The sequence below is a fragment of the Roseburia sp. 1XD42-69 genome, from assembly GCF_003612565.1.
In the GTDB taxonomy this organism is placed as follows: domain Bacteria; phylum Bacillota; class Clostridia; order Lachnospirales; family Lachnospiraceae; genus Roseburia_B.
The window spans coordinates 57,672-107,134 of the sequence record NZ_RAZG01000001.1 but is presented as its reverse complement, the minus strand read 5'-3'; the positions used below and the strand labels follow the sequence as shown (position 1 = coordinate 107,134).

At 31.1% G+C, this 49,463-nt stretch carries 93 protein-coding genes and 2 tRNA genes (2 of these 95 cut by a window edge); 94 read left to right on the top strand and 1 reads right to left on the bottom strand.

Annotated elements, in window-relative coordinates; all coding sequences use genetic code 11:
- The 33 genes from D7Y06_RS00770 to D7Y06_RS00625 all read left to right on the top strand — a co-directional run.
- Positions 1–21, top strand: partial view of a hypothetical protein gene (locus tag D7Y06_RS00770; protein ID WP_120405927.1) — the 3' end only. The gene continues 183 nt to the left of window position 1, outside the view; the window shows 21 of its 204 coding nt (coding positions 184–204); the start codon falls outside the window, past its left edge; the stop codon is at positions 19–21.
- 36 nt (positions 22–57) lie between these two features.
- On the top strand, positions 58–306 hold the full coding sequence (locus tag D7Y06_RS00765) for a hypothetical protein (protein ID WP_120405926.1): 249 nt from the start codon (positions 58–60) through the stop codon (positions 304–306).
- A 34-nt stretch (positions 307–340) separates the two neighbouring features.
- Positions 341–667: a type II toxin-antitoxin system PemK/MazF family toxin gene (locus D7Y06_RS00760; protein WP_158591177.1), complete on the top strand. Its 327-nt coding sequence runs from the start codon at positions 341–343 to the stop codon at positions 665–667.
- A gap of 1 nt (position 668) precedes the next feature.
- A complete protein-coding gene (locus D7Y06_RS25760; protein ID WP_158591176.1) occupies positions 669–845 on the top strand; it encodes a hypothetical protein in 177 nt (58 codons plus the stop codon).
- A gap of 35 nt (positions 846–880) precedes the next feature.
- A complete protein-coding gene (locus D7Y06_RS00755) occupies positions 881–1,150 on the top strand; it encodes a hypothetical protein (RefSeq protein WP_120405924.1) in 270 nt (89 codons plus the stop codon).
- Positions 1,151–1,197: 47 nt separating this feature from the next.
- Positions 1,198–1,359 (top strand): hypothetical protein, encoded by a 162-nt coding sequence (locus D7Y06_RS25755; protein WP_158591175.1) that lies wholly within the window; start codon positions 1,198–1,200, stop codon positions 1,357–1,359.
- Positions 1,360–1,363: 4 nt separating this feature from the next.
- The gene (locus D7Y06_RS00750; protein WP_120405923.1) at positions 1,364–1,591 is read left to right on the top strand and encodes a hypothetical protein; all 228 of its coding nucleotides are present in this window, start codon (positions 1,364–1,366) and stop codon (positions 1,589–1,591) included.
- Positions 1,592–1,606: 15 nt separating this feature from the next.
- Positions 1,607–1,795: a hypothetical protein gene (locus tag D7Y06_RS00745; protein ID WP_120405922.1), complete on the top strand. Its 189-nt coding sequence runs from the start codon at positions 1,607–1,609 to the stop codon at positions 1,793–1,795.
- Positions 1,796–1,837: 42 nt separating this feature from the next.
- A complete protein-coding gene (locus D7Y06_RS00740; RefSeq protein ID WP_120405921.1) occupies positions 1,838–2,182 on the top strand; it encodes a hypothetical protein in 345 nt (114 codons plus the stop codon).
- A 113-nt stretch (positions 2,183–2,295) separates the two neighbouring features.
- The gene (locus D7Y06_RS00735; protein WP_120405920.1) at positions 2,296–3,225 is read left to right on the top strand and encodes a hypothetical protein; all 930 of its coding nucleotides are present in this window, start codon (positions 2,296–2,298) and stop codon (positions 3,223–3,225) included.
- A 23-nt stretch (positions 3,226–3,248) separates the two neighbouring features.
- On the top strand, positions 3,249–4,286 hold the full coding sequence (locus tag D7Y06_RS00730) for a DUF262 domain-containing protein (protein ID WP_120405919.1): 1,038 nt from the start codon (positions 3,249–3,251) through the stop codon (positions 4,284–4,286).
- 419 nt (positions 4,287–4,705) lie between these two features.
- A complete protein-coding gene (locus D7Y06_RS00725) occupies positions 4,706–4,900 on the top strand; it encodes a hypothetical protein (protein WP_158591174.1) in 195 nt (64 codons plus the stop codon).
- Positions 4,901–5,014: 114 nt separating this feature from the next.
- Complete coding sequence (locus D7Y06_RS00720) at positions 5,015–5,266, top strand: type II toxin-antitoxin system Phd/YefM family antitoxin (protein WP_120405917.1); 252 nt, start codon at positions 5,015–5,017, stop codon at positions 5,264–5,266.
- A 3-nt stretch (positions 5,267–5,269) separates the two neighbouring features.
- A complete protein-coding gene (locus tag D7Y06_RS00715; RefSeq protein ID WP_120405916.1) occupies positions 5,270–5,524 on the top strand; it encodes a Txe/YoeB family addiction module toxin in 255 nt (84 codons plus the stop codon).
- A 107-nt stretch (positions 5,525–5,631) separates the two neighbouring features.
- Positions 5,632–6,627, top strand: a complete 996-nt coding sequence (locus D7Y06_RS00710) for a tyrosine-type recombinase/integrase (protein WP_120405915.1) — start codon at positions 5,632–5,634, stop codon at positions 6,625–6,627.
- Between the two features lie 205 nt (positions 6,628–6,832).
- Positions 6,833–7,525 (top strand): hypothetical protein, encoded by a 693-nt coding sequence (locus D7Y06_RS00705; RefSeq protein WP_120405914.1) that lies wholly within the window; start codon positions 6,833–6,835, stop codon positions 7,523–7,525.
- Between the two features lie 75 nt (positions 7,526–7,600).
- The gene (locus tag D7Y06_RS00700) at positions 7,601–8,308 is read left to right on the top strand and encodes a hypothetical protein (RefSeq protein ID WP_120405913.1); all 708 of its coding nucleotides are present in this window, start codon (positions 7,601–7,603) and stop codon (positions 8,306–8,308) included.
- 46 nt (positions 8,309–8,354) lie between these two features.
- Positions 8,355–8,576 (top strand): hypothetical protein, encoded by a 222-nt coding sequence (locus tag D7Y06_RS00695; protein WP_120405912.1) that lies wholly within the window; start codon positions 8,355–8,357, stop codon positions 8,574–8,576.
- Positions 8,577–8,650: 74 nt separating this feature from the next.
- A complete protein-coding gene (locus D7Y06_RS25750) occupies positions 8,651–8,788 on the top strand; it encodes a hypothetical protein (protein WP_158591173.1) in 138 nt (45 codons plus the stop codon).
- A gap of 14 nt (positions 8,789–8,802) precedes the next feature.
- Positions 8,803–9,183 carry a hypothetical protein gene (locus D7Y06_RS00690; protein ID WP_120405911.1) on the top strand — a complete coding sequence of 127 codons (381 nt, stop codon included), beginning with the start codon at positions 8,803–8,805 and terminating at the stop codon, positions 9,181–9,183.
- 21 nt (positions 9,184–9,204) lie between these two features.
- Positions 9,205–9,573 (top strand): hypothetical protein, encoded by a 369-nt coding sequence (locus tag D7Y06_RS00685; protein WP_120405910.1) that lies wholly within the window; start codon positions 9,205–9,207, stop codon positions 9,571–9,573.
- A 57-nt stretch (positions 9,574–9,630) separates the two neighbouring features.
- Positions 9,631–10,113 (top strand): hypothetical protein, encoded by a 483-nt coding sequence (locus D7Y06_RS00680; RefSeq protein WP_120405909.1) that lies wholly within the window; start codon positions 9,631–9,633, stop codon positions 10,111–10,113.
- Between the two features lie 32 nt (positions 10,114–10,145).
- Complete coding sequence (locus D7Y06_RS00675) at positions 10,146–10,733, top strand: hypothetical protein (protein ID WP_158591172.1); 588 nt, start codon at positions 10,146–10,148, stop codon at positions 10,731–10,733.
- 330 nt (positions 10,734–11,063) lie between these two features.
- Complete coding sequence (locus D7Y06_RS00665; RefSeq protein WP_120405906.1) at positions 11,064–11,687, top strand: hypothetical protein; 624 nt, start codon at positions 11,064–11,066, stop codon at positions 11,685–11,687.
- Positions 11,671–12,003, top strand: a complete 333-nt coding sequence (locus tag D7Y06_RS00660; protein ID WP_120405905.1) for a hypothetical protein — start codon at positions 11,671–11,673, stop codon at positions 12,001–12,003. Before D7Y06_RS00665 ends, D7Y06_RS00660 begins: the two co-directional genes overlap by 17 nt.
- Before the next feature lie 49 nt (positions 12,004–12,052).
- Entirely contained in the window at positions 12,053–12,787 is a 735-nt protein-coding gene (locus tag D7Y06_RS00655) for a Fic family protein (RefSeq protein ID WP_120405904.1), read from the top strand.
- 41 nt (positions 12,788–12,828) lie between these two features.
- Entirely contained in the window at positions 12,829–13,047 is a 219-nt protein-coding gene (locus D7Y06_RS00650; protein ID WP_120405903.1) for a hypothetical protein, read from the top strand.
- 30 nt (positions 13,048–13,077) lie between these two features.
- On the top strand, positions 13,078–13,296 hold the full coding sequence (locus D7Y06_RS00645; RefSeq protein WP_120405902.1) for a hypothetical protein: 219 nt from the start codon (positions 13,078–13,080) through the stop codon (positions 13,294–13,296).
- A 74-nt stretch (positions 13,297–13,370) separates the two neighbouring features.
- On the top strand, positions 13,371–13,577 hold the full coding sequence (locus D7Y06_RS00640; RefSeq protein ID WP_120405901.1) for a hypothetical protein: 207 nt from the start codon (positions 13,371–13,373) through the stop codon (positions 13,575–13,577).
- Positions 13,578–13,580: 3 nt separating this feature from the next.
- Entirely contained in the window at positions 13,581–13,940 is a 360-nt protein-coding gene (locus D7Y06_RS00635; RefSeq protein ID WP_120405900.1) for a hypothetical protein, read from the top strand.
- Positions 13,941–13,993: 53 nt separating this feature from the next.
- Complete coding sequence (locus D7Y06_RS00630) at positions 13,994–14,188, top strand: hypothetical protein (RefSeq protein ID WP_120405899.1); 195 nt, start codon at positions 13,994–13,996, stop codon at positions 14,186–14,188.
- Between the two features lie 129 nt (positions 14,189–14,317).
- Positions 14,318–14,494 carry a hypothetical protein gene (locus D7Y06_RS25745; protein ID WP_158591171.1) on the top strand — a complete coding sequence of 59 codons (177 nt, stop codon included), beginning with the start codon at positions 14,318–14,320 and terminating at the stop codon, positions 14,492–14,494.
- 346 nt (positions 14,495–14,840) lie between these two features.
- Positions 14,841–15,704 (top strand): hypothetical protein, encoded by an 864-nt coding sequence (locus D7Y06_RS00625; protein ID WP_243119026.1) that lies wholly within the window; start codon positions 14,841–14,843, stop codon positions 15,702–15,704.
- A 278-nt stretch (positions 15,705–15,982) separates the two neighbouring features.
- Here the strand turns inward: D7Y06_RS00625 and D7Y06_RS28485 are convergent, their stop codons facing one another.
- Positions 15,983–16,213: a helix-turn-helix domain-containing protein gene (locus tag D7Y06_RS28485; RefSeq protein WP_442970350.1), complete on the bottom strand. Its 231-nt coding sequence runs from the start codon at positions 16,211–16,213 to the stop codon at positions 15,983–15,985.
- Positions 16,214–16,531: 318 nt separating this feature from the next.
- Here D7Y06_RS28485 and D7Y06_RS00615 point away from each other — a divergent pair.
- The 61 genes from D7Y06_RS00615 to D7Y06_RS00335 all read left to right on the top strand — a co-directional run.
- Positions 16,532–16,603, top strand: a tRNA-Gln gene (locus D7Y06_RS00615).
- Positions 16,604–16,607: 4 nt separating this feature from the next.
- Positions 16,608–16,681, top strand: a tRNA-Thr gene (locus D7Y06_RS00610).
- Positions 16,682–16,755: 74 nt separating this feature from the next.
- Positions 16,756–17,376: a hypothetical protein gene (locus D7Y06_RS00605; RefSeq protein WP_120405898.1), complete on the top strand. Its 621-nt coding sequence runs from the start codon at positions 16,756–16,758 to the stop codon at positions 17,374–17,376.
- 115 nt (positions 17,377–17,491) lie between these two features.
- The gene (locus tag D7Y06_RS00600; protein ID WP_120405897.1) at positions 17,492–18,049 is read left to right on the top strand and encodes a sigma-70 family RNA polymerase sigma factor; all 558 of its coding nucleotides are present in this window, start codon (positions 17,492–17,494) and stop codon (positions 18,047–18,049) included.
- A 40-nt stretch (positions 18,050–18,089) separates the two neighbouring features.
- Entirely contained in the window at positions 18,090–19,460 is a 1,371-nt protein-coding gene (locus tag D7Y06_RS00595; protein ID WP_120405896.1) for a hypothetical protein, read from the top strand.
- A gap of 13 nt (positions 19,461–19,473) precedes the next feature.
- Positions 19,474–19,605, top strand: a complete 132-nt coding sequence (locus D7Y06_RS27595; protein WP_256387204.1) for a hypothetical protein — start codon at positions 19,474–19,476, stop codon at positions 19,603–19,605.
- Entirely contained in the window at positions 19,602–19,853 is a 252-nt protein-coding gene (locus D7Y06_RS00590) for an OmpH family outer membrane protein (RefSeq protein WP_120405895.1), read from the top strand. Before D7Y06_RS27595 ends, D7Y06_RS00590 begins: the two co-directional genes overlap by 4 nt.
- Positions 19,854–19,903: 50 nt before the next feature.
- Positions 19,904–20,128: a hypothetical protein gene (locus tag D7Y06_RS00585; protein ID WP_120405894.1), complete on the top strand. Its 225-nt coding sequence runs from the start codon at positions 19,904–19,906 to the stop codon at positions 20,126–20,128.
- 11 nt (positions 20,129–20,139) lie between these two features.
- Positions 20,140–20,982: a tRNA(His) guanylyltransferase Thg1 family protein gene (locus D7Y06_RS00580; RefSeq protein ID WP_243119025.1), complete on the top strand. Its 843-nt coding sequence runs from the start codon at positions 20,140–20,142 to the stop codon at positions 20,980–20,982.
- A gap of 1 nt (position 20,983) precedes the next feature.
- Complete coding sequence (locus D7Y06_RS25740; RefSeq protein WP_158591170.1) at positions 20,984–21,154, top strand: hypothetical protein; 171 nt, start codon at positions 20,984–20,986, stop codon at positions 21,152–21,154.
- A gap of 11 nt (positions 21,155–21,165) precedes the next feature.
- Entirely contained in the window at positions 21,166–21,564 is a 399-nt protein-coding gene (locus D7Y06_RS00575; protein WP_120405893.1) for a hypothetical protein, read from the top strand.
- 99 nt (positions 21,565–21,663) lie between these two features.
- Positions 21,664–21,831: a hypothetical protein gene (locus D7Y06_RS25735; protein ID WP_158591169.1), complete on the top strand. Its 168-nt coding sequence runs from the start codon at positions 21,664–21,666 to the stop codon at positions 21,829–21,831.
- Positions 21,832–21,836: 5 nt separating this feature from the next.
- Complete coding sequence (locus D7Y06_RS00570) at positions 21,837–22,403, top strand: hypothetical protein (protein WP_120405892.1); 567 nt, start codon at positions 21,837–21,839, stop codon at positions 22,401–22,403.
- 44 nt (positions 22,404–22,447) lie between these two features.
- The gene (locus tag D7Y06_RS00565) at positions 22,448–22,702 is read left to right on the top strand and encodes a hypothetical protein (protein WP_120405891.1); all 255 of its coding nucleotides are present in this window, start codon (positions 22,448–22,450) and stop codon (positions 22,700–22,702) included.
- Between the two features lie 46 nt (positions 22,703–22,748).
- Entirely contained in the window at positions 22,749–23,081 is a 333-nt protein-coding gene (locus D7Y06_RS00560; RefSeq protein WP_120405890.1) for a hypothetical protein, read from the top strand.
- Between the two features lie 271 nt (positions 23,082–23,352).
- Complete coding sequence (locus D7Y06_RS00550) at positions 23,353–24,123, top strand: hypothetical protein (RefSeq protein WP_120405888.1); 771 nt, start codon at positions 23,353–23,355, stop codon at positions 24,121–24,123.
- 101 nt (positions 24,124–24,224) lie between these two features.
- Positions 24,225–24,593 carry a four helix bundle protein gene (locus D7Y06_RS00545; RefSeq protein WP_004067774.1) on the top strand — a complete coding sequence of 123 codons (369 nt, stop codon included), beginning with the start codon at positions 24,225–24,227 and terminating at the stop codon, positions 24,591–24,593.
- A gap of 223 nt (positions 24,594–24,816) precedes the next feature.
- A complete protein-coding gene (locus D7Y06_RS00535) occupies positions 24,817–25,854 on the top strand; it encodes an RNA-directed DNA polymerase (protein WP_120405886.1) in 1,038 nt (345 codons plus the stop codon).
- A 14-nt stretch (positions 25,855–25,868) separates the two neighbouring features.
- Entirely contained in the window at positions 25,869–26,153 is a 285-nt protein-coding gene (locus D7Y06_RS00530) for a hypothetical protein (protein ID WP_147415548.1), read from the top strand.
- 32 nt (positions 26,154–26,185) lie between these two features.
- Complete coding sequence (locus D7Y06_RS00525) at positions 26,186–26,497, top strand: hypothetical protein (RefSeq protein WP_120405884.1); 312 nt, start codon at positions 26,186–26,188, stop codon at positions 26,495–26,497.
- Positions 26,498–26,521: 24 nt separating this feature from the next.
- The gene (locus D7Y06_RS00520; RefSeq protein WP_120405883.1) at positions 26,522–26,887 is read left to right on the top strand and encodes a hypothetical protein; all 366 of its coding nucleotides are present in this window, start codon (positions 26,522–26,524) and stop codon (positions 26,885–26,887) included.
- 136 nt (positions 26,888–27,023) lie between these two features.
- Positions 27,024–27,704, top strand: coding sequence for a hypothetical protein (locus tag D7Y06_RS00515; protein ID WP_147415547.1), 681 nt, complete (start codon positions 27,024–27,026; stop codon positions 27,702–27,704).
- Positions 27,705–28,484 carry an ADP-ribosylglycohydrolase family protein gene (locus D7Y06_RS00510; RefSeq protein WP_120405881.1) on the top strand — a complete coding sequence of 260 codons (780 nt, stop codon included), beginning with the start codon at positions 27,705–27,707 and terminating at the stop codon, positions 28,482–28,484.
- A 460-nt stretch (positions 28,485–28,944) separates the two neighbouring features.
- Positions 28,945–29,112: a hypothetical protein gene (locus D7Y06_RS25590; protein WP_158591168.1), complete on the top strand. Its 168-nt coding sequence runs from the start codon at positions 28,945–28,947 to the stop codon at positions 29,110–29,112.
- A gap of 6 nt (positions 29,113–29,118) precedes the next feature.
- Complete coding sequence (locus D7Y06_RS27590; protein WP_256387203.1) at positions 29,119–29,247, top strand: hypothetical protein; 129 nt, start codon at positions 29,119–29,121, stop codon at positions 29,245–29,247.
- On the top strand, positions 29,247–29,681 hold the full coding sequence (locus tag D7Y06_RS00500) for a hypothetical protein (protein WP_120405879.1): 435 nt from the start codon (positions 29,247–29,249) through the stop codon (positions 29,679–29,681). The genes D7Y06_RS27590 and D7Y06_RS00500 overlap by 1 nt, the downstream gene beginning before the upstream one ends.
- Positions 29,668–29,913, top strand: coding sequence for a hypothetical protein (locus D7Y06_RS00495; RefSeq protein ID WP_120405878.1), 246 nt, complete (start codon positions 29,668–29,670; stop codon positions 29,911–29,913). Before D7Y06_RS00500 ends, D7Y06_RS00495 begins: the two co-directional genes overlap by 14 nt.
- 33 nt (positions 29,914–29,946) lie before the next feature.
- Positions 29,947–30,225 carry a hypothetical protein gene (locus D7Y06_RS00490; RefSeq protein WP_120405877.1) on the top strand — a complete coding sequence of 93 codons (279 nt, stop codon included), beginning with the start codon at positions 29,947–29,949 and terminating at the stop codon, positions 30,223–30,225.
- Between the two features lie 70 nt (positions 30,226–30,295).
- Complete coding sequence (locus tag D7Y06_RS00485) at positions 30,296–31,627, top strand: RNA ligase family protein (RefSeq protein ID WP_120405876.1); 1,332 nt, start codon at positions 30,296–30,298, stop codon at positions 31,625–31,627.
- Entirely contained in the window at positions 31,620–32,531 is a 912-nt protein-coding gene (locus D7Y06_RS00480; RefSeq protein ID WP_120405875.1) for an ATP-binding protein, read from the top strand. The genes D7Y06_RS00485 and D7Y06_RS00480 overlap by 8 nt, the downstream gene beginning before the upstream one ends.
- A gap of 260 nt (positions 32,532–32,791) precedes the next feature.
- The gene (locus D7Y06_RS00475; protein WP_158591167.1) at positions 32,792–34,066 is read left to right on the top strand and encodes an RNA-guided endonuclease InsQ/TnpB family protein; all 1,275 of its coding nucleotides are present in this window, start codon (positions 32,792–32,794) and stop codon (positions 34,064–34,066) included.
- A gap of 134 nt (positions 34,067–34,200) precedes the next feature.
- Complete coding sequence (locus tag D7Y06_RS00470) at positions 34,201–34,515, top strand: hypothetical protein (protein WP_120405873.1); 315 nt, start codon at positions 34,201–34,203, stop codon at positions 34,513–34,515.
- A gap of 66 nt (positions 34,516–34,581) precedes the next feature.
- Positions 34,582–34,785, top strand: coding sequence for a hypothetical protein (locus D7Y06_RS00465; protein ID WP_120405872.1), 204 nt, complete (start codon positions 34,582–34,584; stop codon positions 34,783–34,785).
- A gap of 48 nt (positions 34,786–34,833) precedes the next feature.
- Positions 34,834–35,319, top strand: a complete 486-nt coding sequence (locus tag D7Y06_RS26805; protein ID WP_243119024.1) for a hypothetical protein — start codon at positions 34,834–34,836, stop codon at positions 35,317–35,319.
- 4 nt (positions 35,320–35,323) lie between these two features.
- Positions 35,324–35,779 carry a site-specific DNA-methyltransferase gene (locus tag D7Y06_RS26800; RefSeq protein WP_243119023.1) on the top strand — a complete coding sequence of 152 codons (456 nt, stop codon included), beginning with the start codon at positions 35,324–35,326 and terminating at the stop codon, positions 35,777–35,779.
- Complete coding sequence (locus tag D7Y06_RS00455) at positions 35,772–36,293, top strand: hypothetical protein (RefSeq protein ID WP_120405871.1); 522 nt, start codon at positions 35,772–35,774, stop codon at positions 36,291–36,293. Before D7Y06_RS26800 ends, D7Y06_RS00455 begins: the two co-directional genes overlap by 8 nt.
- A 51-nt stretch (positions 36,294–36,344) precedes the next feature.
- Positions 36,345–36,557 (top strand): hypothetical protein, encoded by a 213-nt coding sequence (locus D7Y06_RS00450; RefSeq protein WP_120405870.1) that lies wholly within the window; start codon positions 36,345–36,347, stop codon positions 36,555–36,557.
- A gap of 180 nt (positions 36,558–36,737) precedes the next feature.
- Positions 36,738–37,574 carry a DNA-methyltransferase gene (locus D7Y06_RS00445; RefSeq protein WP_199714587.1) on the top strand — a complete coding sequence of 279 codons (837 nt, stop codon included), beginning with the start codon at positions 36,738–36,740 and terminating at the stop codon, positions 37,572–37,574.
- Positions 37,575–37,620: 46 nt separating this feature from the next.
- Positions 37,621–38,211, top strand: coding sequence for an HAD domain-containing protein (locus D7Y06_RS00440; RefSeq protein WP_158591186.1), 591 nt, complete (start codon positions 37,621–37,623; stop codon positions 38,209–38,211).
- 141 nt (positions 38,212–38,352) lie between these two features.
- Positions 38,353–39,120: a hypothetical protein gene (locus D7Y06_RS00435; protein WP_120406042.1), complete on the top strand. Its 768-nt coding sequence runs from the start codon at positions 38,353–38,355 to the stop codon at positions 39,118–39,120.
- A gap of 11 nt (positions 39,121–39,131) precedes the next feature.
- Positions 39,132–39,455: a hypothetical protein gene (locus D7Y06_RS00430; RefSeq protein WP_120405867.1), complete on the top strand. Its 324-nt coding sequence runs from the start codon at positions 39,132–39,134 to the stop codon at positions 39,453–39,455.
- Positions 39,427–39,873 (top strand): hypothetical protein, encoded by a 447-nt coding sequence (locus tag D7Y06_RS00425; protein ID WP_120405866.1) that lies wholly within the window; start codon positions 39,427–39,429, stop codon positions 39,871–39,873. Before D7Y06_RS00430 ends, D7Y06_RS00425 begins: the two co-directional genes overlap by 29 nt.
- Complete coding sequence (locus D7Y06_RS00420; protein ID WP_120405865.1) at positions 39,870–40,682, top strand: hypothetical protein; 813 nt, start codon at positions 39,870–39,872, stop codon at positions 40,680–40,682. The genes D7Y06_RS00425 and D7Y06_RS00420 overlap by 4 nt, the downstream gene beginning before the upstream one ends.
- Positions 40,679–41,056: a DUF488 family protein, N3 subclade gene (locus D7Y06_RS00415; protein WP_120405864.1), complete on the top strand. Its 378-nt coding sequence runs from the start codon at positions 40,679–40,681 to the stop codon at positions 41,054–41,056. The genes D7Y06_RS00420 and D7Y06_RS00415 overlap by 4 nt, the downstream gene beginning before the upstream one ends.
- Positions 41,057–41,329: 273 nt before the next feature.
- Positions 41,330–41,725: a hypothetical protein gene (locus D7Y06_RS00405; protein WP_120405862.1), complete on the top strand. Its 396-nt coding sequence runs from the start codon at positions 41,330–41,332 to the stop codon at positions 41,723–41,725.
- Positions 41,726–42,106: 381 nt separating this feature from the next.
- On the top strand, positions 42,107–42,658 hold the full coding sequence (locus D7Y06_RS00400; RefSeq protein ID WP_120405861.1) for a LemA family protein: 552 nt from the start codon (positions 42,107–42,109) through the stop codon (positions 42,656–42,658).
- Between the two features lie 2 nt (positions 42,659–42,660).
- Complete coding sequence (locus D7Y06_RS00395) at positions 42,661–43,407, top strand: hypothetical protein (protein WP_120405860.1); 747 nt, start codon at positions 42,661–42,663, stop codon at positions 43,405–43,407.
- 34 nt (positions 43,408–43,441) lie between these two features.
- Entirely contained in the window at positions 43,442–43,690 is a 249-nt protein-coding gene (locus tag D7Y06_RS00390) for a hypothetical protein (protein WP_120405859.1), read from the top strand.
- Positions 43,683–43,961, top strand: coding sequence for a hypothetical protein (locus D7Y06_RS00385; protein ID WP_120405858.1), 279 nt, complete (start codon positions 43,683–43,685; stop codon positions 43,959–43,961). The genes D7Y06_RS00390 and D7Y06_RS00385 overlap by 8 nt, the downstream gene beginning before the upstream one ends.
- Positions 43,962–43,964: 3 nt before the next feature.
- Positions 43,965–44,243, top strand: coding sequence for a hypothetical protein (locus tag D7Y06_RS00380; protein ID WP_120405857.1), 279 nt, complete (start codon positions 43,965–43,967; stop codon positions 44,241–44,243).
- Between the two features lie 13 nt (positions 44,244–44,256).
- Positions 44,257–45,018 carry a hypothetical protein gene (locus D7Y06_RS00375; RefSeq protein ID WP_147415544.1) on the top strand — a complete coding sequence of 254 codons (762 nt, stop codon included), beginning with the start codon at positions 44,257–44,259 and terminating at the stop codon, positions 45,016–45,018.
- A gap of 116 nt (positions 45,019–45,134) precedes the next feature.
- A complete protein-coding gene (locus D7Y06_RS00370) occupies positions 45,135–45,776 on the top strand; it encodes a DNA-methyltransferase (RefSeq protein ID WP_158591166.1) in 642 nt (213 codons plus the stop codon).
- A 115-nt stretch (positions 45,777–45,891) separates the two neighbouring features.
- Positions 45,892–46,221 carry a hypothetical protein gene (locus D7Y06_RS00365; RefSeq protein WP_120405854.1) on the top strand — a complete coding sequence of 110 codons (330 nt, stop codon included), beginning with the start codon at positions 45,892–45,894 and terminating at the stop codon, positions 46,219–46,221.
- Positions 46,205–47,128, top strand: a complete 924-nt coding sequence (locus D7Y06_RS00360) for a hypothetical protein (protein WP_120405853.1) — start codon at positions 46,205–46,207, stop codon at positions 47,126–47,128. Before D7Y06_RS00365 ends, D7Y06_RS00360 begins: the two co-directional genes overlap by 17 nt.
- Positions 47,129–47,181: 53 nt before the next feature.
- Positions 47,182–47,664 (top strand): hypothetical protein, encoded by a 483-nt coding sequence (locus D7Y06_RS00355; RefSeq protein ID WP_120405852.1) that lies wholly within the window; start codon positions 47,182–47,184, stop codon positions 47,662–47,664.
- Positions 47,665–47,988 (top strand): hypothetical protein, encoded by a 324-nt coding sequence (locus D7Y06_RS00350; RefSeq protein ID WP_120405851.1) that lies wholly within the window; start codon positions 47,665–47,667, stop codon positions 47,986–47,988.
- The gene (locus tag D7Y06_RS25730; RefSeq protein ID WP_158591165.1) at positions 47,972–48,133 is read left to right on the top strand and encodes a hypothetical protein; all 162 of its coding nucleotides are present in this window, start codon (positions 47,972–47,974) and stop codon (positions 48,131–48,133) included. The genes D7Y06_RS00350 and D7Y06_RS25730 overlap by 17 nt, the downstream gene beginning before the upstream one ends.
- A 34-nt stretch (positions 48,134–48,167) precedes the next feature.
- A complete protein-coding gene (locus D7Y06_RS25725; protein ID WP_158591164.1) occupies positions 48,168–48,308 on the top strand; it encodes a hypothetical protein in 141 nt (46 codons plus the stop codon).
- A 105-nt stretch (positions 48,309–48,413) separates the two neighbouring features.
- A complete protein-coding gene (locus D7Y06_RS00345; protein ID WP_120405850.1) occupies positions 48,414–48,995 on the top strand; it encodes a 3'-5' exoribonuclease domain-containing protein in 582 nt (193 codons plus the stop codon).
- 27 nt (positions 48,996–49,022) lie between these two features.
- Positions 49,023–49,355: a hypothetical protein gene (locus D7Y06_RS00340; protein WP_120405849.1), complete on the top strand. Its 333-nt coding sequence runs from the start codon at positions 49,023–49,025 to the stop codon at positions 49,353–49,355.
- 11 nt (positions 49,356–49,366) lie between these two features.
- On the top strand, positions 49,367–49,463 hold the 5' end (the start) of the coding sequence (locus D7Y06_RS00335; RefSeq protein ID WP_120405848.1) for a hypothetical protein. The gene runs 131 nt beyond the window's last position; the window shows 97 of its 228 coding nt (coding positions 1–97); it begins with the start codon at positions 49,367–49,369; its stop codon lies off the right edge, out of view.

Sequence of the window (49,463 nt, the reverse complement as noted above, 5' to 3'; positions counted from 1 at the left end):
TACAAAACAAAAGTATCTTAAAAGGATTATTTGATGGAAAGAATGGAGGAAAATTAGATGAAGAAATTACAAATTGTGCTTGAGGTAGAAGTTGACGAAAAAGAAGTTGTAAATGTAGAGACTGCAGATGGGAAGCATATTACAACAGAAGAATTTGTTAAAGGACTAAAAATTTCAGATAGTGAAAACAGAGATAGCGGAGCTATTAAAATGTTTAATGAAGATGAAGAGTATTATTTGATGAATATTGGAGATGGAACACGTTGCATGAAGAATTCTAAAATTGTTAGTGTCAAAGAGATTTAAGTCTTGAAAGGATTGTTTAATGGAGGGAAGTTATATGAAGAGATTTGAAATATATGCGGCAAAGTTACCGTATGGATTAGAAACAGGAACGTATGTAATTATTTTAGGGAATGGAGTTGTAAACAACGCAATTTTTTGTGCTCCAATTATGTTTGGAAAAAATGATGATGATAAAAATCGTTTTCATATTCAAGCAAACACGAAAAATGGAAGAAAAGGTACTATAATTGCAGAACATATGAATAATTTAGACATAAAAAGAATAAATGGAATGGTTGATGTATTGGCAGAAGACGATTATCAGCATGTCAAAGAAAAGATTGCTGATTTGTATATGCCATTTAACATGGAGAGTGATTAAAATGAAAAGATTATATGTAGTTAAAGATATACCGAAATATCAAGAGGATTGTTCAAGTTATTGTTATGTTGTAAAAGCAGAAACAGAAAATGAAGCTATTAATACTGTAAAGCAAAAAACTGGTCATAGTTGGAATTGGGAAGCCAACTTAACAGATAACACAGAAATATGGGAATGAAATAATAGATTTATGGGAAGGGTGTGGATAATAATATGGGAAAATATATACCTAAATTTGATAAGGATGATCAAGAGCTATTAATTTTAGATACAATTTTTAATGTAGAAGGATGTTTAGAATATGCAATTAAACATAATATGAATGTATTGTTTACAGACACAACAAGTACAAGTTCTGTAAAAGTTATGATGGAATTTCAGAAAAGAGGTTTTATCCATAAACTATATGAAAAACCTTCCTATGCTCCAGACGGCATAGAACTTGAATCAAAAATAATGTGTTTGTTTGAAAAAGCAAAGTAAAAGAGATAGTGGATAAAATCTAAGTTTCAAGTGGAGGCAGATATAATATGATTACATGGAAATGTTTATATAAGTTGGATAAAGAAGAATTGTTAGGAATTATAAATGACATTAAGAACGGTGAAAGTTATACTGTTTTGGGATGGGAAGATACATATCCAACAAATGATGATATTTTGAAGTATGCTGCTGGATGTGGTGTGAGGTGATTGCATGAAATGCGAATGGAGATTTTTTATTATTCTAAATAATGATAATGAAGATATTGTTGAGGGAAAAGAAGTTGCTGGCGATGGTATTCCGGTGTGTAATGATTTTACGGTAGCAAAGTATTTTCTGAGTCCAGAGGAATTAGTAGAATGGGTAAAGAAAAATACTTCATTGGTTTTGGAAGATGGAGAATATCATATAGAAGGGCATTATTTACCTTGTAATGTATAGATTGGAGGGTTTGGTATGGATTTGTATTTATTGAAAGTAAAACACATATATGACGAAGAATTTGAAGAGTGTGGCATCTTTTCATCAAAGACAAAGATGGAAGAGGGAAAGAAGAAATATTTAGCCATAAGGAAGAAAGATTCTTTCAAGGCTGATGAGTTTAGTTTTACATATACAATGTTAAAACTTGATGAGTTATATTAAATAGGCAATGAAATTAGATATTTAAGGAAGGGATGAGGATAAATGGATAAAGAACAATTTATCAAATGGAGAGAAAATGGTGGGAAAATTTATAAATATGTATATGAGGTCGAAGCAGGAAAAGAAGATTTAAGAAAAAGCGAATGTGAAGTAGACGCAGTTTATGAAGACGGGTTTAAAACGTTCGGCTTTGGATATCATATCCCATTTGATTGCTTTGAAAAATGGAAAATGCAACATTGGAGTTCAAATTCATATGAATATTTTATCTTCTTGACTAATGAACAGAACATAGATGATTATTTGGGAGAAATAAAAAAATGTATTGCTGAAGGACTTCAAAAAGAAATAAGGAATTTGCAAAAATCATTGGCATTAGTTGTATAATCAGCACGACAATGTGATATTTAACTAAATACATTAAGGTAGTAAAGCATTTGGAAATAAAAATCCAGATGCTTTTTATTATACAAAAAATACATATTCAAGGAGGTTTCAGTATGAGTGCAGTAGTGGCAATGAATGAGGAAACAAGGAAAATGGAACAGTATAATGATATAGTGGCAAATATTAAGCCGCTTATGACTGTTGGGAAGGGAAAGAATCAGAGAGTGATTACAGGTAGTGCCGTGGTTCCCTTATCTCGTTGTTTTGTAGATGTTAGGTATCAGGGCATGAGAACACATAAGCATCTGAATCGGTTAAAGAATAAATGGGATGAACGAAAGTTGACACCTATTATCTTAGTACCACATCCAGAAGAATACAGATTTGCGGTTGTAGATGGTCAGGGGAGGTGTCTTGTGGCTCCTGAGAAGGGTATGGATCGTCTCAATGCAATTATCCTTATGGACGCTCCTGAAGACTTAGATGAGCGATTAAAATTTGAAGCTGAATACTTCATAGGACAGGATTCAGAAGTGGAAAATGTGAAGCCACTTGAAAAGCATCTTTCAAGGGTAATCATTGGAGACAACGCTGCCGTTTCCTTAGATAAACTTCTGAACAAATATGGAATCAAGTTTGTGTCTACAAAAGGAAATAGAGAAGAATCGGTTCTTGGAAGTTATACAGATACATATTCAATCGTAAAAGTTCATGGTGAGAAGTGCCTGGACTTTATTTTTTCTATTATTGATAATGCTGGATGGAATAAAGAGACAAACGGATATGCAACATTTGTAATGAGGGCATTAAGGGAGGTTTGGATTGCCCATCCGAATGATAGGAAAGAAATACATAGGTATTTGTCAAAGGAATTAAGGCAGATTGACCCTGCGTTATTCAGTGCGGAAGCAAAAGCAAAGTATCCGAAACGTGACCACAGAGTATCATGTGTACTTTATGTGGAAGATTTAGTGTGTGATGGACTCGGAATAGTGAAGAAGATATATGTAGAGAATGGGAAGAAAGTTAAAATCTCAAAATGATTTGGTGAAATGGAGGAAATGTCATGAAGATAATTAAAGGTGCGGATCGTGGAAGAACAGAGTGGACGGCACGGAAACTTGTTGAATTAGTGGAAGACGGAACAGTGAATTTTAACATTGATATTCAAAGGGGTTATGTGTGGAAAGATAATGATAAGAAATCTGCTTTGATTCGCTCTTTGATATTGGATAGACATGTTCCTCCTCTGTATTTCAATAAAGTAGAAGATGTTTACGAGGGAGAAGATGGGAAGCAGAGAACATTAACTATTATTAAATTCCTGAAAGATGAGTTTGAATTGAGTGGACTTGAGGAATTTACAGTGGTAAATGATGATGGAGAAACAGAAGAAATTGATGTCAATGGATACAAATTTAGTGATCTTCCTGAATGTTTCCAGAACGCTATTAAGGAGTATTCATTCGCAATTTGCTATACGGACAATGCGGATCAGGAAGAACAGGCGGATACATTCTATAATCTGAATAATGGTCAGGCATTAAACGCTGCTACGATGAACCGTGTAAAGGCGAAATCAAAGGAACAGATTATCAATCTTGGGAAGCATAAGCTGTTTGCTGATGCTTTAAGTCAGACAGCTTTAGATGGACATGTGAATGAAGATATGGTGGCAAAAGCACATGCAATTCTTAATGATAAGGAAGTTTCTACGGATGCCAAGTGGATTCGTCCATATATGAGAAAGGCAGATATTACAAAAGATGATGAACTTCTTTTAACAGAAGTATTTGATCGTATTTACAATATTCATACCATGATAGAGGATAAGAAAATTGCAAAAAGGATTTATGCCAGAACACATATGATTAGTATTGTGCCGATTGTTGCAGAGTCGCTTAATGAAGGTTATTCAGACAAACAGATGATGGAGTGGTTTGTAAATTTCTTTAGTGGAAAGAAATCTGCCACAACTTCTAAGGCGTATAATGATGCTGCCGGACGTGGAACAGGGAAGAATTCTGCTGTTATGAAGAGGGTGGAAGAAATTAAGAAGGATTATGATAAATATTTTGGAAGTGTAAAGACTTTAGCAAGTTAATTTGTATATTCCACGCTGTATATGTGTTGGATCGTGCTTTATACTTCTTCACGAAAAAGAGAAGTAGTTTATATAAAATGATTGGAGGAAGAATATGAATATGGATGCTTTTTGTGCTAATGATGATGTTTATTGTAAATGTAGAACTTGTAAAGAAAGTCAAATTAATGGTGGAACTTGTAGTCATTGTTTTTGTTGTGTAGACGGAGAAAAATCTATGGATGTTTGTTTGGAATATAATGATAATTAAATATAGTTAAATGACTTTGAAATGATTAAAAATTGAAAGAAGGTGCTTGATTTATGGCTTGGTATGCATTGTATAAATGGTTTATTCCTTGGAGGAAAATTCCATATACAAATTGGATAAATGGTATGGGAAGCACTTATATAGTGAATGGTTCAAGAGTCTTACAGATGTGGAACAGAAAACAGAATTAGAGCGTCAACAAAAGATCAGAGAAGAAAGAAAACACAATACAGAAATTGCACTTGCAAAATTCGGATGGTTATATTCTTTTATGAATGAAGTCACATATGGAAGAATGGATGAGTATATGGAAGTCACAAAACATATGAACAAAATAAGTATTCATTCATCAAAGTATTGGTAATATAGCTTTGAAATCATCGTTTCAACTTGTGATACATAGTTGCACAGAATATTGTACAAAATATTGACAAAACTATGAATATGACATATACTATATTCAAAGGAGAGTGATTGTATGATAGCAACAAATTTTTCAAATGTAAGGAATAACTTCAAAGAAGTTTGCGATCGGGTTGTACATGATTCTGATATCGCAATAATTACGAGAAAAAACGATGAAAATGTTGTGCTTATGTCTCAGGCACAGTATGATAATCTGATGGAAAATCTTCATATAAGGGAAAGTAAAGCGAATTATGAGTGGTTGAAAGAGTCTATCAAGCAAGCTGAAGATGGAAAACTTGTAAATTTTGATGTGGAGGATTAGTTTATGAATGTGTCTTTCACAGAAAATGCTTGGGAAGATTATCTTTACTGGCAAAAGATGGATAAAAAGATTGTCAAGAGAATCAACGAATTGATCAAAGATATAAAGAGAAATCCTTTTGAAGGTGTGGGGAAACCAGAACCACTAAAATATGATTTGGCTAGAAAGTGGAGTAGAAGAATAACGGATGAACATAGGTTAGTATATCAAGTAGAAGGAAGCAATTTAATAGTGTTTACTTGTAGATATCATTATTGATAGTTGTAAGTTGATTAAGGGCATTGGCGTAAATCGTTAGTGCTTTTTTCTTTTTTAATGTAGAAATATAATGTAGAGGTAAAACTTTTAGAAAGGATGGATTTATTATGTGTTATAAAGATGAAGTTCAAAAGAAGAATTCAGAAAAGTTACAGAGAAAAATGAATGAAGATAATATACCAATGTTTATACAATTTTATCTTTTAAATAGGAAAAGTAAATTAGGTGCATTGAATTATTATTCTGTAATTAAGAATTTATTACAATGGCTGATTGATAAAAGGATAATTCAGAAAAATAGTATATCAGAGATTGTGCAGTCCGATATGACATATATAGAATCGGCTTATATAAATATGTATTTAGAAGAAAAACAAAGTGAAGGTATATCACCGACCACATTAAATACAAGGAAGAATATCTTTAGAAGTTTTTGGAGATCTATGGTTAATTCTCCCAGTGTCCCAGTAAATTGTAATATTGTTGAAGATGTAGCATATGAAGGTTTAGATTCTGGATATAATCGCTATGTTAAAATGCCATCAAAAGAAGATTTGGATGAAATGAGAAGAAATATTATTCAGAAAAAGAAGAATGATAGTTTTGTAAGGGAGAGGAATCTTCTTATTCTTACAATTCTGATGAATACAGGTTTGAGAGAATGTGAACTTGTAGAATTGGAATTTTCTTCTTTATTTTTAGATGGAAGTGAAATTGAAAAGTCTCCACATATCAGAGTGATGGGGAAAGGGGTGTATCACATTGAAAAAGGAAGAAATGTTTTGCTTAATAATACTACAAAAAACGCATTCTTGGAATGGTTTGAAGTCAGAAATACAATAAACATTGTAGACAATAAAGCAGTTTTTTTAAATAAGACAGGGAAAAGAATGCAAGAGTCCGATGTGAGAGCAATATTTAAGGTATATAGTTGCAAAAAACTTACACCGCATATGATTAGACATTGGTACGGAACTGTAACAACGGAAAAATATGGAGCAGCTTTTGCACAGCAACAATTAGGACATAAAAATGTTAATATTACGGTAAATACTTATGTAGATGGAGGATATGGTATTAGAGAAAAATTAACACTTGAGTAATAATATATGGTATAATATGGAAGGAAGATTATGACTCGTAAAGAGGCATATGATAAATTAAGAGAAGCTAAAGCGTGAAGCGTTAGCAGATAGTAGTAATATAAAAGTGGGAAGATGAGAATTGGAGAAAGCATTAGAGATATTAGTGTATAAATAAATCAGAAAATGAAAGATTGATTTTATTGGAGAAAGAGATGAAAATATTATGAGTGATTATAAAGTAGAAAATACGCAATTTGGAACAAAAACAAGTCATCCGAGTTATGGAACATTGGCGTTTAGTAGAAGGACAGGAGGAACGACACCGCTATTTGGAAGTAGTATAGAACATAGGGACACAATTGCAATGACTTTATATCATGCAGATATTACAAGGGGGTTGCATTATGATTCTATTTATGGTGACAAAAAGATTGTAGAAGTAGAAATGAGTTATTTACAATTTGCTGAAGCTATTACATCAATGAATATGGGAAGTGGCGTTCCAGTTACTGTGCGTTGGACAGAAAGAGATGGACGTATACCAGACTGTGATTTTGTTAGTAAGAGAGAACAATTTGCTGATGAGTTTAAAGAAAAAAGAAAAGAAGCAACTATGGAGTCACAGCAAATTATTAAAGATGTAACAGAACTATTTAATCAAAAGAAAACACTTACAAAAGCAGACAAGCAAGAAATTCTCAGTAAATTGTCTAAACTGAGTATGGAAATCGGGTGTAATATGGATTTTATTGCAGATCAGTTTAATGAACAAATGGACAAGACAGTAATGGAAGCAAAAGGAGAAATAGAATCTTTCTGCCAAAATAAGATTAATTCCATTGCTAGTGCTGCTTTGGTAGAACATAAGGACGAATTTTTGAAATTGGAAAATCCAGTTGATATTAAATTGGATTAGTAATTGAAAATTTGATTTCAAGGGTATGGTGATAATATTTGTTATAATGAACGAATTCAAACTGAGGAGATAAATATGGAAAAATACAAAACATTAGACAAAGATTTGAAAAAGATAAGACGTAAATGGGAATATGATTTATATGAAGAAAATTTGGAATCACAAAAGCGAATTGATAAATTTTATAGCGAAGAAGATATTTCTGAAAATGATATGATATGCAGAAAATATCAATTGAAATCATATCTTAACAGGAGAAATATTTTATTTTTTCCAATTATAATTACTATTATTTTTGGACTTTTAGTCAATTTAGTATTCAATAAAATTAGTAGTATTCCTAATTTTATTGAAATGTTTCAGAAATTGCAATCTATACCTATCACAGCAGAAAACATGTACGAACTTTTAGGGTTATATATTGTTTTGATTATATTGTTTATTCTAATTGTATTGGTATTCGTTGGTGTCTTTTTTATTCCGTTTCCTCCACTTTACTTTTTAGTTGAGTTTGGAGATAATAAAATGAATCAAAAAGAATATGAGTTAAAATTATTGGAGAAAAAATTAGCAGAAAAAATAAATAGAAATAAAAATGGAGAAAAGTATGTACATACAGTAAAAAAGAAGCCGATAAAATTTTTAATAATAATATTGATTTTGATTATAGTAGCAATTATCGTTGGTATAGTTGGAAAAGTAACTTTTTGTATAGTGCTTGCTTTAATTGCTATAGGAATTGTAATTGGATATTTGGTTTGTAAATTAGATAATGATAAGTAGAGAATGATTGATAATGAAATTCGATTTTCATTAGGAGAGAAGTATTATGCCAGATATGAGAGAAAAAGTAAAAGAATACATAACTGAGATTCAGGAAGAAATTGATAGATGTGTAAAGCTGATCGAAGATAAATTTGTTGAGTTAGAAAATGATGCAGCAAAAGAAGTTTATTTGTGCGGCATTGAATACGCAAAAATAGAATCAAGAATTGAGACACTTGGACAGGTTCAGAATGATTTGAAAAATCGTTTGGAGGAAGTTATATGAATAATCCATTTAGAAGCCAACTATGGTAGCAAACAATCAGGAATGAGAATAAATTATATCCAAGCGAATTTTGTATGAGTGTGACTAATCCAAATGGAGTATTTGTAAGATTGGATGAAATAAATGAGATGATAAATGATGGAATTTTATCAGTTGATTTTGATAAGTTAGAGCAGAGAATATTTGATAAGATTGTTATAAAGTGTGGATGAAAGTGGAGGTAAGTATGGATAAGAAATTCAAACATGGAGATAGAGTTTATCACAAAAATTTGAAGCAATATGGATTCTTTATTGGATATGCATGGGAATCCGAGGAAGAATGTGATGTGAATTTTGAAACAGAAGATGGAGAAATGGAACAGAAACATGTCAGTGTGAATTGGTTGGAACCAGCACAGAAGACATATAATAAGAAAGTCATGGAGGCTCTTAGACAGCGTAGAGGATTAGAACCTGGTGATACATCACAAGATGGAGATATTATGAGTATGTCGAAACAGGATGTGTTTAATGAATATTGTGAGTGGGAAGGATTGCTTGGTGGGTACGGATACTCATTGCTAAATGTTGTGGAAAATATTTATGATATAAATTTGCAACAGTAAATTTTTAGATTGGAGGATATCATGCTTGATGTTGGATTAGATAATGGTAAATATACTTCGTGTTTAAATTGTAACGAGAAGCAAGATGAATATAGAAAAATATATTCAATTACTATAGGAAATTTGAATCCATTAAAAATAAATTTATGTACCGAATGCATGGGCGTGTTGGTTTCTAAAATGACATATGCGTTTAATATGGAATTTCCAAATAATGATAAGACAGATTACGATACTGAATTGGAAATCGAAAGCAAATTAAGAATTTTACTTAATAAGAAAATTTCTGGAACTTGGAATGAAGATTGTCAAAAGGAATTAGATTCTCTTAACGAAGAAAAAATGTGCAATTCTCATAGATTGCTTTATAGAGATGTTTGTAATTGGTAAATGATAGTCTTGAAATCCGGTTTTTATCGAATATACAAGAGAAGAGGGATATAGATTATGAAGAAATATACTGCTTTTTTTCCAGGAGCGCAATTAAATAGAATTGGACAAGATGAAAAAGAAGCATTCTATTTAGGAATATTGGCATATGATACAATATATATAAGAACATTTCATTTGGAATCGCTAAAGAAAAAAGAATTATATGCAGATAAAAATGATTTATTGAAAAGTGATGAAGATGGATGCTCTCTTCTTGATCTTAACACTTATTCATTAGTAGAATATTATTTAAATGGTGATATCGAGACAGTAAGAAAACTTATCAATAAAAAAATACTGCAAAATATATATTCTTTACATAGTTTTAATGATAATTTTATAGACGATGTTTTTTGGTATTATTATAATAATGATAAACATTCTATCTTTCCAAGTTCAGAATTGTTTTTGTTTGTATATAATAAATTATGCAATATATATCCAGAAAAAATTGTGAAAAAAATATTGGATGGATACAAACATTATTACAGGATTTGATTATATCTGAGTATTATAAACAAACTTATGGAGTGAATACAATATATTCTTTAAGCCATATTATGCTGATGGAATTCTTAAAAGAAATGCCTGTTTTTATATTTGACGGAGAAGATATTGAAACTATAGGTAATGAAGAGAGTGATTTGCCATTATTTTTTTCATCTAAAGGAATAAAAAAATACTATTCAAATACTAAAGAATTATTTGAATTTAGGGGAATAAAGAAAGACGAAACTGTAAAATTGCTTTTTTCAGAAACTCTTCCAGATATTACAGAACTTCCTATAAAAACAATATATGATGCAAAACAGAAAGATAGATTTAGAACGCTGCCATTATTAGCAGAAGACCTTTCTGTATCTAAGGAAATATCACATGAAGATATAGTGAAATATTTTGATGAATCAGTATGGAAATTTGCAAATAATTCATTAAAAATTTCTGCATCAGACATAGTATTTAATGTTTTAGGGCAGATATCAATAGAACCTTTCAATACTGCTGTACAAATATTTTCTCAGTCTAATGATATATTTGCTAGAATAAGCAGTTATAAAGAAAATGGATGGATAATTCCGATATCAGAATTAAAAGAAGAAATGAATCGAAGAAAATAGTTTGCAATGAATTGTTGCTTTTAAGAGGGAAATGTTATGAGTAGAAGTTATAAGAAAATTCCATGTTGCAAGGATTATAACCGTGGAATGAAAAAGCGTGCAAATAGACATTTGCGTAGAAATTATTTGGACATTCCGTCTGGAAGGGCATATAAAAAATTATTTTGCTCTTATGATATTTGTGACTATAAATTTTTAAATTCCTTTAACTCCTATAAGAAGGGGTGGTCTAAGTATAATGGAAATAGAAAGTATTCGGATAAGGAATTGTATAAAATGTGGTATAAAGATTATAAGATGAAATAAAATGCTGTTTTTATAGGTGTTAGAATGGATAAAATATTAGAGAAGTTAGGAATATATGATCTAATGGTACTATTGCTTACCGGAATGATTATATTGCTTATTACTATTAAAATTTTTCCGATTTTTAATTTTCATATTAAAATAGATGCTGATGATTCATTACAATTTTTAATAATCAGTTATTTTATTGGAATGGTTTTTCAAGAATTAGGTTCAAAATTTAGTGGAAGAAAATTATTAAAACCAGTGTTTAAAGTATCAAATGATTTACATATTTCTTTATCACAAAAAGAAATAGATTTTATTACAAATACCGTTTGTGATAAACTGGATATTGTCTTTACGGACGATTCTGTTTCAGAAATATATAATTATTGTAAAGCATGTTATATAAAATCAAATAAAACCACAATAGAAATAGATAAGCAACAATCAATTGGAGGTATGGCAAGAAGTTTATCAATATATTTTGTTTTGATTTTTTTAATTTCAGTGATAAAGTTTTTAATTTGCATAAATAGTACATATTTTTTTATGACTATCATAAGTTGCCTTATGACATATATTTTTTATAATAGGTATGTTAGATTCTTTAAAATGAGATATGTGCTTATACTAAGAGCATTTTATTATGAGAATAACAGATAATAGATCTTTTTATGTGAAAAAGTCAATAAAAGGCTGGATTCAAGGGTATTTAGGAGGGATATTGTTGAAATCTGAAGGCGTAAAAGATGTATTCAAATGGTTAGATAAAAAATGCAAAGAACAAAAAAATCTTGTTGAAAAAGCTGAACAGAATTTTCAAGATACGAAACGAAGTTGTTATTTTGAAGATGAACAATGTTTGATAGATTCAGCGGAAATTGAATTGGAACGAGCGAAGGAAAGACTAAATGCGTATGTAGATATAAAGATTAGTGTAGAGAAATATATGCGAAAATTAAGACATCAAGGAGAGTAGAGCATTGAAATTCTAGTTTGATGGTTTATGGACAGAGAAGAGGTGTGATATGAGTAACAATAAAGAATTCTTAAAGTTTCTTCTAGAACGATTTGAAATTGAAAGAGAGCGATTTGACAGATCGGGTGTATATGCATACACACAGCGTCTACTTGCTTATAACTCAAATAAGATTGAAGGTAGCACACTTACTGAGGAGCAAACAGCTTCTTTGTTTGATAATGGAACTTTGCCGAAATCAGATGATTATTATAGAGCAAAAGATGTTGAGGAGATGAATGGTCATTTTCTGATGTTTAATAAAATGCTGGACACTTTGGATGAGTCATTGACACAGGAACTAATAAAGAAATTTCATTATGAGTTGAAGTCTGGAGTGTTTGAGGATCGTGCTAACGGATATGCAATCGGTGATTATAAGCAGCGTCCTAATATGATTGGAATGTATCAAACTGTAAGACCAGAAGATGTTGCCCAAGAAATGTATTTACTAATGGAATGGTATTATGGTCAGACGATAAATATTTCTGTATTAGCTGAGTTTCATGCAAGATACGAAAGCATTCATCCTTTCCAAGACGGGAACGGTAGGACGGGAAGATTAATTCTCTTTAGGGAGTGCTTGAAGAATGGTGTTGTGCCGGTTGTGATTGAAGATGCAAATAGAAATGAGTATCTGGAGGCATTGAAAGAATATAGAGAAGAAAAAAGTCTGGATAAATTGATTACACTTTTTGAAAAAGAGCAGCAGTTTTATTTTGATAAGTGCAAATATTTTATGTAGGACATAAATGTTCTGTTTCAATAGGTGAAAGGAGCGTACTAATGGATAAGATTTTGAATGTAATAGGAATTATTTTAGTTATGATTGGAACAGTATTTAGCTTATGGTCTATTCTTTCTACTAAAGAAAAATATTATGGGACATGCGAATGGTTTTCTAACTTATCAGATGATTTTAAAAAGGATAAAAAGAAAGTAATTATAGGGACAATTCTGATCATTATGGGGAGTATACTACAAATAATTGGATTGTTTTTATAGATATGAAAGTGAAATTTCAAAGGAGGATTTATGGATACATTAAAAATATATCAGGAATATAAATTTAAAAAAGGTGGTTCTGAATTTCATATTTCTGAAGGAGAAAAATTGAAAGTTAAGACGGACAAAGGTATTTTTGAAGGAGTTCTTACAAGCGTTGGAGCATTTGGAGACGATTTTCACTTGGATATTGGCGATGAATCAGTAAAGATTCATTGTGATAAGGTTATCGATATAATACCAGTTTAGACATAAAATAACTATTTCAAGTGATTTTGGTTATAATAAGAAATGTATTGCATAACATAATTAGGGGTGTTATAATGAAATCAAACAAAACTGACGATATAAATGCTGAAAAGGAGGTTGATGATATGAGTATAGCTGCATTGGATGAAAGATATTGTACAATTCAAGAATCTATAATTGAATCATTTAAGGAAGTAAAACTCATACGAGAAGGTAAACTTCCTAAGAAGTCGTGGAAAGATTTTATGGATGAACATAAGAAACGAGAGGAAAACGAGTGAGATATGTATTATACAGTGATACCAACTCCTAAATTTCTTCAAGATATTGATTACTATGAGAAAAAGAAGAAGTTTAAAAATATTACAGATGACATTGACAGTGTTGTAAAGGATTTAGAGATTGGTAATTTAGTGGGTGATGATATACCGGATATAGATATTCCAACAGATAATCATACTTATAAAGTGCGGGTTGCTAATTCAAATACAAAAGTTGGAAAATCAAATGGTTATCGGATTATATATTATGTGGTTAAAGATGATAAAGAAATATATCTGATAACTATTTACTACAAGAAAGAAGATAAGAACATTCCAACAAAGAAAGAAATTGCAAATATTATAAAAGAATATTGTATTTAAGTGATAAAAACTGAAAAGGACTGACATTCCATTCCTTTAAAAAGGAGAATTTTATGATAAGTGAAGATATTGAATATAATAAAGATATTTTCTTATCTGAATTAGAAGCTTCTTTGAGGGAAGTGAATAGAAAAATAAATATGTCTAAATTAGAAAATAGAAAAATAGGTACTATATCATCAGAGGAGGCTTTAAAAGATGTTGTTCCTATTCAGTGGCGTGAAGACTTATTTAATGACAATGAGTAAGTTAATATCAGAAAAATAATTTTAAGGCATTGTATAGAAATATACAGTGTCTTTTGTTATTATAGGATTTATGGTTAACAAACATATATAAATGGTGTACAATTATAAATGTAAAGGAGGTAGAAATAAATGAGAAAAGCCTTTACAAGTTCAATTGAAGAGAATATTCAAAGAGATTTTAAGGACAAATGTAATCAATCTGGAATACCTCAAAATGTTATTCTCGAAGCATTTATGAAAGCATTTGCAAATGATGAAATTAGAATGAAATTAGTAAATAATATTCTTTCAGTTGAAGTAAAGTAAATAGAGTGTAGCTCACAGTCTGGACAACTCAGCTACACTCAGTCATGGAATCACTCAAAGAATGATTTCTGTTCTATTATAAAAGAAACTTCATTTCTTTTCAAGTGATTTCTCACAATTTTCTCCAAGTTGCACCTTGATAACTTAATATTGAGCATCGCAAGTATGATTTTAGAGAAAATGTGAAAAGTTTTGTAGAAATAGTTATTGGAACTATTGATCAAGATTTTTTCACAGAAAGGAAATGATAGAATATGGTAGAAACACAATTTATTAATGACAGGAAATTGAGGGATAATGCAGTGTGTCATTATGAAGTTTTGGAAAAGGTAAAAAATTATTATTATTGCCAGGAACAGAACTATCGACTGTTAAACAAGTTGCAGATTTCTATGAAGTTGGAGAGGATGCAATTGTATCTATTTATAGTAGGCATTGCGATGAATTAGAATTGGATGGAATGTGTATTGTAAAATACAAGGAACTTTCAAACTTGCAATATGAAAGTTTGAAAACATCAAAAGGGAAGGTGACATTTTTCTTTAAAGATGGGACATTACTTGATTTCCCGACAAGAGGTCAGAAAGTTTTTCCTCGTAGAGCGATATTACGTGTTGGAATGTTACTTAGAGATTCAAATGTTGCAAAAGAAGTTCGCACACAGTTACTCAATATAGAAGAGAAAACTTCTGACGAAACTAAGACACACGACATTGATGAAGAGCAGAGTCTTATGTTATCAGTAGGTATGGCAGTTGCTAGTGGTGATGCAACGGCTGTGGCAGTAGCATCTGCAAAATTGGTAGAATTTAAGAATCGTCATATTCAGAAGTTAGAAAATGATAATAAGGCGTTAGCAGAAGGTATTCTGGAATGGAAAGACAGGAATAAACTTAATGCCGGTATTAGAAAACTTGCTGCTGTGACAGGAATTCATTTTAGCAAGATGTGGAATGAATTATATAAGAATCTTCAGTATAAGTATGGGATCTGTGTAAAGCAGAGAGGAGGTACTCCATATATACAGTGGATTGACGAGTCTGAGTGGGCTGATGTAATGAAAACATTTTGTGCTATGTGTGAAGCATATGAACAGTCGCCAACAGAGATGTTACAACAGAGTACACCATTACAGAATTTAAAGCAAAATGATAAGCTAAAGGGTATGGCAGCTTTGAATGATTTAAAAGCAAGGCGGATAAGTGTTTAAAATTACATATGGTCAGTATGTATAAAAGCATACTGACCAATATAGAAACCATAATTTTATCTTTGATATTAGCCAGTTTAGCATAGAAAAATCCTTATTTCTATACTAAAAATATGGAATCAATGGATAAAACTGTAATATGATCAACCATCTATAAGTGTAAAAGCGTGTAAAATAGGCATTTCTGCATATGAAAATAAGATGAAATTATGGTTTCTATACCTTAAATGAGTTAAATATTTAAATGTCCTGTATATTGGACACTAAATGAGATATTATTAAAGAGCAGTATCCTTTTTAGTATTTTGCAATTCATTAAGCTTTGATGTATACATAAGCATACGTTGTAATTGAGGATCGTCTGATATTAATATTTCGTTTGGTGTGCAATTAAGTACTTTGCAAATGTTTTCAAGAGTTTCAAAAGATATTCTTGTAGTTGTTCCATCGTATAAAGCACATGCAGCAGGGTATCCTTTATCAAAATAATGATTTTTTCGGAACTTTATCTTTATATGTAGTATTAAAAGAAAAAAATATTATTCATAACATTTTGTTTCCTCAAATGGAATGAATAACCGAACAAACGTTCTTGACAAAAAGAAACATATGTTCTATACTTATCGTTGTTAGGAAATATAAGAAGACCCATTCAATCATACAAACGGTGTTGGAGCACCTCTGAATTGAATGAGTCTTCTGAATACATACACACAGCAGAAACGCTATGTTGACTATATTATTACATATACTCAAGTTGTAAGTCAAGTGTTTTCAAGCGATTCTGCAAATGTTTCAAAAAGAGAATAGTTGAATATAGATATTAATGGGCTATCGCCAAGCGGTAAGGCACAGGACTTTGACTCCTGCATTCACCAGTTCGAATCTGGTTAGCCCAGTTATGGGTTCTTATTTCAGTCGGTTAGAAAACTTGGCTCGTAACCGAGCAGTCCCGGGGTTGAGCCCCAGAGAATCCATTAAATCAGTGTTTTAAGTACACTGTATTTTTTATACCCATTTTTAGGGAATTTTATAAGAAAGGATGAAAAAAATGGACTATGTAATTAAAAATCATAAGAATCTGTACATTCGACTCAATAAAAATGGAACACCTGTTACATGTGCAGAACATGAAAAGACATTATTTGAACAGTCAAAAGCAAAAAATATTCTGAGTAATTTGCCTAAAACATTAAAAAAATTAAATTTTATAGTTGAGGCTATTCCAGATATACAGCCAAAAGAAATTTTAAATAGTAACGCTGAAAAGTGTGTAATAGAAGGAGGAAATTATATAGTATCGGATCAAATTAAGCAATGGGTAGAAAAGTTCGGAATTTGTGATGATATCTTAAAAGAAGCACAAAAACGAAAAAAAGAACTAAACAAAGCATTGTCCGAAATAGACAAAGAATTTATTAATATAATTCATGAAATTGAATTTGAAGGAAAAATTGATTTATATGGAGGGTGGCAAGAGAGAAATAGGGTAAAAGAAAATAGAGAAAAGAGAAGATATATAAAGAATGAGATGCTTGTTCTATCAAGTGTGCTAAAGATGGATTTTAGAAATCTTGATCGAAATACAATTGATAAAGTAGTTACAGGCTTAACAAAAAGAAAATTTACATATCGAGTGGTTGAAGAGGAGGAAACAGAGAGTGTTGTGTAAAAAATGTCATGACAAAGTTTATACAAAAGAACCGAATTTTCAGGAGTGCATGAGTAGAGCATCAGAGAAATGTAGAAATAAATAGTACATAAAATTTTCAAGAGGGTGTATCAATATGGAACAGATATTAAATAAATATTATGCAGATAATGCAAAAAAACTTCATAAGGTAGTTGATAAGATTTTAAAGAGATTTGGAGGTTTATCAGATAAAGATGTAGATGACTTTTATTCATTGTCTAATGAAGTATTTGTAGATGTAATGGCAAGATACGATGATTCTCAATCATTTGATGCATTTCTGTATTCATGTTTGTTAAATAAAATTAAGACAGAAATGACAAGAAGAAATTGTGAAAAACGTAAAGCAGATAGAATGTCGATTTCAATTGATACACCGATTGGGGATGATGAGAATTGTACTATTGGAGATATGATTGCATCTGATTTCTCTATTGAGAAAGAATTATTTGAAGGTAATGAAGAAGGATATAGTCAACGAATGTTGCAATATCTCAGTCGACTTTCAACTCTTCAGAAAGAGGTATTAAGGCTTAATATAGTGGGTTATCTTCCAAATGAGATTCGAGAAGAATTACAATTAAGTGAAAAAGAATATGCAGATTGTTATGCTGCTATTCATTCATATAGAAATGTTTCAGTTTTATTTTAAGAGACAGTATATTGTTGAAAATAATAGGAGGAAATTTAAAATGGCAAGACCTAGAAAACAAACATATCCTTTAGAAACTTATTTAAATGGTAATAAAGATGGAGATATTTCAAATAATGCCGACACTCAGAGAAAACCGGCATGGAAAGCAATAATTAATGGACTTATTGTAACAATTCTCACGGATGATTATATTCCTCCTATTATTTTAGCGGAAGAAGATAATAGTCAGTTAGATATTGTTGATGGAGGTAGTAGGACTGCCGCTTTTATGATGTATAGATATGGTAATTATAAGATTACATCTTCTGTCGAAAACTCATTAATTTCATATAAGAAGAAAGTAAAGGATGAAAATGGCAATATTATTTGGGAAGATGCCACTTTTGATATAAAAGGAAAAACTTATGATCAGCTTCCAGAAGAATTGAAGAAGAAGTTTAATGCTTATCAGATTGAGACAGTTATCCACGAAAACTGTGACAAAAATAGAATAGCAACATATATCAAGCGTTACAATGAGCACTCTTCAATGAATACAAATCAGAAGGCGTTTACATATATTGATAAATTTGCTAATCGTATTCGTAAAATGATGGATAGTAGATTTTTCTTAGAATGTAATGTTTATTCTGATAACGATAATGAAAAAGGTGTTGTTGAGAGAATTATTGTTGAAACAATTATGTGTATGAATCATTTTGAAGCATGGACTAAGGAGGCAAAGCGACTGTTTAAATATATCAATGATAATGCAACTGAAAATGAATTTGATATATTGGAAAAGAATTTACATAGATTAGAGAATATCATTACAGATGATATTAAAGATATTTTCAATAAAAAGGATTCCTTTATCTTTTTGACAGTATTTGATAGATTTACAAAACTTGGAGTCAGTGATACAAAATTTGCAGATTTCTTAAGAGAATTTAAAACAAACTATAGAGGAAATCGTAGAAATAGAAATGGACTTATTTTTGACGAGATCAAGCAGAGTAGCAGTACTAAGGCTAAACAAGTCATTACAGATAAATTGGAATTAATTGATGCTCTTATGAATGAATTTTTAGATAATGCAGGTGAAGATTGTTCTTCTGTCAATGTAGAAAAATTTATCGTAGAGAATCTTGATATAGATGTTGATGAATTCAGTGATGATTTAGAGGACTACAACGATACACTTGATAAGTTGCTGGATAATACGGTAAAGATCGGTTCCAAATTGTTGGATAAACAAAATAGATTATCATTACTGGCAATGATGATTTATTCATATAAAGAAGATAAAGATTTGGATAAATGGATGGCAGATTACGCAAGTAAAAACAATACATATTTTGTGGATCAAAAAAGAAATTTCTTACATATGAAAAATGATTTCGAACAGTATATTAAAAAATGTGCATAAAGAGGATAAGAAGATGGCAATTATTATTAATTTTCAGGAGTATGTTAATTCCAAAACGAGGAAGGAGAATAATATAACAAGAAAAAACGTTTCGACAGAAAACGGACAAATTATTTATTTCAATAAGGAGGCTATTGAACAGTGAGATATATAAGTGATGATAATAAGGTATTTAATACAGAGCAGGAATGTTGTGAACATGAGCAGAAAATGCGGGATGGTAAAGCAATGAAAGAAAAACTTGAGAAAGAAAGACAGAAAAGGATTTGCGAAATCAATAAAAAATATGAAGAATTACAAAAGTTGATTTCCGAATTTGAAAAAGATTTCGTGGTGAGACAGAAACCTTATTTTGCACCAGTCTGTGAATTGATGAATATGTTATGCATGTAATAGAAGCCGCATTTCAAAGGGAAAATTGAAGAGAAAAGGAGAAAAATATTATGAATTATGGCAGATGTATTATTTTTGGTGATAAGGAGTGTAAGAAAACTCTACCAATGTCATTAGCTGAGTTGGAAAGTGCAGTATTTGAAATTACCAAGAAGCAGAATTATATATCGAATTGTGGATTAAGTGTTGAGGTTACTGCACTTGCAATTAAGGAGTTACAGGAACAGAAAAAGGAACTGTTGGATTTGATGCACAAAAAGGTTGATGAACTGTAGGAGAAATAGTCATGAGTGATAAGAAAATGAAGAGAGATGATTTAGGAAATCGAATGAAAACATTTTATGAAGAAATCCCTAAGACAAAATTAATGAGAAGAACGCCAGTTGTGATTCGGATTGATGGTAAGGCGTTTCATACATTCACCAGAGGATTCAAAAGACCTTTTGATGATGTTCTTATTATGACAATGCAGGAAACAGCGAAATATCTTTGCGAGAATATACAAGGTTGCTCATTAGCCTATACACAGTCAGATGAAATTTCTTTGTTACTAATTGATTATCAGAGATTTGAAACGTCGGCATGGTTTGATTATGAAATACAGAAAATGTGTAGTATTTCTGCAAGTATGGCGACTATGGCTTTTAATCGGATATTCAGTGAAACTGTGTCTGATTTGAAGGTTGATAATACAAAAACAATGGATAGATATTTTGAGGTTGCTTATTCAGGAGCCATGTTTGATGCCAGAGTCTTTAATATTCCACGAGAAGAAGCGACAAATTACTTCTACTGGCGGCAACTTGACGCATCCAGAAATAGTATTCAGATGGTAGGACAAGCAAATTTCAGTCATAAGGAGTTACAGTTTAAATCTTGTAATGACATTCAGGATATGCTCATGACTCAGAAAGGTATTAATTGGAATGACTTTCCTACATATCAGAAGCGTGGGAGCTGTGTGGTTAGAAATCGAATTATTCTTGAATCAGATGGCGTAAAGGAAAAGTGTATATTGCGTGATCCGAAACAGGGTGAGAATAATTGGATTGTTGATTATGATATTCCAATTTTCAAAGGTGATGGCAGAGAATATATTGAACGGTTTGTGAATGTAGGAGAGGTGTAATATGAATGAATTTGATAAGTGTTATTTCTGTACATGTTATGATGAATACGATGGATGCGAATGTGGATGTGATGATAAATCTGGATTTGATCCTGATCATGATAAAATTATTAGCAAAGCAAAAGAAAAACATATTTCAGTAGCAGATGTAATTGCATTAATGAATATTTGAGGAGAGTTACAGTGAAAACTACAGAAAACGATATTCTTATGATATGTAAAGGTCTTTATGATCAGGATAAATATAAAACATTAGAAGATGCTTTAGACGCATATTATAGAAAATATTATTGTATTCCAAAAGAAAAACTTCCTGTTTTATCATATAAGTTTATGCTTCATTTATGGTTTAACAGATGTGTAGAAGTGTTTCTTACACCAGATAGAATTAGGAGTTTTTGGCAGAATGTAATTGTTGATGAAGCATTTCAGGAAAAACGATGGTTAAATGCGGATGGTTGTACAGAATTTTATGAAGTTCTATATCATCGAATTGTTTCATGGCTAATATTACTTAATGTTAAAGATGATGAAGGGAATTGGTTAATTGATGTATCAGATTACACAGAAGATGTAATTTGATACCCAATGAATCTAACATTTTATGGCAACTCATGTACTATATATAGTATATAGCAAACACAGAAAATACAGTATATAGTGTGTTTAAACGGAGGATTTATGAAAAGACGATTTAGGGTGAAGTGTTCATTTTATACAGATGTGGAAATAGATATCACAGACAATTCTACCGATGATATTTCAGAGCTGGTTGAAGAAGAATTAAACAAAGGATATGTATGTGAAAATTTAAAATATTCTGTAGAAAAGGAACTTGTAAAGGAGTGAATGTAGTGCAGGATTTAAGAGTTTATAAGGTTGATGAAAATCTAAATAGTCATATTCAGTTAGATTTTGATTTATCTTGTAATAGAGATGGGGACTTGAATAAAAGTATAATTTATGTTCTTGAAACTCATGATATGGAAGAACAAAAGTGTTTATATGTTGGACAAACAAATGTTAATCCTATTACAAGACTAAAAATACATATAGACAATTTGATGTTTGATACTGTAAAAATGAAGCAATTGAAAACAAATGATAGAAATGAAGTAAATTCAGAAGAACAAAAATACATAGAAATGTTAAAGCCTATCTTGCAACATAAATTTACAACATTTGAAAAACAAAATAGTGGCGGTAAAAAGTCTTATAAAGATGTATTAAAATGGATTGAATGCCAAAATACAAAAAGACGACCAGGAAGACCGAAAACAAAAGAACCATCAAAATTAATTAATGTTGCTGTTCCTATTCGATTGTATGAGCAAGTAATAGATAAACGTGGAAAATATGGGTTAAATATAACTCAATATATTAACAGTTTAATAGAAAAAGATATGGAATTGATTAATTAATAAGGCGATGAAAAATTCATTTCGTGGAAAGGTTGGAGAATTATATGGAAGCTAGAGATGCAATAGAAATATTAAAGAAAAATTATCCAAAAACTGCAAAAATGATTGATGGAAGATATGTAGGCGGTTTTGACGATACTGAATGTGAATTGGGGCAAGCAATTTCTGTAGCGATTATTGCTCTGGAAAAACAAGTCGCAATTTCAAGAGAAATAATTGAAGGAAAATATTTTTGTCCAAAGTGTCACAACTTGATGAAATATCCAGGATATTGTGGTTGCGGACAAATGCTTTATTAGTATGTTTTGTCAATGAAAATTTGATTTTGTGGTGTGAGGTGATAGGATGACGGAGAATGAAGCAAAGAAACTAATTGCAAAGTTTTGTGAAGATAGAATGAATTTTGCTAGGGGAAAGGATATGAGCGATAAAGAATTGAAGGATTTCTGCAAATTTTCGGATGCACTAACTCTTTCCATATCTTCTCTTGAAGAAATCCAGCAATACCGAGCAATCGGCACAGTCGAAGAATGCTGGGAGGCAAGGGAAAGGCAGAGGGGGAAGAAAAGGGTTTTAGATTCATATTGCGGTTTTAATAGTTATGAATGCCCCGTTTGCGGCACAGAACCGGTCGGTGGGAGTAATTATTGCCACAAATGCGGTCAGAGATTGGAGTGATACCCAATGACCTACCAAATAGCAGACCAAAGACACCCATTCATGGGGCTTGACAATAAAATCTGCAAAAATCCTACATATTGGTGCAGACTACATCAGGTTTGGATGTCTGATGATGATGTAAAGAAGAAACAATGTAAATGTAAACAGACTTTTGACATGGTTGGTACATATTGTTGCGGAAATTTAGTCAAGAAGTCAATAAAATGAAACTTTCAAGTGCAAAAAGAGAAGTATATATTAAACACACAAATAGAAAAGGAGAGATATTATGTGTAATTTTAAAAGTGGAATTATTTTGAAGAACAGGGTTGTTTTAGCACCAGAAGGAAATGAAAGTCATTCGGATTTGTTAGAGAATCTTGGGATTGAGGATACTCACATGAATGCATCTAAAACATTTGTAAGAGCAGAGTTAATTCCTAAAAATAATGATAAAATGACCAATGTAAAAGACTGGAGATATAAGGTCGATCAGGATATTGTACCTGATTGGTACGAAAGAGACCCAGAGAGATATGAGCAGGATTTTAGAAATGCAGTTGAAGAATATATGAATGAGTGGAGAAAACAGTTCAAATTTATTTGCGGGCATTATTGGACAAGTGTACAGGATGGAGATTGTACATATTACTTCATGAATGGAATTCTTAAAAAGTCAGAGTTTGGTAAAACAAATAATTATGTAGAATCTTATGTACGAAATGATCTTATTAATAGTGAATTGTCTGAGGATTTAAAGAAAGAATTTGGAGATAAACTTGTTCCGATTTCTCTTGATTTGACTTCTATGGATGGATTTAAAGATTATGGAAGTGTTGAAGGCGATATTTTAGCAATCCCAAATATTCAGTTGCTTATGAAGTTTGGTGAAAGTATTCCGTTGATTGATAATTGGTATTGGCTTGCTAATCCTAATCAGACACCGAAGAGAAACGATGCCCTCTGTGTTCAGTACGTTGGCTCCTGTGGCAATGTGGGCTACAACGGCTGTTTCTGGAATGACAAGGGTGTGCGTCCGTTTTTCATCCTTCAATCTTAAATCTTTGAATCTTGCAAAAAACTATCGGGTAGCCAGTAACTAGGAATGCGTCAGCATTCCGTAGGTAGCCGATGAGCAACTGAAAGGAGCAGGGAAAACCAGTGAGCGAAGCGAAACTGGATGTTATTGTAAAAGCAATAAATCTTATGGAATATACTATGACAATTACATCAAACCGAAAGAGGTATCCAGTTAAGCATTTAACATTGGTAAAACGCATCCAAAATCGCTGTATGGATATATATGAATATTTGCTTGATGCAAATAGGCTGAAATTGGATACTTCAAAATCGGAACGCCAAGAATTACAAACAAAAGCAATTTCATGTTGTGATAAGTTGTCTTGTTATGTGGAACTTTCTATGAAATTGAAATTAATTGGAAGTGATACAGTAGGATATTGGCAGAAACAAATAAATGATGTGAAATATATGAGTATTGCATGGCGTTCAAAAGATAAAGAGAGATAATTTTAGGTTGTTTGTTGTATGACCCACTATGTTCAATACGTTAACTCCAATGGCAATGTGAACTATAACGACTGCAACTGGAATGACAAAGGCGTGCGTCCGTTCTGGATCGGAAGACGAATGAAAGTAAGAGAAACACTGAAATTAGAGTCCCGATATCAAAAGAATAAACAACCTTTCCTAACACGAAGATGTCAGGATAAATATAAAGGAACAAAATATTATGATAGAAGATAAATCAGATTTTGAAAAAGTAGTAGATTTCGGCAATTTGTATCAAGCATTTTTAAAATCTAAATCAGGTAAAGGTTTTTCAAAAAGCAGTCAGAAATTTCAAGTAGCAGCTCTTGATGGAATCCATCAAATAAAGAGAAGATTAAAAACAAAGACATATCAAGTATCAAAATACAATGAATTTACGATATATGAGCCAAAAGAAAGGGTCATTAAGTCGTGCTCATTTGTAGATAAAATTGTACAGCATAGTCTATGTGATAATGTATTGATTCCAAGGTTGAGTAATGAGTTTATTCAAACAAACTACGCTGGGCAAATTGGCAAAGGTACATTATTTGGCTTAGATTGTCTGAAAGCACAAATGTATTTGGCATATCAGAAGTATGGTTATGATTGTTGGATTGTGAAAGCTGATATCAGTAAGTTCTTTTATAATATCAATCACGATATTTTGAAGGATATTTTGAAATATTTTATAGAAGATAAAGAAGTGTATTGGCTGTGTGAGAAGTTTATTGATAGTACTGAGGGAGTAGGGCTTCCTTTAGGCAATCAGATTAGTCAGGTTTATGCACTTCTATATTTATCAGGGTTGGATCACTTCATCACAGGAGAGCTTGGTGTCAAATACTATGGTAGATACATGGATGATTTTTATTTGATAGTCCAGGACAGAGAGTATGCTAAATGGTGTTTGTCTGTAATTTATGAGTTTGTATATACACTAGGTCTTGAATTGAATGGAAAAACTCAGATTATTCCATTTAAGAATGGAATTAAGTTTTGTGGTTTTCATACATATGTGACTTCTAATGGAAAAGTGATTCGTAAGTTGAAGAATGAGAATAAGCGTGCTGCTAAGAAGAAATTTAAGAAAATGGTTGGATTAGTAAAGTGTGGAAAATTGGGCAAAGAGAAATTTTATGAAAGCTATAATGTATGGAAGAATCATATATCGCATGGTAATTGTGTGAAATTGGGATATGAGATGGATAGATGTGTAGAAGAGTTGTTTGGAAAATAAAAGAGAGGTTTATTATGAATTACGAGGTAGAAGATCAGTATAACATTTTTGTCAAAGATGTAGAAACAGGTTTACTTTCTCACGAATTATATTTAAGAGAAGACGAGTACGAAGATGAATATTCTCACAGTGCGATTGATAGAGGACATATATTATTATCTGAAAGAATTAGAAAATATCTGCATGATAAATTACCCAATCAGTATTGTTTATTTGTAGATTGGTGTGTTCGTGTTATATCTGTAGAGATGGCAGAAAAGAAAAATATTAGCAATTATAAAAACTATATTGTTAAGTAGTTGAAGCACGAGTTTTAAGGAGGGAAAAATTTATGAAATTACATTTAGTAGATACGAATAATAAACGTGATAAACTTTTTGAGATAAATTGTAACCAAGATTATTATAAGATATGGAAACAAATAGATAAAATTATTGATGAATATAAATATAGTATCGTTGGTTATACAATTCCCAAAATTGATAAAGAAAACCGTATTGTTATAGTTCATTGGATTGAACTTTTTGGCACCTTATCTACTCCTTATTTGGAAATTTTAGAATGTACAGATAAAACTTTACAAGAGTTTGATTATCAAATACAAAGACATAAAAAGATTAAAGATTCAAAAAGAAAGCATTGATTTTCTGTTTAAATAGGTGACAAAATGAAGAAATATAAAGCAGGTAGTTTTTGTTATAATGAAGAAATTGTTTATTATACAGATGATTTTATTAGTTTTTATAAAGAGAATGATGAAGAATTAACAAAAGACGATATGGAAGAATGGGCTGTTTGGATTAATAGTCCTTGGTCACAAGTACATGAAAAATATGAAATTAAATGTAATTGTAAAGATGCATATATGCAGATGAAAGAAAATGAACCCGTTTGGAAATGTGAATATTCTATTGTTGATTACGAGGGGATTTCTATATCTGTAATAGGATATGGAAATACTGAATTTGAAGCTTTGGAGAACTGTAAAGATCATTTTAAAATGTTACAAGAAAAATATAACACAGAAAATTAGAGTATTTAATAAAATTTCCGTTTCAAAGGAAGGTGACTAATATAAATATTGTATATGATTGGATAGAAACTTTATAAGAGAAAGTAAACAAAGAGAATTAGAAATACGAAGGAAAATTGACGAACAAAAAACTATTATGAAAACAATTACTAATGAAGAAGATTGTGTTGTTGATAATTTTTGCATGACTTTACAAAGGCATTCTTTGAGTTGGGGTGATTATATTGCATGTTTAGATAAAGTAAATCAAGCATTATTGGCCGGAATACCATTAAGAGAAATAATTTATAACTATTTAGAAAATAAAAAATGTTCAAGTTATGGAGGAGAGAATATGATGGATTATTATGTTAGAGCATTTAATACAGAAATGTTACCAATTGAAAAAATTTTAGCATGTAGAGAGAAAGATATTAAAATTGTAGATGTCAATCCAATTGTGCCAAACAAGGTTGTAGAAGTAACTTTTGCAGATGGAACAAAAGAGAAATCTGTATGTAGAGAACCTGATACATTCAGTTTGGAGTCTGCAATTTCTATCTGCATTTCAAAGAAAATTATGGGTGGATCTTCAGCTTATAATAATGCGATTAAACGTGGTATGAAGGTCTATGAGAAGAAGTTAGAGTTTGAGAAGCATCAGAAGGAAGAACAAGAGCGAATTGAGAAGAAACGTGCCAAGAGACTTGCTTATAAGGAACGTAGAACAGTTAAGAAACGTGAAGAACAGATTGCGATTCAGACAGAAGCATATCTGAGGGCTATGAAAGCGATGGATGACTCTAAGAACGTGGTTGTAAATGAGGAGAATAATTAAATGGCGATAGTTGGAGCAATTTTAGGTGATATAGCTGGTTCTCAATATGAGTTCCAGCGTCCTAAAAATTTGAATTGGAAGAAATGTGAACTGTTCACTGATAACTGTTATTTTACGGATGATACGGTTATGACACTGGCTGCTAAATTAGCAGTCAAAAATAATATTCCGTTTGCTGATTCCTATAGAAAGTTAGGTAGACAATATCCAAATGCAGGATATGGAGGAATGTTTGATTCTTGGCTAAGATGGGATGATGAGAAACCATATAACAGCTTTGGCAACGGATCAGCAATGCGGTGTTCATATATTGGAGAATATTTCAATACAGAAAAAGAAGTAATAGAATGGGCGACAAAATCAGCAGATTGTACACACAATCACCATGAAGGAATCAAAGGTGCAGTTGTAACATCCATGTGTATTTATATGGCAAGGACAGGAGCGTCTAAAGCTGAAATATTCAATTATACAAAAATACAATATCCGATGGATTTCTATAAGTACAGTGTCGAATATGAACTGGATGAGTATAGAGATACATATAGGTGGGATGTTACTTGTCAAGGAAGTGTGCCAGTGGCAATCAGATGTTTTTTGGATAGTGAAGATTATGAGTCGTTTTTGAGAAATGTTTATTCACTTCCTTGTGACATGGATACATTGTGTGCTATTGGTGGAGGTATTGCAGAGGAATTCTATCATGGCACTGGATTTGATGAAGAATGGTTGTTGAAAAATTATTTGGATGGGGACTTGTATAGAATTGTAAGGTTATGAATGTTAAAAGATGAGGTCAAAGCATCGCTAACTTTGACCTCAATACAAAGAATAGTAGCACATTCTTTGTGTGGTAGTGGGTTGATATTGTAATGATATGTATATAGCTGATAGTTACTTTTTCTTCCTATTAAACTTGAGGTGTAACTTAATTTTGGATTTTCTATAAGAAGTTTCTAAATCAAATTCTGTTGGCTCTAGTTTATTGATCTTATTGAGAATTGAAATTATAAAAATTCCAATAGTAATAATAGGAATAATTGTTAAAAAAATTATACACAAATATGCAATCATATCAGCTACCTCCGACTAAAGATTTTGGTAACTTAAGTTAATCAAGTTCGAAGTCATAAATAGCAAATGATATACATATCTATCAACTTATAAAAATTATATCATGACGTTTGCAAAAATACAATTGTTGAAATCTGCGATTCATATGGAGAGAGGTGATAAATACATGATAGAAACTGTTAGTGAAAATGACCATAAGGTATTTAAAGAAAAAGTAGATAGGCTAATTTTACAAGGATATAAAATTTCTTCTACCAATTGTGGTTATGCTGGAGAAGTTGGTGGAAATGTATACGATTGCGAATACTGGATGGCGATTTTGATTAAGGAGTAAGTGAATATGGAAGATGTTAATATTATTATCAAAGACGCTTTTGGCAGAGAAATCAAAACCAACACAGATCAGATTGAGGAAGATGTTTTGCGAATGAGAATGGGATTGGAACCACAGGAACAGGATGGTGACTAATGCGTAGAAGATTAATAGGAAATGTTTGCATTGGTATTGGGAATCCATCGCCAGTAATTTTTGATAACGAATGGACAGATAATGAAAAGTTCAATGAGACTGCAAAACTATTTTTTGAAGATGCTCTAAATTCATTAAAAGATGAAATTATTGATGATATTGGCGGTTTCGATTTCAAAATAGAATTAGAAGATAACAGATTTAGAATTTTATTTGGTATGGAACCATCATATATGTATGATCCATATATTTGTTATTGCTTCGATAGCAAAAAAGAGAAGAGTTATATACATAAGGGGCAGTCAAGTGGATATTATGGTTCTGATATTAAAATCAAATCAAAGAAGAGTTATAAGAGATGTGGTAAAGAATTTAGAGAATGTATAGATAAGCATTGGGATAATTTGATGAGGTGTTTAAGTGAGGTTAATTGATGCAGATGGGTTTAAAAATTTTTTACAAGCATTGGTAAAAGCTGGTGCGCCTTATGATGATGTAATTTCTTTATTGGATAAAGAAAAAACTGCTTATGACATAGAAAATGTCGTAGCCGAAATGAAAGCAAAATCAAGGAAAATGGATACTGTTAGTGTTCCACATAAGTATTATAGAGCAATAGGAACACGAGCATGTGAGAGTATTATTAGAAAAGGTGGAGTCAATTAAACTTGCATTTCATTGGGAGAAAAGGAGAAAAATATGAGCATGTATTCTTATATACAGGGATTGAAACCAAAAACAGAAGAGTATGAAAAGAAATTACACATTTATAATGCCTGTAAAGAAATTAATATATCACCTCCAGATGAAATACTGAAATTTTTTGATGGAGAAATATGTGAAGATGGAATTGTAACAGAATTACCTAAAGATGCAATAAGAGAATATGCAGATGATTGTTGTAGAGATTTTTTTGAAGTGGACTTAACTAAAATCCCATCTGATGTAACAAAGATTAGATTTGTAAATTCATATTAAATAAAAGAAAGGATAAAATCAGAAGTTCCTATAGGTGAAAAGTGCGCACAGCTTATGACGGTAAGCAAATTTGGAACAGAATAGAGTAAATGGATATTGTGGATATATAACAACGATTAAGCAGCTTAGAAAACATAGTAATGCTGATAGATTGCAGTGTGCAACAATCTTTGGAAATAATGTAATTGTAGATTTGAATTATACAGAAGGACAGAGAGTAATTTATTTCCCTGTGGATGGACAATTAAGTGAAGAGTTTGCATGTGATAATAATCTTGTTCGTTTAAAGGACGAAAACGGAAATAATGTTGGAGGATATCTTGATCCTGATAAGAGAAATATCACAGCTCTTAAACTTAGAGGTGAAAAGTCAGACGGGCTTGTATTGCCAATCGAAGTATTAAGTAAATATGTAGATGTAAAAACATTATCAGATGGTGACCAGATTTCTATGTTGGATGGACATGAAATTTGTAGAAAATATATTCCGCATTCTAATCGGAGAAGATGTGAAAACAATTCCACTGGTAATAAAAATAGAAATAGGAAAGAAGAGAAGGAAAAAGTTTCTTATCCATTTTTTGTAGAGCATATTGATACTGCGCAGCTTGCATATAATCAGAATGCTTTTAGAGAGGGCGATACCTGTTACATAACACTTAAAATGCATGGTACATCTGCTAGAACTGCAAATGCTATTGAGATTGTAAAAAAGAAGAGACATTTTATTTTAAAGAAGGTATTCAAAATTAGGGATAAAGAGATTAAGCGATTTGCAGTTGTTAGTGGGACAAGAAGAACCACATTAAGAAATTATGAAGGTGGCTATTATGGTAGTAATGCGTTCAGACAGAAATATCAGGACTTTTTTAAAGATAAACTTCCAAAAGGTGTAGAAGTATTCTATGAGATTGTTGGATATACAGAAGGCGATCAGACAATTATGGGAAGATGTTCAAATAAACTTGTCAAAGATAAGGAATTTGAAAAACAGTATGGTAAGGAAACTGTATTCTCATATGGGTGTAAACCAGGCGAAAATGATATTTATGTATATCGAATGACTATGACAAATGAGGATGGATTTGCTGTAGAACTTCCTTGGGAGCAGGTACAGATTGAATGTGAGAAGCTAGGGATTAAGTGTGTTCCTACTTTTGAGAAATTTGTATTTACTACATGGGAAGATCTGATGGAGAGAGTGGAGAAGTATTATGATGGTGCTGATCCGATTGGCAAGACCCATGTAAGAGAAGGAGTTGTAGTGAGAATTGACAATCGAGAGAAATTTACGGCATATAAACATAAGAATTTCAGTTTTAAGGTACTTGAAGGGATTATTAAGGATAAAGCGGATACTCCAGATATGGAGGAAGCAGAGGAGTTAGTTATAAATGAATAATACAAAACCAACTTTTGTTATGATGGTAGGTTTGCCTGGCTCTGGTAAATCTACCTATGCAAAAGAATTATCAAATGATTTAGAAGCAATAATTTGTAGTTCAGACACAATTAGAAAAGAATTGTGTGGTGATATAAATTCGCAGGATAAAAATGAAGAAGTTTTTAAAGTTTTACATGATAGAATCAAGGGGAATTTAAAAGAAGGTAAAAATGTTATTTATGATGCTACCAACATCAATTCAAAAAGGCGTAGAGCATTTTTATCTGAATTAAAAAATATTCCTTGTTATAAAAAGTGCGTTATTATGGCAACACCGTTTGCTGAATGTTGTAATAGGAATGATTCAAGAGATAGAAATGTTCCATATGATGTGATCAAAAGAATGTATATGAATTGGAATACACCCTATTGGTTTGAAGGGTGGGATGATATTTCAATTGAATTTAAAGATGATATTCGTAAGGTGATGGGATGTTGGGTAAATAATCATTTAAATTATGAGCAGGATAATCCACATCATTCAATGACTCTTGGATTACATTGTAGAAAAGTAAGTGCATTTTTAGCACAAGATAAACTATTGGAATGTGCTGGTTTTTTACATGATTGTGGGAAACCGTTTACAAAGACTTTTGTAAATTCAAAAGGAGAAACAACGAATATAGCACATTACTATCAGCATCATTGTGTAGGTGCATATGACAGTCTGTTTTATTTATATCCGTCTGGTGTAGATAAATTAGATGTATCAATTTTGATTAATTTACATATGTTTCCGTACTTTTGGGAAAAAGATAAAGAACATGGAGAAGATACAATGTCAAAATATGAGCGATTTTGGGGCGAATGGTTGTATGATAAAGTAATGAAGTTACATAGAGCAGATAAAATGTCACATTAATAAGCAATAAATTCGAGATTTTATTGGAAAAATGGTGGAAAAAATCCACCAACAATTAGTATAAACTACGGTAGATTTTGCTGCCGAAAGGTGATAGATATATTCTAATCACTAAAATCTATGTAATTTTATATATATAATATTGCATTGATACAAAGTTGCTATAGTCTAATTTGATGTAACGGACTTTGTATTTTTTATAAAATTATATAGATACAAAGTCAAAATTGCTTATGATACAAAACAGGAGGCAAAATAGATTGATATTAACAAGAAAAATTCAAATAATTCCATTAGGAGAAAAAGAAGAAATAGATAGGGTTTATAAATATCTTAGAGATGGTATTTTCTATCAGAATAAAGCGATGAATCAATATATGAGTGCGTTATACATTGCTGCAATAAAAGATATTTCTAAAGAAGACAGAAAAGAATTAAATAGATTATATTCAAGAGTAAGTAATAGTAAAAAAGGGAGTGCTTATGATAAATCAATAGAATTTGCAAAAAATATGAATTTAGGATATGTAGTGAAACAAGTAAAACAAGACTTTGCAAATTCATGTAAAAATGGGTTGCTATGTGGGAAAGTCTCTCTGCCAACATATAGAAAAAATAATCCATTATTAGTCCATGTTAATTTTGTGAGATTACGAAGTACAAATTATCACCAAGACAATGGAATGTATCATAATTATGAATCACATACAGATTTCTTAGATCATCTGTACTCAAAAGATTTAGAAGTATTTATTAAATTTGCAAACAATATTACATTCAAAATGATTTTCGGTAATCCACATAAATCAGCATATTTACGAAGCGAAATTCAGCAGATATTTGAAGAGAACTATAAGGTGTGCGGATCTTCTATTCAAATTGATGGTAAGAAAATTATTTTAAATCTTAGTATGGATATCCCCAAGCAAGAACTAGAATTGGATGAAAATATAGTTGTTGGTGTAGATTTAGGACTTGCTATACCTGCTATGTGTGGATTGAATACAAATGATTATATAAGACAATCTATTGGTTCTAAAGATGATTTTTTAAGAATTAGAACACAATTACAGTCACAGAGAAGAAGATTACAAAAATCCCTAGCATCAACATCTGGTGGGCACGGTAGACAAAAGAAATTAAAACCATTAGAGAAATTAAAAGACAGAGAAAGAAATTTTGTAAAAACATATAACCATTATGTCAGTAAAAATGTTGTAGATTTTGCAGTTAAGAACAAAGCAAAATACATAAATGTAGAAGATTTAAGCGGTTTTGATTCAAATCAATTTATATTAAGAAATTGGAGTTTTTATGAACTTCAACAGTTTATTACATATAAAGCTGCCAAATATGGAATAGAAGTAAGGAAGATAAATCCATATCATACTTCACAGATTTGTAGTTGTTGTGGACATTGGGAGGAGGGACAGAGGATTGATCAGGCACATTTTAAATGTAAATCTTGTGGTGCAGAGTTAAATGCAGACTTTAATGCAAGTAGAAATATTGCTATGTCAACGGATTTTGTTTAATAAATCTGTTGTAAGTAATCAGGTGATTTTGCATCTGAAAGTTGAGAGATATTGTACTCAACAAAATTATGTTAATTAAACATAATACAAAAGCTGATAGGTAGTCAAGTGTAAAATAGTAAAGGAGAAATTATATGGAAGATAATAAGATAACAGATGAACAGCTTGACAAGATGGTGAAAACAGTCTTGAGTGATGAAAAAATGACCAAGAAAATGTTGAAAGATTTTGGGTACGAAGTAAAGGAGTATAATCCAGAAGATTTGGCATATATCGTTTATGCTATTACTCAACATGGCGGACTGAAAGATCAAGTAAAGGTATCAAAAACAATTTACATGGTAGATCAGATTGCAAAATTTTCTACTCAGCATAGTAAATTTGAAGATGTCGGTAAATTTGCAATGGATATTTTAAAGGAATGTGGTGTAATTAACTATAATGAATAACCATGAAAAATCTGTTTCATCAAGAGGAGGTGAAAAGAAATAGTAACAAGAGAGGTTAATATAGAAATGAATCCACAGGAATTAGCTGAAGAGTTCTGGAATATGGATTCAGCGCAACAAGCAGATTTTTTCAATATATTAGCAGATATTATTGAAGAAAATCAAGGTAGAGGAATGATGCAATTAGATTACATAGTAATGGAAAATGCGTTATATCCGCATGGTGCAAGATTAATAAATTTGTTAGCAGATAAAATCAAGGAAGTTTAAGAAAAATAACACAGAAAGGAACAAAGGTGTTGCAACCGTAAGATGATCATGCCTTTCTGGGAAAAGAAAATATTTGAGAATAATAATTATGAATTATGGCAAGGTGATTGTCTAAAACTGATGGATGATATTCCTGATAGATCTATAGATGCAATTATCACAGATCTTCCGTTTGGGCAGACCGCCAGGAATGCTTGGGATATAGTAATTCCATTTAATGACTATATAACTTTAGAAGTGAGAAAGAAACCAAAGGTATTTTATAAAGATGATTTTCTTTTGTGGTGTTATAAGCAAGGAGAAACTAATTATAATGGTGCGCTTGCGTATTTTGAAGAAAATAAGTCTATAGGGTTATGGACTCAATATAAAAGAATTATTAAAGATAATGGCGCAATTATTCTATTTGCAAACGGAATGTTTACCGCTGATCTTATGGAGAGCAATCGTGAGATGTGGAAATACAATCTCATTTGGGAGAAAATACAATCTCATTTGGGAGAAAACACAACCTACAGGGTTCCAGAATGCTAATAGAATGCCAATGAGAAACCATGAGGATATGTGTGTTTTCTATAAGAAACAACCAACGTATAATCCTCAGAAAACAAGTGGATACATCAGGAAAGTAAGTACAGCGTCCCACAAAAGAAATAGTAAGCAGTCAACAAATTACAACGAAATCAAAAATCATACATATGACAGTACAGAGAGATTTCCTAAGTCAGTTTGGCTATTCGCCAAAGATACCCAAAAGTGTGCATTAACTCCAACTCAAAAGCCAGTAGCATTAGTAGAAGAAATTATTAAAACTTATACTGATGAGGGCGATACTGTGCTTGATTCAACGGCTGGTAGTATGACAACTTGCGTAGCTACTATTAGGACAGCCAGGAAATGTATTTGTATTGAGAATGATGAAGAGATATTTAATATTGGTAAAAATAGAATTTTGGAATGTGTAAAAGGAAGGTGTGATGTAAATATTGTATAGTGACACCATAGAAGAAAAATATGAAAATCTGAAATATAAGTATGAAAAATTACAAAAAGAATATGGGGATTTGCAAAGAGAATATAGAAAAACAGATGATAAATTATATAGTGCTAATTTTCGAATAAAACATGAGTTAGAACCGAGGATTCAATCTGAAAGAAATGCATATGATCGTTACATATTGAGTGGTGGAGATTCATGTTTTAGTCAAGGGATAAATGGTGGATGTGGTTTTCATTGTTCGAATTTTGGAGAAGAAGAAAATTGCAAGGAAGTTATTTCTGAAATAACTAATGATGAACTACTCAAATATTATACAGATAATGAAGCATTTGATTCTGTTCCTATTGTTAGAGAAGAATTAGTAAGTAGGGGATTAGAAAAAGAAGTAAAAAGTATTGATGAACAGTATTGTAGACAATGTATCGAAGACTTGAATAAGAAGATTTTTGGTACAAAACAAACAATAAAATTATATGAAAATGTCCTAGTAAATGGATATCAAGATTAGCAGTTGAAAAGCCAATTTCAAAGCAAAAAATTTAATTAAAGGAGAAAGAGTATGGATAGTAATATCAAAAAGAAATTAGAGGAATGGGTGAAAGATCATTATAAACAATATTCTACTGGGTGGACATCAGAGAGATCAGCGGGAAATTATGATGATTGCTTTAATGATGGATATGAATCTGGAACAAGTTGGGCAGCATATCAGATTGGTTGTATTTTAGGAATGGAACTAGAGGAACCTGACGAGCCAGAAGAAGAATATTAAGCAATAAAAATTTCGATTCATTGATAGTTGAGAAGTAGAAGTAACAAATAAGCAAATGCAAAGCAAATAAAGAAAAAGATTAGGAGGAAATGAGGTTTCTGCGCAGAATAAATCCGGATTTACTCCTAAATAAGAATGGAATATCAAAAGAAAATCAAATGTGAATTATATAGGGACTCTATGCAAAATTATAAGAAGTATGCAATTCCACCTGCTCAGTTAATTATTGCAGATGTTCCATATAATGTAGGAAATAATTTTTACGGTTCAAATCCGATGTGGTACAACGGAGGAGACAATAAAAAAGGTGAAAGCAAATTAGCTGGTAAAGCAGCGTTCAACTCTGATTTCAATTTTAATCTATATGAGTATTTTCATTTTTGTTCCAAGATGCTGAAAAAGGATGATACTAGACCCGTTCCAAGAGGTCGGAGCAGTAATTCACCTTGTATGATTGTATTTTGCTCATTTGAACAGATTCAGACACTCATCAAAGCAGCAGAGAAGCATGAATTTGTTCATTACATTCCGCTGATCTTTTGTAAGAATTATAGTCCACAGGTGCTTAAAGCGAATATGCGTGTTGTAGGAGCCGCTGAGTATGCACTTCTGTTATACAGAGATAAATTGCCTAAATTCAGAAATGGACTTCAAATTGACGAGAATGGCAAGAATATTCCAGGTACAGGACATATGATTTTTAATTGGTTTGATGGTGGGAATGAAGATGAATGGGGAAGAACTTATTATAACAACAGTACATATATGATGTGGGAAAAAGATAAGGGGAAAGAGATACCTAAGATTCATCCAGCTCAGAAGCCAGTAGCAGTTCTGAAACGATTGATTGAAATATTTACTGATCCTGGTGATGTAGTTATTGATCCGTGTTGCGGAAGTGGAACTACATTAAGAGCTGCTTATGAACTTGGTAGAAGTGCTTATGGTTTTGAAATTGACCGTAATTTCTACCAGAGAGCAAAAGATGAAATGTTGAATTTTGCAAAAGAGGAATAGTACATATAGACTTAAATCATCGGTTTCATGGTAGGAGGTGTGATTTATAAAACAAAAAATTATATTTCTTGATGTTGATGGTGTATTAAATGGGTATGATTTTTGGTCTTTATTAGGCTGGAATGTGTCTTGTTTGTTGCACATACAAGATTGGTATAGAAAACATATAAGAAATTCATTTACCATTCATAAAGAAAAGATTAAGTACTTATCTAAGATTGTGGCTGCAACAGATTCAAAAGTTGTAATGTCAAGTAGTTGGCGTGGTGGATTTTGGAATGTACCATATGAAGAGAAAACAGATGATCAGAAGTTGCTAACAGATTTGCTAAATAAATACAATATTGAAGTTATTGATATTACACCAAAATCATCCGATGGTAGGCGTGATAAAGAAATATTATCTTGGCTATCAAAACACCAAAACGAAGTAGATAACTTTGTAATTCTTGATGATGAGTGCTTTGATTTAGAGTGTTTTAAAGACACACACTTAGTACAAACGTCATCGGTGAAAAAAGGAAAACTGATTATGTGTCCTTGGTTTAAAAATAGAGGATTAAAGAGAAAACATATGAGAAGAGCGATTTGGATATTAAATAATAAAGATTTAATAGATTTACCAGCTCATAATTGATTTCTTCCATTCGGCAGATAATCACCTTAACAATTCTAACGATTTCCTATAGATGATAGGAATGATGTTTATGACAAGCAGTAGTGTAGATACTTCCTTGTATATAACGAGGGGAGAATTACACTAAAAAAAGGAATGGTGGTGATAAATATCAAAAAAGGTTTTGGAAAAAGATTTAAACATGGAGATATTGTTTATTGGTGTAATAAAAGTAGAAATGAATATAGTGTTCAATATGGCAGAGTAGACGAACAATTTTCTGATGCTGTATGTATAGATCTATTGGAACCAAAAGAAACAAGATATATAAATGGAGTTCCAATTGATGAATTTAAGGATAACCAAAAATATAGAAAACTTCCTAAAGGCTGGACACATAATACAAAATTGTTTGATTTGGAATGGAAAACTGATTCTGAAGATGAAAAATTATTTAAAGAATTATGTGTGCGAATAGATGATCCAGAGTCAATTAAGAAAGCATATGAATCAGGTTTGCTTGTTAAATCCAATAAGATTTTTCATGGAAATATTGAAACTGATATTACCAAAGAAGGATTTCGCATCATTAAGAAATACCCTATGTGGCAACATCATATAACTCATGTGAGCATCAGGCCAGATAAAGTGTATTTTACATATCAAGAGGCAAAGGCTGAAGTAGAAGAGTATCTTGCAGAATTTAGAAGACAAGCTACATTGTCTGATTATGAATGGGCAGTAGAGGAGATTGACAAAACTCTTAATCATTGGAAAGTATTTCAGGATGCTACAGATGAGGAAGTGAATGCGTATCGTGAATGGTTACTTTCTATGAAAAATGTAGAAGAAATTGAAACGAGAATCAGTTTTGGAAATATTCAGTGGAAATATGAAAAGAACAAGAAATGGAACAATATTGTTTTGTGAGGAGAAATAGAATGAGTAGTATTATTAACGGTGTTGCATCTGAGTATGATATGCAGAAAGTATCAAGAACTTATGAAAGTAATAGTAAATTACCACAAACAAACTGCAATATTCCAATGCCAAATATTAAAAACACTGGTGAAAAAATTTGTGAGAACTGTGATAAAGAAGACGTGTGTATGTACAAAGAAGAGTGTATGAAAGCAGTAAAAGATATTTTAGATATTGAAAGTAGGGCTAACGTATTTATCAGGACTCATATTGATTGTAAAAAGTGGAGTAAAAAATCTGTTGGAATTAATATGAATGATATTTTATACAGACAAAAAGGTTAGCATTGTAATAAAAAAATACAAAGAGAAATATAAAACAGGAATGATCTTCAGAAGTAAGAAATACCCCTGGGCAGACATTATAATCGATTATGTTAGTTATAATCGTATGGCTGAAAATTCTTATGAGTTCAATACATATTCGATTATTGACTGGCATAGAGCGAATGGTATTGAGTTTGACAAATTCGTATGTAGAAGAAAAGGTTATGATTATGATCCAAGAGAATATGGGCGAATGGATTTTAGAGATAAAACAACATTTCCATATCCTTCTTGGGGTGAGATGAAACCTAAGTCAATGGATGCTTATATTAAAAAGTATGAACTTGAGTATGTAGGAATGAGTGATAGAGAAATCACAGTATATCAAGATGATGAAGCAGAGTATTCATCAGGATTTAAGAATAAGTACGAATGAATTTTTCATTTCCTTGCCATTTAGAAAGAGGTGATAAAACGGATAGATTAGGAGAAATAAGAATCAATAACCAGGGAACAAAAATGAAAATTATCGCTTATCGTAAACGAAATGACATGGATGTGGAATTTTTAGATGATTTTCATTATGTGAAAAGGCATAGTGCATATTCAAATTTTGTAAAAGGTACTATTAAAAATCCATATGATAGATCTGTATTTGGTATTGGTTATATTGGTGATGGTAAGTGGAAAGTTAAACATAATGGTAAATTTTCAAGAGTTTATTTATGTTGGATGCACATGATCGAAAGGTGTTACTACGACAAAAATCAGGAACTTCATCCTTCATATTATGATAAATGTACTGTATGTAATGAATGGTTAAATTATCAGCTATTTGCAGATTGGTATAAGGAAAGAGAATATGAATGTGATGGGAGACTACACTTAGACAAAGATATAAAATGTCCTGGGAATACTGTTTATGCACCAGAAAAATGTTTATTAGTTCCACAACGAATTAATATGCTTTTCTTAAATAAACCAAATAAACGTGGTCTTCCAAATGGAATTAGAAAAAATTCTTGTGGATATTTGGCAAAGTATAATCAAATGGAATTAGGAGTATATAACTCTGTTGAGGAAGCATATTCCGTATACGCCAGTAAAAAGAAAAAAGATATTATAAATATTGCAAATGAGTACAAAGAGATTATTCCAGACGAAGTGTATCAAGCACTGTTGAAATATGAAGTATCTATTGTTCATGATAAAAATTATGTGGGGGATGAAATGAATAGTAAATGATATACACGAGTTATTTTGCAAAGCTAAAAGAGTTAGAAAATCATAACATTATACCAATCTCAATCTGTGGTAAAGCACCTGACTGGTATAAGGGATTACAGTATAAAAAGTTGGCTCCAAAGTATGGATTCTTCATGGAATGGAAAAAGAATCATGATAATGACTATTATATAGAGCGTTTTAAAGTTGAGGTTCTGGATGTTTTAGATGCTGCCACTGTAATTAAGGAATTAAATTATTTAGTTCCGAATGTAAATGGCAAAGACATTGCACTGATTTGTTATGAGAAACCATCAGATTTTTGTCACAGATATTTGGTAGCTGAGTGGTTAAATCAGAACGGATTTCAGTGTGAGGAATGGAGAAGAAAATGATTAAAAGGATTATGGATTTGTTTTGCAGACATAAAAATAGTGAGGTGGTTTGCTGGCATTGGACTCACGGATATAACGATAATGATATCCGTTTTTTAGAAATAGAATTAAAATGTAAATATTGTGGAAAATACTTTTTTCGTTACATAAAGATTGGGATGAGTGTGAAAAATTCATAGAAAAACATAAAGATAAAAGATGGTCAGATACATGTAAACCAGTGTTAGATTGATGCCAGAAAACAACTCTTTCATTGGGAAAATTGGAGGATTTATGAATTGTAAAACATGTAAAAATTATACAGGCGATTGTGGACATCATCATATAGATAGTGATAATCATACTAATTTTGATATTCCAGCAGAATCGGCTACAGATAAGTATGGTGAGTGTTATTTTTATAAAGAAAGCAGGGATGATTTTCAAGTAGCATGGGATTATTTAAATTCATTAGTTGCTGTTAGAAAATTTAGTTTTCATGAAGCAGAAAGTATAAAGAATAGAATTAATGAGATGTATAGTGATATTAAAGATTTAATTGGATATTGGTTTTCTACATTAGAAGATGAAGGATGTGAACCTTGGAAAACAGAAAAATGTGTAAACATAGCAAATAAATATGAATATACAAAGGAAGATTATCAAAATTATTTAAGGACGATTTGTTGAAATTTTGCTTTCATTGGCACGTTATTACTTTTTCTTTTTGGAAGATTTACAACCCAATTCAATCTGTAAAATATGTAGAAAATTAATTTTCAGGTTAAGATCAAGATTATCGTTTTTCTTTTTGTAAATTACAAAGCAAAGGAAAAATAAAAAAACTATTAAAGTTACACAAAAATAAATCATACGGCTGTACCCCTTTCATTTTGGCGATGTATGTTTATCTTTTGTACGTTAATAGTCTTAAGTCTTAATCTATCGTTTATTTGAAAATATTGTAACAAAAATGGAAATGTTTGTCAATAATATTTTGCCGTTAAGAAATCAATAAAATTCTGATTACTCAATCAGATAAAAAATAAAATTAAAAGGAGAAAGAAAATTATGAACAAGAAAACAAATTGGAAGTTACCGTTAATCATTGGAGTAGGTATTGTAGCTGTTATCCTACTTTGTGTATTTGGTGTACAGAGTTCTCAGAATAGAGCGTTTGCTTTGGAAGAACAGGTAAACACAGCACAATCAGATATTAAAGTTCAGGAGAAAAGAAGAGTAGATTTGGTGTATAACCTTGCTGATTGCGTGAAGCAATATGACAAACATGAATTTGAAACTCTCACAGCTATCGCTGAGGGGCGTGGATCAGCAGGTGATATTGAAAATGTGACAACAGCCATTACAGCAGTTTCAGAAGCATATCCAGAGCTGAAGTCAAATGAAAACTATAAGCAGCTTATGAATGAATTGGTAATGACTGAAAATCTGATTGCGGAATATAGAAGTAATTATAATAAACAGGTAAAAGAGTACAGCAGATATGTTCGCAAGTTTCCAACAAGAATATTTTTAAATATGCTTGGTTATGAAGCGCAGGATTATACATATTTGGATTATGACGCACCTGAGACAGCACCTCAGAATTTGTTTGGAGAATAAATATGAGTAGATACAGTTATAGAAAGAATGGATTTGATTTTGGTGATTTTGAAATTACCAAGAGAGAAATTTTAGCAAGTATTTCTATTGTGGCTGTAATGTTACTAATTGGTGTTCTGATTTCTAGCAAGATTTCAGAACACCAACTAGACGCAAATGAGGTTTATAACAAGGCAGTAAAAATAGATAATACAGATTTATTTCAGTATGGCATGGACACGAATGTTGGAAATGCCTTTGTGTATGGCGATTTAGTGGCTGTTGATACAGTTACTTATCCAGAGATTGGCGGCGAGTACATATATGTTGAAAAAGTAAAAGAGAAATATACAAGACATACTAAACGAGTAAAGTCAGGAAAACACTATCGTACAAAAGTTTATTGGACTTGGGATAGAGTAGGTAGCGAGGATAAGAAATGCCAAGAAATATCCTTTTGTGGAATTACTTTTGGTAGCAATAAGATTGATTTGCCAAACACAAATTATATTGACACCATCAAAGAATCAAGTCATATCAGGTACAAATATTATGGAATAGGAACAAAATACACAGGAACAATCTTTACAGATTTAAGAAATCAAACAATTTCGGATAATACAAAGTTTTATATTGACAAAAATATAAATGAAACAGTCGAGTATTTAGAAGCCGGTGGAGGATTAATCATATTCTGGATATTCTGGATTGTGTTAATCGGCGGCTGTGTGTTTGGGTTTTATTATTTGGATAATAAGTGGTTAGAGTAAGGACTTAAAACCAGAGTTTCAAGGGAGGAAAATTATGTTAGAAAAAGAAATTGAAATAATTAATAGAATAATTGTAGAAGCCATTGTACATGGTTCTGATGGGGGTGGCAGTTATAATATGAATGAAGAAAATTTAATATCATCTATTGTTTCATGGTTGGAGTTTAATGGTATTGCTAACGATTATGAAGTTAAAGAAGTTGAAAAGGTTCAAACATGTTGGGGATTTTACGGATGTATTCCTCAAATTGTCAAAAAGTTCAAGGAAAGAAAAGATGGATAACGAATATACCAGAAAAGAAAAGGTATGTCCTCTTATCGGTGATTACTGTAATGAAGAACACAAAAATTGTGATAGGTGTATAGTTGAAGAATATGCTTGGCAGCGTTTACAGTGTTACATAGATTGTCACAATTATGATTGGACTTTTGAGAGGATCAAACATGATTATCAAAAGTATTATCTGAATGGCAGTTATTGTAGCCATACACTTATGGATATTATAGAGAATAATGAAAATGACTGTAAGATGTTGTTTGGATTGGAGAAGTGAAATATGTCAAATAAAAAAGAAATTCCAATTATTTATTTAGGAAATGGAGATATTGCTATAACACAAACAGTTGATCCAGAGCTTGATAAAGTCAGTCTCATCTTTTCTCAATTAGATACAGTTGGAAGATTAGGAGAAAAAATAGAAAATGATGTTGGCGTGCCTATTGGAGAAATTGTTTTTGACAATGTTGATGGGTTAGAAAATTTGATAAGTATTCTTAAAATTTTAAAGAAAAGAGTATATAGAGATAATCATTTCTATAAGAAAATGTTGCCTTGAAAGGTTAATTTCCTTGGCATATGGAGGTGAAAATATAGATAGAACTGGTGAAATTCGTAAGAATAATAAAGGAACTGATATGATGATTCTTGTATATCATTCACATGATAATATGCAAGTTGAATTTTTAGACCAACATCATTATATAACAAATACAACTTATTCAAATTTCAAAAGAGGACAAGTCAGCAATCCATATGATATTACAGTAAACGGCATTGGGTATATTGGGGAAGGAAAATATAAAACTAAGAAATCTCCACAAAGACATACGGATGCTTATAATACATGGGTTACGATGCTATATAGATGTTATTGTGATGAATCAACTGTTTATTATAAAGAGAGTACAGTATGTGAAGAATGGTTATGTTATCAAAATTTTGCAGAATGGTATGAAAATAATAAATACGAAGTAAAAGGGAGGTTACATTTAGATAAAGATATTTTATATCCAGGAAACAAAATCTATGAGCCAAATAAATGTCTGTTAGTTCCTCAAAGAATCAATATGCTTTTTGTAAATAAACCAAATCAAAGAAATTTACCTAATGGTATTGATAAACTTAATAAAGGATACTCAGCACGATATTCTGGTAAAGATTTAGGTTCGTTTGACACAATCGAAAAAGCGTACAAAGTATATTCGCAGAAAAAGGAAGAAGAAATAGTAAAGATAGCGAATGAATATAAGAGTATAATTCCGCAAAAAGTACATGATGCTTTGTTGAGATATGAGTTTGATATTCACAACGATAGAAATTATTTGATATAAAAAATCAGAAAGGAAAAACAAAGTGTAGCTACTGTGAACCATATGGACTTTCTGGTGAAGAAAAAATAGAAATAAACAAAATTTTCAATATAGATTCTATTAAGGCAATGAAAAATATGGAATCTGAATGTATAGATTTGTTAGTTACCGATCCTCCCTATAAGACAATCTCTGGTGGATGTAAAGATGGAAAACGCACAAAGCGTCCAAAAGGTATATTAAAAAGAAATTCTGGTACATTATTCGCACATCAAAATGTAAATATATATGATTGGATGCCAGAAGTATATAGAATTTTGAAATATGGAAGTCATGCTTATATATTTACAAATGTTCTAAACTTGACTGAAATGTTGAATGAATCACAGAAAGCAGGTTTTAAATTACATAATCTTTTATGTTGGGAAAAGAATAATTGTGTGTGTTCACAATTTTATATGAAGAATTGTGAGTATATATTATTTCTTAGAAAAGGAAAAGCAAAATGGATTAATGATATAGGTGGAAGTAAGACAGTTCATCAATTTGATAATATCATTGGTAACAAAACTCACCCATGTGAAAAACCTGTAGATCTATTGAAATTCTATATTAGTAATTCGAGTAGAGAAGGAGATATTGTATTTGATCCTTTTTGTGGTACAGGCTCTACGTTAGTAGCTGCAAAAGAATTAGATAGAAAATATCTGGGGTATGAAATTGACAAAGAGTATTTTGATATAGCGGATAGTAAATTGAATAGTATTTTAGTTCAATAAAATCTTGGTTTCATTTGGTGGGAGGTGATAATCAATAATTCCAAAACAAAAATATGAACTTTTTCAATTCTTCAAAGAACATGAAAAAGAAATACATGATTCTTTACTTGAAGAAATGGGCAAATGTATTGATAAAACGTTTACAGATTTTAAGCAAAAAGAACTTCAAGAATTATTTGAAACTGATGGACACGAACATAATATTGGAGAAGATATAAAACGAGTCTTAGAATCTGGAAGTTACAGTAAATATATTAGAATACCTAAATCTCTACAAGATTATTTAAAAATGCAAGATATGATACATAGAGAAGTGTCAGATCATATTCAAAAGATAGAAGCAGAAGAATGGGTGAAATATACTAACAGTTTGCTGAAAATTGATAGAGGATTAAGGAGAGAGGCAAAGATATTAGAACAGCGGATGAATGGAGAATATAAATAAAAGAGGAGTGATAAAAATAAACTTAATTGAAGCACTAAAAAAGCAAATAGAATTTTGTAACACAAATGAAAATTATAAGTGTGGAGTTTGGGTAACATCAAAAGCTAAAAGTGATATTGTAATAAATGTTATTTCAAATTTGATTTGGGATCAAAAGAAAACAGAAATAAGAAATAATCAATGTGAATCTAGTGTAAGATTTCCTAATGGTAATCTCATAAAAGTTGTTAGAGCAAGTAGCACAGCAAGAGGGAATAGATTTAATGGAATGATTGTTGATTCGATAGTGAACAAAGAAGTTGTAAATACAGTTATTCTTCCGTGTCTAAAATCTCTATTTGTAGAAAATAGATACGATAATAATGACGATCCAACAGACAGAATGTATTTTTGTGATATTACAAAAGATGATGTGATTGAGTCAGCAAAATATAGACCAATTTTATTTGTTACTTCCGCAAGAGGAAGTGGGAAGACGATGAAACAATTTAAAGAAATGTTAGATGCAGTTTCTTGTGGTTATAGTATTAGAAGTGTCAATTATGATGAAAATATTTTTGAAAAGGAGTATAAGTGTATGTTTTATGAAAACGATTATGACAGACCAGTAGTGGAGAAGGAATTAAATGGTGATAAAGTAATGCTTTACGAGGCATGGGGTATACCAAAGGACTTGATTACATATTCTACCGAGTTTGTGAACAGGACAAAACAGACTTACTTAAATGTTATTGGTAAATATGAAATGCCAGATTTGGGATTTGAAAATGATATAAATATTCATCTGTTTATTGATACCAATATTTATGATGGTTATGAGGTACATATTGAGGATGGAATGATTACGGTTGTATTACATGAAATTAAGAATGAAGCCCCCGTATTAAAAGATTATGGAGTCGCATAAAAGCCAATAAATTATAGAGGCATTGAAAGCACGATTTCAAGGTTTGAAGTGAGGTGAAAAATATAAATTTATTCAAATTACTTGGAGAATGTATAAGTAAAGAAATTGAAGTTTTGAACAAACAGCTTGATTATTATAACAGATTATCAGAAGAAGATAAGTATCACATTGAAACAGGTAAAAAATTTAATAAACTAATTGAAAAATATCCAATTTCACAAGATGAATTATTGGATATGGATGAAGTAGTATGTGAATATGTTTTGAGAACACGGAACACAGACATAAAAAAGTATTTTTTCATTAATGATGATATGGTAAGGCTTCCATTCATGCTAAATGGTTTATGTTATGACCAAATTAATATGATTATTTCTGATCTGCTTGGAGAAATGAATATTGATGAAAAAGGTAATAATGTTTTGGTTGGTGGTACTGAGGGATATGAAAATAAGTGGAAATATGAAATCGGAGAAAATTATGGACTCCAAAAGGCAATTAAAATAATCAAGAAATATTGGAAGGAGAATATGTAAATGGAAGTATGTAATTTACCAAGAGGTCGTGGAAAAACTACATATCTTGTATATAGAAGTCATATAACACGCACTCCTATATTGTGTATGAATCAAATTCATGCAAAAACAATTAAAGATACTGCAAACAGATTAGACATTTCTATTCCTGACCCGATTACCGCTTCAGAATATGTTAGAGATTATATTAATACAAAGTCAAAGAAGAAGCCAGATAAAGTATTAGTAGATGAAGCATTATTTGTATTGGGACAAGTCCTTGAAACTAATGTTGATACAGTAACATTTACGGAATATGATGATTATAATGAAAGGTATAATTGAAAGAAATATGGACTTATGGCCAGAAGATCTCAAAGAACAATTAGATGAGGTATTAGAGTTTGCACAATACCTTAGAGAAAAAGGTCTTTGGAGAGATGACATGAAAATCTATAAAGATAAAAATGGAAACTTAATAGCAGAATAAAACCGAAATTTCATTGAAAGAAGGAGATGACTATATGAAACCAGCAAAAAGTTGTAATTGTATTCAATGTACAGATTGTCCTAATTATACGGAATGTGTTGAATATGAAATAGAAATTGAGATTAAGAAGGGAAAGTTATCTTATGAAGAAATTTTTAAAAAGACTATTTTGTAAACATGATTATACATATACTTATCTTCACATGATTAACGGAGGAATGGCTAAGTTATATCATTGTGAATGTAAAAAGTGTGGAAAGGTAAGGTATAAAACTAACTAATGAAAATATTTTTTGATACAGAATTTACAGGACTACATAAAGATACAACATTAATCAGTATTGGATTAATTTCAGAAGATAGAAGATGTTTTTATGCAGAGTTGACAGATTATAAAAGAACATTGTCAGATGCAGATAATTGGAATTGGATAGAAGAAAATGTCATTGCAAATCTTTATAAATCAAAAAGTGAAAATGATAGAAAATATATTCCTAACTATCATATTGGAACAAAGGATGATATTGCATTGGCTCTCGGGAATTGGTTTAGTCAGTTTGATAAAGTGGAATTAGTATCTGATGTATGTCATTATGACATGGTTTTGCTTATTGATTTATTTGGAACAGCGTTCGATTTACCAGATAATGTGAGTGCAAGCTGCTATGATATAAATCAGGATATTGCAAGGTATTATAAAATTAGTCAATCTGAAGCATTTGATAAATCAAGAGAAGAAATATTGTGGGATAGATGGAAAGATGGTTCAGTTAGTGGTGACAAGCATAATTCTTTGTATGATGCAAAAGTAATCAGAGAATTATATCAAATTTTGAATAATGTAGATTTTGATGAGCATTGAAAGCGTTCTTTCATAGGAGAAAATATAATGGTAATAAACGAAAATTTATTTCAAAAAAGATGTAAACAGAGAAAATCGTATTTAGTATATCTTGTTACAAGTTGCGAAATGGGTTCTGAAGGATGGTCTGGTTGGGATTATTATGCAGTTGCACATGGATCTACAGAAGAAGAAATATATAATGATTGGATTGAGCAATGTAAAATAATTTATGGAGTAGATTTATCAGAAGATTTAAAGTGTGTTAATGGTAAATGGTTTTGTCATTATGAATTAGCAAAGAATGAATTGCCAAGTTCTGTATATGGTGACGCACAACCAATATATATTGAGGAAAGTTATAGAAAGCACACTTGTTAGTAGGAGTTTTTATGGAAGATAAAATAATCATTATTCCGGTTGAAAATAACAAACCAGTAAAGATAGTATCTGAAAACAGCAAAGAGTTTGAGATTGATGATAAAAATA

Excerpts from the sequence above, each read along its gene's own strand:
- D7Y06_RS25735 (WP_158591169.1), top strand. The coding sequence starts at position 21,664 with ATGAAAAGACGATTTAGGGTGAAGTGTTCATTTTATACAGATGTGGAA.
- D7Y06_RS00470 (WP_120405873.1), top strand. The coding sequence starts at position 34,201 with ATGGAAGATAATAAGATAACAGATGAACAGCTTGACAAGATGGTGAAA.
- D7Y06_RS26800 (WP_243119023.1), top strand. The coding sequence starts at position 35,324 with ATGCCAATGAGAAACCATGAGGATATGTGTGTTTTCTATAAGAAACAA.
- D7Y06_RS00745 (WP_120405922.1), top strand. The coding sequence starts at position 1,607 with ATGGATTTGTATTTATTGAAAGTAAAACACATATATGACGAAGAATTT.
- D7Y06_RS00560 (WP_120405890.1), top strand. The coding sequence starts at position 22,749 with ATGACGGAGAATGAAGCAAAGAAACTAATTGCAAAGTTTTGTGAAGAT.
- D7Y06_RS00580 (WP_243119025.1), top strand. The coding sequence starts at position 20,140 with ATGAGTGATAAGAAAATGAAGAGAGATGATTTAGGAAATCGAATGAAA.
- D7Y06_RS00430 (WP_120405867.1), top strand. The coding sequence starts at position 39,132 with ATGAGTAGTATTATTAACGGTGTTGCATCTGAGTATGATATGCAGAAA.
- D7Y06_RS00400 (WP_120405861.1), top strand. The coding sequence starts at position 42,107 with ATGAACAAGAAAACAAATTGGAAGTTACCGTTAATCATTGGAGTAGGT.
- D7Y06_RS00480 (WP_120405875.1), top strand. The coding sequence starts at position 31,620 with ATGAATAATACAAAACCAACTTTTGTTATGATGGTAGGTTTGCCTGGC.
- D7Y06_RS00690 (WP_120405911.1), top strand. The coding sequence starts at position 8,803 with ATGGATAAGAAATTCAAACATGGAGATAGAGTTTATCACAAAAATTTG.
- D7Y06_RS00760 (WP_158591177.1), top strand. The coding sequence starts at position 341 with ATGAAGAGATTTGAAATATATGCGGCAAAGTTACCGTATGGATTAGAA.
- D7Y06_RS00600 (WP_120405897.1), top strand. The coding sequence starts at position 17,492 with ATGGAACAGATATTAAATAAATATTATGCAGATAATGCAAAAAAACTT.
- D7Y06_RS00765 (WP_120405926.1), top strand. The coding sequence starts at position 58 with ATGAAGAAATTACAAATTGTGCTTGAGGTAGAAGTTGACGAAAAAGAA.
- D7Y06_RS00595 (WP_120405896.1), top strand. The coding sequence starts at position 18,090 with ATGGCAAGACCTAGAAAACAAACATATCCTTTAGAAACTTATTTAAAT.
- D7Y06_RS00465 (WP_120405872.1), top strand. The coding sequence starts at position 34,582 with ATGAATCCACAGGAATTAGCTGAAGAGTTCTGGAATATGGATTCAGCG.
- D7Y06_RS00700 (WP_120405913.1), top strand. The coding sequence starts at position 7,601 with ATGGAAAAATACAAAACATTAGACAAAGATTTGAAAAAGATAAGACGT.
- D7Y06_RS00705 (WP_120405914.1), top strand. The coding sequence starts at position 6,833 with ATGAGTGATTATAAAGTAGAAAATACGCAATTTGGAACAAAAACAAGT.
- D7Y06_RS00730 (WP_120405919.1), top strand. The coding sequence starts at position 3,249 with ATGAAGATAATTAAAGGTGCGGATCGTGGAAGAACAGAGTGGACGGCA.
- D7Y06_RS00645 (WP_120405902.1), top strand. The coding sequence starts at position 13,078 with ATGGATACATTAAAAATATATCAGGAATATAAATTTAAAAAAGGTGGT.
- D7Y06_RS00685 (WP_120405910.1), top strand. The coding sequence starts at position 9,205 with ATGCTTGATGTTGGATTAGATAATGGTAAATATACTTCGTGTTTAAAT.
- D7Y06_RS00735 (WP_120405920.1), top strand. The coding sequence starts at position 2,296 with ATGAGTGCAGTAGTGGCAATGAATGAGGAAACAAGGAAAATGGAACAG.
- D7Y06_RS00405 (WP_120405862.1), top strand. The coding sequence starts at position 41,330 with ATGAATTGTAAAACATGTAAAAATTATACAGGCGATTGTGGACATCAT.
- D7Y06_RS00635 (WP_120405900.1), top strand. The coding sequence starts at position 13,581 with ATGTATTATACAGTGATACCAACTCCTAAATTTCTTCAAGATATTGAT.
- D7Y06_RS25740 (WP_158591170.1), top strand. The coding sequence starts at position 20,984 with ATGAATGAATTTGATAAGTGTTATTTCTGTACATGTTATGATGAATAC.
- D7Y06_RS00380 (WP_120405857.1), top strand. The coding sequence starts at position 43,965 with ATGTCAAATAAAAAAGAAATTCCAATTATTTATTTAGGAAATGGAGAT.
- D7Y06_RS00680 (WP_120405909.1), top strand. The coding sequence starts at position 9,631 with ATGAAGAAATATACTGCTTTTTTTCCAGGAGCGCAATTAAATAGAATT.
- D7Y06_RS25745 (WP_158591171.1), top strand. The coding sequence starts at position 14,318 with ATGAGAAAAGCCTTTACAAGTTCAATTGAAGAGAATATTCAAAGAGAT.
- D7Y06_RS00695 (WP_120405912.1), top strand. The coding sequence starts at position 8,355 with ATGCCAGATATGAGAGAAAAAGTAAAAGAATACATAACTGAGATTCAG.
- D7Y06_RS00390 (WP_120405859.1), top strand. The coding sequence starts at position 43,442 with ATGTTAGAAAAAGAAATTGAAATAATTAATAGAATAATTGTAGAAGCC.
- D7Y06_RS25750 (WP_158591173.1), top strand. The coding sequence starts at position 8,651 with ATGAGTGTGACTAATCCAAATGGAGTATTTGTAAGATTGGATGAAATA.
- D7Y06_RS00520 (WP_120405883.1), top strand. The coding sequence starts at position 26,522 with ATGAAGAAATATAAAGCAGGTAGTTTTTGTTATAATGAAGAAATTGTT.
- D7Y06_RS00585 (WP_120405894.1), top strand. The coding sequence starts at position 19,904 with ATGAATTATGGCAGATGTATTATTTTTGGTGATAAGGAGTGTAAGAAA.
- D7Y06_RS00490 (WP_120405877.1), top strand. The coding sequence starts at position 29,947 with ATGAGCATGTATTCTTATATACAGGGATTGAAACCAAAAACAGAAGAG.
- D7Y06_RS26805 (WP_243119024.1), top strand. The coding sequence starts at position 34,834 with ATGCCTTTCTGGGAAAAGAAAATATTTGAGAATAATAATTATGAATTA.
- D7Y06_RS00665 (WP_120405906.1), top strand. The coding sequence starts at position 11,064 with ATGGATAAAATATTAGAGAAGTTAGGAATATATGATCTAATGGTACTA.
- D7Y06_RS00350 (WP_120405851.1), top strand. The coding sequence starts at position 47,665 with ATGGAAGTATGTAATTTACCAAGAGGTCGTGGAAAAACTACATATCTT.
- D7Y06_RS00650 (WP_120405903.1), top strand. The coding sequence starts at position 12,829 with ATGGATAAGATTTTGAATGTAATAGGAATTATTTTAGTTATGATTGGA.
- D7Y06_RS00535 (WP_120405886.1), top strand. The coding sequence starts at position 24,817 with ATGATAGAAGATAAATCAGATTTTGAAAAAGTAGTAGATTTCGGCAAT.
- D7Y06_RS00720 (WP_120405917.1), top strand. The coding sequence starts at position 5,015 with ATGATAGCAACAAATTTTTCAAATGTAAGGAATAACTTCAAAGAAGTT.
- D7Y06_RS00630 (WP_120405899.1), top strand. The coding sequence starts at position 13,994 with ATGATAAGTGAAGATATTGAATATAATAAAGATATTTTCTTATCTGAA.
- D7Y06_RS00510 (WP_120405881.1), top strand. The coding sequence starts at position 27,705 with ATGGCGATAGTTGGAGCAATTTTAGGTGATATAGCTGGTTCTCAATAT.
- D7Y06_RS00740 (WP_120405921.1), top strand. The coding sequence starts at position 1,838 with ATGGATAAAGAACAATTTATCAAATGGAGAGAAAATGGTGGGAAAATT.
- D7Y06_RS00640 (WP_120405901.1), top strand. The coding sequence starts at position 13,371 with ATGAAATCAAACAAAACTGACGATATAAATGCTGAAAAGGAGGTTGAT.
- D7Y06_RS00445 (WP_199714587.1), top strand. The coding sequence starts at position 36,738 with ATGCAAAATTATAAGAAGTATGCAATTCCACCTGCTCAGTTAATTATT.
- D7Y06_RS00565 (WP_120405891.1), top strand. The coding sequence starts at position 22,448 with ATGGAAGCTAGAGATGCAATAGAAATATTAAAGAAAAATTATCCAAAA.
- D7Y06_RS00710 (WP_120405915.1), top strand. The coding sequence starts at position 5,632 with ATGTGTTATAAAGATGAAGTTCAAAAGAAGAATTCAGAAAAGTTACAG.
- D7Y06_RS00370 (WP_158591166.1), top strand. The coding sequence starts at position 45,135 with ATGGAATCTGAATGTATAGATTTGTTAGTTACCGATCCTCCCTATAAG.
- D7Y06_RS00365 (WP_120405854.1), top strand. The coding sequence starts at position 45,892 with ATGGGCAAATGTATTGATAAAACGTTTACAGATTTTAAGCAAAAAGAA.
- D7Y06_RS27590 (WP_256387203.1), top strand. The coding sequence starts at position 29,119 with ATGGAAGATGTTAATATTATTATCAAAGACGCTTTTGGCAGAGAAATC.
- D7Y06_RS00450 (WP_120405870.1), top strand. The coding sequence starts at position 36,345 with ATGGATAGTAATATCAAAAAGAAATTAGAGGAATGGGTGAAAGATCAT.
- D7Y06_RS25755 (WP_158591175.1), top strand. The coding sequence starts at position 1,198 with ATGATTACATGGAAATGTTTATATAAGTTGGATAAAGAAGAATTGTTA.
- D7Y06_RS25590 (WP_158591168.1), top strand. The coding sequence starts at position 28,945 with ATGATAGAAACTGTTAGTGAAAATGACCATAAGGTATTTAAAGAAAAA.
- D7Y06_RS00515 (WP_147415547.1), top strand. The coding sequence starts at position 27,024 with ATGAAAACAATTACTAATGAAGAAGATTGTGTTGTTGATAATTTTTGC.
- D7Y06_RS25760 (WP_158591176.1), top strand. The coding sequence starts at position 669 with ATGAAAAGATTATATGTAGTTAAAGATATACCGAAATATCAAGAGGAT.
- D7Y06_RS00750 (WP_120405923.1), top strand. The coding sequence starts at position 1,364 with ATGAAATGCGAATGGAGATTTTTTATTATTCTAAATAATGATAATGAA.
- D7Y06_RS25730 (WP_158591165.1), top strand. The coding sequence starts at position 47,972 with ATGAAAGGTATAATTGAAAGAAATATGGACTTATGGCCAGAAGATCTC.
- D7Y06_RS00755 (WP_120405924.1), top strand. The coding sequence starts at position 881 with ATGGGAAAATATATACCTAAATTTGATAAGGATGATCAAGAGCTATTA.
- D7Y06_RS00345 (WP_120405850.1), top strand. The coding sequence starts at position 48,414 with ATGAAAATATTTTTTGATACAGAATTTACAGGACTACATAAAGATACA.
- D7Y06_RS00525 (WP_120405884.1), top strand. The coding sequence starts at position 26,186 with ATGAAATTACATTTAGTAGATACGAATAATAAACGTGATAAACTTTTT.
- D7Y06_RS00360 (WP_120405853.1), top strand. The coding sequence starts at position 46,205 with ATGGAGAATATAAATAAAAGAGGAGTGATAAAAATAAACTTAATTGAA.
- D7Y06_RS00395 (WP_120405860.1), top strand. The coding sequence starts at position 42,661 with ATGAGTAGATACAGTTATAGAAAGAATGGATTTGATTTTGGTGATTTT.
- D7Y06_RS00605 (WP_120405898.1), top strand. The coding sequence starts at position 16,756 with ATGGACTATGTAATTAAAAATCATAAGAATCTGTACATTCGACTCAAT.
- D7Y06_RS00385 (WP_120405858.1), top strand. The coding sequence starts at position 43,683 with ATGGATAACGAATATACCAGAAAAGAAAAGGTATGTCCTCTTATCGGT.
- D7Y06_RS27595 (WP_256387204.1), top strand. The coding sequence starts at position 19,474 with ATGGCAATTATTATTAATTTTCAGGAGTATGTTAATTCCAAAACGAGG.
- D7Y06_RS00530 (WP_147415548.1), top strand. The coding sequence starts at position 25,869 with ATGAATTACGAGGTAGAAGATCAGTATAACATTTTTGTCAAAGATGTA.
- D7Y06_RS00550 (WP_120405888.1), top strand. The coding sequence starts at position 23,353 with ATGTGTAATTTTAAAAGTGGAATTATTTTGAAGAACAGGGTTGTTTTA.
- D7Y06_RS00655 (WP_120405904.1), top strand. The coding sequence starts at position 12,053 with ATGAGTAACAATAAAGAATTCTTAAAGTTTCTTCTAGAACGATTTGAA.
- D7Y06_RS00420 (WP_120405865.1), top strand. The coding sequence starts at position 39,870 with ATGAATTTTTCATTTCCTTGCCATTTAGAAAGAGGTGATAAAACGGAT.
- D7Y06_RS00425 (WP_120405866.1), top strand. The coding sequence starts at position 39,427 with ATGATATTTTATACAGACAAAAAGGTTAGCATTGTAATAAAAAAATAC.
- D7Y06_RS00340 (WP_120405849.1), top strand. The coding sequence starts at position 49,023 with ATGGTAATAAACGAAAATTTATTTCAAAAAAGATGTAAACAGAGAAAA.
- D7Y06_RS00660 (WP_120405905.1), top strand. The coding sequence starts at position 11,671 with ATGAGAATAACAGATAATAGATCTTTTTATGTGAAAAAGTCAATAAAA.
- D7Y06_RS00500 (WP_120405879.1), top strand. The coding sequence starts at position 29,247 with ATGCGTAGAAGATTAATAGGAAATGTTTGCATTGGTATTGGGAATCCA.
- D7Y06_RS00415 (WP_120405864.1), top strand. The coding sequence starts at position 40,679 with ATGATATACACGAGTTATTTTGCAAAGCTAAAAGAGTTAGAAAATCAT.
- D7Y06_RS25725 (WP_158591164.1), top strand. The coding sequence starts at position 48,168 with ATGAAACCAGCAAAAAGTTGTAATTGTATTCAATGTACAGATTGTCCT.
- D7Y06_RS00715 (WP_120405916.1), top strand. The coding sequence starts at position 5,270 with ATGAATGTGTCTTTCACAGAAAATGCTTGGGAAGATTATCTTTACTGG.